Source organism: Ruegeria sp. S263 (assembly GCF_056780525.1).
In genome coordinates this window covers 112,885-170,555 of record NZ_CM165558.1, presented here as the reverse complement: position 1 = coordinate 170,555, position 57,671 = coordinate 112,885, and the positions used below count along the sequence as shown (strand labels likewise).

At 58.8% G+C, this 57,671-nt stretch carries 49 protein-coding genes (2 of these 49 only partly in view); 29 read left to right on the top strand and 20 right to left on the bottom strand.

All coding sequences use genetic code 11. The features are described from left to right. The 8 genes from ACT2B1_RS00830 to ACT2B1_RS00795 all read left to right on the top strand — a co-directional run. Positions 1-771: the 3' portion of a Gfo/Idh/MocA family protein gene (locus tag ACT2B1_RS00830; protein WP_171241183.1), read on the top strand. The gene continues 393 nt to the left of window position 1, outside the view; 771 of the gene's 1,164 nt are visible here — the last part of the coding sequence; its start codon lies beyond the left edge, outside the window; the stop codon is at positions 769-771. A gap of 22 nt (positions 772-793) precedes the next feature. Then, positions 794-2,878, top strand: a complete 2,085-nt coding sequence (locus ACT2B1_RS00825) for an FAD-dependent oxidoreductase (RefSeq protein WP_171241182.1) — start codon at positions 794-796, stop codon at positions 2,876-2,878. Next, a complete protein-coding gene (locus ACT2B1_RS00820) occupies positions 2,872-3,804 on the top strand; it encodes a sugar kinase (RefSeq protein ID WP_481668392.1) in 933 nt (310 codons plus the stop codon). Before ACT2B1_RS00825 ends, ACT2B1_RS00820 begins: the two co-directional genes overlap by 7 nt. Positions 3,805-3,995: 191 nt before the next feature. After that, the gene (locus ACT2B1_RS00815) at positions 3,996-4,985 is read left to right on the top strand and encodes a BMP family protein (protein ID WP_171241180.1); all 990 of its coding nucleotides are present in this window, start codon (positions 3,996-3,998) and stop codon (positions 4,983-4,985) included. 39 nt (positions 4,986-5,024) lie between these two features. Beyond that, positions 5,025-6,542 (top strand): ABC transporter ATP-binding protein, encoded by a 1,518-nt coding sequence (locus ACT2B1_RS00810; protein WP_481668391.1) that lies wholly within the window; start codon positions 5,025-5,027, stop codon positions 6,540-6,542. Next, entirely contained in the window at positions 6,542-7,612 is a 1,071-nt protein-coding gene (locus tag ACT2B1_RS00805) for an ABC transporter permease (RefSeq protein WP_371808199.1), read from the top strand. The genes ACT2B1_RS00810 and ACT2B1_RS00805 overlap by 1 nt, the downstream gene beginning before the upstream one ends. After that, complete coding sequence (locus tag ACT2B1_RS00800) at positions 7,612-8,553, top strand: ABC transporter permease (RefSeq protein ID WP_171241195.1); 942 nt, start codon at positions 7,612-7,614, stop codon at positions 8,551-8,553. The genes ACT2B1_RS00805 and ACT2B1_RS00800 overlap by 1 nt, the downstream gene beginning before the upstream one ends. Before the next feature lies 1 nt (position 8,554). Beyond that, positions 8,555-9,841 carry an amidohydrolase family protein gene (locus ACT2B1_RS00795; protein WP_171241177.1) on the top strand — a complete coding sequence of 429 codons (1,287 nt, stop codon included), beginning with the start codon at positions 8,555-8,557 and terminating at the stop codon, positions 9,839-9,841. Positions 9,842-9,844: 3 nt separating this feature from the next. Here the strand turns inward: ACT2B1_RS00795 and ACT2B1_RS00790 are convergent, their stop codons facing one another. The 5 genes from ACT2B1_RS00790 to ACT2B1_RS00770 are packed head-to-tail and all read right to left on the bottom strand — an operon-like array spanning position 9,845 to position 14,051. After that, a complete protein-coding gene (locus ACT2B1_RS00790) occupies positions 9,845-10,135 on the bottom strand; it encodes a hypothetical protein (protein WP_171241176.1) in 291 nt (96 codons plus the stop codon). Further along, positions 10,125-11,171 (bottom strand): hypothetical protein, encoded by a 1,047-nt coding sequence (locus ACT2B1_RS00785; protein WP_171241175.1) that lies wholly within the window; start codon positions 11,169-11,171, stop codon positions 10,125-10,127. The genes ACT2B1_RS00790 and ACT2B1_RS00785 overlap by 11 nt, the downstream gene beginning before the upstream one ends. Continuing rightward, complete coding sequence (locus ACT2B1_RS00780) at positions 11,168-11,578, bottom strand: DUF4383 domain-containing protein (RefSeq protein ID WP_170567454.1); 411 nt, start codon at positions 11,576-11,578, stop codon at positions 11,168-11,170. The genes ACT2B1_RS00785 and ACT2B1_RS00780 overlap by 4 nt, the downstream gene beginning before the upstream one ends. Next, a complete protein-coding gene (locus ACT2B1_RS00775; protein WP_481668390.1) occupies positions 11,575-13,062 on the bottom strand; it encodes an FAD-binding oxidoreductase in 1,488 nt (495 codons plus the stop codon). Before ACT2B1_RS00775 ends, ACT2B1_RS00780 begins: the two co-directional genes overlap by 4 nt. Then, entirely contained in the window at positions 13,059-14,051 is a 993-nt protein-coding gene (locus ACT2B1_RS00770; RefSeq protein WP_171241173.1) for an alpha/beta fold hydrolase, read from the bottom strand. Before ACT2B1_RS00770 ends, ACT2B1_RS00775 begins: the two co-directional genes overlap by 4 nt. A 353-nt stretch (positions 14,052-14,404) precedes the next feature. Here ACT2B1_RS00770 and ACT2B1_RS00765 point away from each other — a divergent pair, with 353 nt between their 5' ends. The 8 genes from ACT2B1_RS00765 to ACT2B1_RS00730 all read left to right on the top strand — a co-directional run bounded on the left by ACT2B1_RS00765 (position 14,405) and on the right by ACT2B1_RS00730 (position 26,888). Beyond that, entirely contained in the window at positions 14,405-15,985 is a 1,581-nt protein-coding gene (locus ACT2B1_RS00765; protein WP_171126629.1) for an ABC transporter substrate-binding protein, read from the top strand. 128 nt (positions 15,986-16,113) lie between these two features. Next, positions 16,114-17,679: an ABC transporter substrate-binding protein gene (locus tag ACT2B1_RS00760; RefSeq protein WP_481668389.1), complete on the top strand. Its 1,566-nt coding sequence runs from the start codon at positions 16,114-16,116 to the stop codon at positions 17,677-17,679. Positions 17,680-17,683: 4 nt separating this feature from the next. Next, on the top strand, positions 17,684-18,631 hold the full coding sequence (locus tag ACT2B1_RS00755; RefSeq protein ID WP_481668388.1) for a glutathione S-transferase family protein: 948 nt from the start codon (positions 17,684-17,686) through the stop codon (positions 18,629-18,631). A gap of 48 nt (positions 18,632-18,679) precedes the next feature. Continuing rightward, a complete protein-coding gene (locus ACT2B1_RS00750) occupies positions 18,680-19,660 on the top strand; it encodes an ABC transporter permease (protein ID WP_481668387.1) in 981 nt (326 codons plus the stop codon). Next, the gene (locus ACT2B1_RS00745) at positions 19,657-20,607 is read left to right on the top strand and encodes an ABC transporter permease (RefSeq protein ID WP_481668386.1); all 951 of its coding nucleotides are present in this window, start codon (positions 19,657-19,659) and stop codon (positions 20,605-20,607) included. The genes ACT2B1_RS00750 and ACT2B1_RS00745 overlap by 4 nt, the downstream gene beginning before the upstream one ends. 4 nt (positions 20,608-20,611) lie before the next feature. Then, complete coding sequence (locus ACT2B1_RS00740) at positions 20,612-22,321, top strand: ABC transporter ATP-binding protein (protein ID WP_171126632.1); 1,710 nt, start codon at positions 20,612-20,614, stop codon at positions 22,319-22,321. 123 nt (positions 22,322-22,444) lie between these two features. Beyond that, positions 22,445-25,714 carry an adenylate/guanylate cyclase domain-containing protein gene (locus ACT2B1_RS00735; protein ID WP_481668385.1) on the top strand — a complete coding sequence of 1,090 codons (3,270 nt, stop codon included), beginning with the start codon at positions 22,445-22,447 and terminating at the stop codon, positions 25,712-25,714. A gap of 10 nt (positions 25,715-25,724) precedes the next feature. Next, a complete protein-coding gene (locus tag ACT2B1_RS00730) occupies positions 25,725-26,888 on the top strand; it encodes a hypothetical protein (protein WP_481668384.1) in 1,164 nt (387 codons plus the stop codon). Here the strand turns inward: ACT2B1_RS00730 and ACT2B1_RS00725 are convergent. Beyond that, on the bottom strand, positions 26,885-30,514 hold the full coding sequence (locus ACT2B1_RS00725) for a flavoprotein (RefSeq protein WP_481668383.1): 3,630 nt from the start codon (positions 30,512-30,514) through the stop codon (positions 26,885-26,887). The two genes, ACT2B1_RS00730 and ACT2B1_RS00725, sit on opposite strands and share 4 nt — an antisense overlap. Positions 30,515-30,944: 430 nt before the next feature. Between ACT2B1_RS00725 and ACT2B1_RS00720 the strand changes: the two genes are divergently transcribed. Then, the gene (locus ACT2B1_RS00720; RefSeq protein WP_171212448.1) at positions 30,945-32,051 is read left to right on the top strand and encodes a saccharopine dehydrogenase family protein; all 1,107 of its coding nucleotides are present in this window, start codon (positions 30,945-30,947) and stop codon (positions 32,049-32,051) included. Positions 32,052-32,069: 18 nt separating this feature from the next. Then, positions 32,070-33,566 carry an L-piperidine-6-carboxylate dehydrogenase gene (amaB, locus tag ACT2B1_RS00715; protein ID WP_481668382.1) on the top strand — a complete coding sequence of 499 codons (1,497 nt, stop codon included), beginning with the start codon at positions 32,070-32,072 and terminating at the stop codon, positions 33,564-33,566. Positions 33,567-33,604: 38 nt separating this feature from the next. Here amaB and ACT2B1_RS00710 read toward each other — a convergent pair whose 3' ends face one another. Next, complete coding sequence (locus ACT2B1_RS00710) at positions 33,605-35,182, bottom strand: DUF5928 domain-containing protein (RefSeq protein ID WP_481668381.1); 1,578 nt, start codon at positions 35,180-35,182, stop codon at positions 33,605-33,607. 142 nt (positions 35,183-35,324) lie between these two features. Here ACT2B1_RS00710 and ACT2B1_RS00705 point away from each other — a divergent pair, with 142 nt between their 5' ends. Then, positions 35,325-36,143: a sulfotransferase family protein gene (locus ACT2B1_RS00705; protein ID WP_171241164.1), complete on the top strand. Its 819-nt coding sequence runs from the start codon at positions 35,325-35,327 to the stop codon at positions 36,141-36,143. 200 nt (positions 36,144-36,343) lie between these two features. Here ACT2B1_RS00705 and ilvD read toward each other — a convergent pair whose 3' ends face one another. Beyond that, positions 36,344-38,176 carry a dihydroxy-acid dehydratase gene (gene ilvD, locus ACT2B1_RS00700; protein WP_481668380.1) on the bottom strand — a complete coding sequence of 611 codons (1,833 nt, stop codon included), beginning with the start codon at positions 38,174-38,176 and terminating at the stop codon, positions 36,344-36,346. 106 nt (positions 38,177-38,282) lie between these two features. On the opposite strand from ilvD, the gene ACT2B1_RS00695 reads away from it, so the two are divergent. The 3 genes from ACT2B1_RS00695 (at position 38,283) to ACT2B1_RS00685 (ending at position 40,949) form a co-directional block, all read left to right on the top strand. Next, on the top strand, positions 38,283-38,828 hold the full coding sequence (locus ACT2B1_RS00695; protein ID WP_171125850.1) for a helix-turn-helix domain-containing protein: 546 nt from the start codon (positions 38,283-38,285) through the stop codon (positions 38,826-38,828). Positions 38,829-38,910: 82 nt separating this feature from the next. Further along, entirely contained in the window at positions 38,911-39,765 is an 855-nt protein-coding gene (sseA, locus tag ACT2B1_RS00690; protein ID WP_171212451.1) for a 3-mercaptopyruvate sulfurtransferase, read from the top strand. Continuing rightward, positions 39,765-40,949 carry an amino acid aminotransferase gene (locus ACT2B1_RS00685; protein WP_481668379.1) on the top strand — a complete coding sequence of 395 codons (1,185 nt, stop codon included), beginning with the start codon at positions 39,765-39,767 and terminating at the stop codon, positions 40,947-40,949. Before sseA ends, ACT2B1_RS00685 begins: the two co-directional genes overlap by 1 nt. A gap of 116 nt (positions 40,950-41,065) precedes the next feature. On the opposite strand, the gene ACT2B1_RS00680 is transcribed toward ACT2B1_RS00685, so the two are convergent. Further along, a complete protein-coding gene (locus tag ACT2B1_RS00680; RefSeq protein ID WP_171125855.1) occupies positions 41,066-42,376 on the bottom strand; it encodes an ammonium transporter in 1,311 nt (436 codons plus the stop codon). 33 nt (positions 42,377-42,409) lie between these two features. Then, a complete protein-coding gene (locus ACT2B1_RS00675) occupies positions 42,410-42,748 on the bottom strand; it encodes a P-II family nitrogen regulator (RefSeq protein WP_171125856.1) in 339 nt (112 codons plus the stop codon). Between the two features lie 258 nt (positions 42,749-43,006). Between ACT2B1_RS00675 and ACT2B1_RS00670 the strand changes: the two genes are divergently transcribed. Continuing rightward, positions 43,007-45,193 (top strand): transglycosylase domain-containing protein, encoded by a 2,187-nt coding sequence (locus ACT2B1_RS00670; protein ID WP_481668378.1) that lies wholly within the window; start codon positions 43,007-43,009, stop codon positions 45,191-45,193. A 60-nt stretch (positions 45,194-45,253) separates the two neighbouring features. On the opposite strand, the gene leuB is transcribed toward ACT2B1_RS00670, so the two are convergent. Beyond that, complete coding sequence (leuB, locus tag ACT2B1_RS00665; RefSeq protein WP_171241159.1) at positions 45,254-46,357, bottom strand: 3-isopropylmalate dehydrogenase; 1,104 nt, start codon at positions 46,355-46,357, stop codon at positions 45,254-45,256. Positions 46,358-46,510: 153 nt separating this feature from the next. Continuing rightward, positions 46,511-47,365 carry a LysR family transcriptional regulator gene (locus ACT2B1_RS00660; RefSeq protein ID WP_481668377.1) on the bottom strand — a complete coding sequence of 285 codons (855 nt, stop codon included), beginning with the start codon at positions 47,363-47,365 and terminating at the stop codon, positions 46,511-46,513. 194 nt (positions 47,366-47,559) lie between these two features. On the opposite strand from ACT2B1_RS00660, the gene ACT2B1_RS00655 reads away from it, so the two are divergent. Further along, the gene (locus ACT2B1_RS00655) at positions 47,560-48,051 is read left to right on the top strand and encodes a hypothetical protein (RefSeq protein WP_171241157.1); all 492 of its coding nucleotides are present in this window, start codon (positions 47,560-47,562) and stop codon (positions 48,049-48,051) included. A gap of 93 nt (positions 48,052-48,144) precedes the next feature. Here ACT2B1_RS00655 and ACT2B1_RS00650 read toward each other — a convergent pair whose 3' ends face one another. The 6 genes from ACT2B1_RS00650 to ACT2B1_RS00625 form a co-directional block, all read right to left on the bottom strand. Further along, positions 48,145-49,173: an endonuclease/exonuclease/phosphatase family protein gene (locus tag ACT2B1_RS00650; RefSeq protein ID WP_481668376.1), complete on the bottom strand. Its 1,029-nt coding sequence runs from the start codon at positions 49,171-49,173 to the stop codon at positions 48,145-48,147. Beyond that, positions 49,170-50,000, bottom strand: coding sequence for a hypothetical protein (locus ACT2B1_RS00645; RefSeq protein ID WP_171126649.1), 831 nt, complete (start codon positions 49,998-50,000; stop codon positions 49,170-49,172). Before ACT2B1_RS00645 ends, ACT2B1_RS00650 begins: the two co-directional genes overlap by 4 nt. 328 nt (positions 50,001-50,328) lie before the next feature. Beyond that, entirely contained in the window at positions 50,329-50,934 is a 606-nt protein-coding gene (leuD, locus tag ACT2B1_RS00640; protein ID WP_171125870.1) for a 3-isopropylmalate dehydratase small subunit, read from the bottom strand. 42 nt (positions 50,935-50,976) lie between these two features. Then, entirely contained in the window at positions 50,977-51,531 is a 555-nt protein-coding gene (locus ACT2B1_RS00635; protein WP_481668375.1) for an HdeD family acid-resistance protein, read from the bottom strand. A gap of 38 nt (positions 51,532-51,569) precedes the next feature. Continuing rightward, positions 51,570-52,973, bottom strand: a complete 1,404-nt coding sequence (gene leuC, locus ACT2B1_RS00630; protein WP_481668374.1) for a 3-isopropylmalate dehydratase large subunit — start codon at positions 52,971-52,973, stop codon at positions 51,570-51,572. A 43-nt stretch (positions 52,974-53,016) separates the two neighbouring features. Further along, complete coding sequence (locus ACT2B1_RS00625) at positions 53,017-53,112, bottom strand: isopropylmalate isomerase (RefSeq protein WP_254428854.1); 96 nt, start codon at positions 53,110-53,112, stop codon at positions 53,017-53,019. Positions 53,113-53,227: 115 nt separating this feature from the next. On the opposite strand from ACT2B1_RS00625, the gene ACT2B1_RS00620 reads away from it, so the two are divergent. The 4 genes from ACT2B1_RS00620 (at position 53,228) to ACT2B1_RS00605 (ending at position 56,095) form a co-directional block, all read left to right on the top strand. After that, positions 53,228-54,577 carry a mechanosensitive ion channel family protein gene (locus ACT2B1_RS00620; protein WP_171125876.1) on the top strand — a complete coding sequence of 450 codons (1,350 nt, stop codon included), beginning with the start codon at positions 53,228-53,230 and terminating at the stop codon, positions 54,575-54,577. 155 nt (positions 54,578-54,732) lie between these two features. Beyond that, positions 54,733-55,092, top strand: a complete 360-nt coding sequence (gene rsfS / locus ACT2B1_RS00615; RefSeq protein WP_170353820.1) for a ribosome silencing factor — start codon at positions 54,733-54,735, stop codon at positions 55,090-55,092. A gap of 44 nt (positions 55,093-55,136) precedes the next feature. Next, positions 55,137-55,607, top strand: a complete 471-nt coding sequence (rlmH, locus tag ACT2B1_RS00610; RefSeq protein ID WP_171212460.1) for a 23S rRNA (pseudouridine(1915)-N(3))-methyltransferase RlmH — start codon at positions 55,137-55,139, stop codon at positions 55,605-55,607. 2 nt (positions 55,608-55,609) lie between these two features. Next, on the top strand, positions 55,610-56,095 hold the full coding sequence (locus tag ACT2B1_RS00605; protein WP_171241154.1) for a flavodoxin family protein: 486 nt from the start codon (positions 55,610-55,612) through the stop codon (positions 56,093-56,095). A 2-nt stretch (positions 56,096-56,097) separates the two neighbouring features. Here ACT2B1_RS00605 and ACT2B1_RS00600 read toward each other — a convergent pair whose 3' ends face one another. Both ACT2B1_RS00600 and ACT2B1_RS00595 read right to left on the bottom strand, forming a co-directional pair. After that, positions 56,098-56,445: a hypothetical protein gene (locus tag ACT2B1_RS00600; protein ID WP_171125882.1), complete on the bottom strand. Its 348-nt coding sequence runs from the start codon at positions 56,443-56,445 to the stop codon at positions 56,098-56,100. Positions 56,446-56,480: 35 nt separating this feature from the next. Then, positions 56,481-57,179, bottom strand: coding sequence for a DUF599 domain-containing protein (locus ACT2B1_RS00595; RefSeq protein WP_171241153.1), 699 nt, complete (start codon positions 57,177-57,179; stop codon positions 56,481-56,483). Between the two features lie 81 nt (positions 57,180-57,260). On the opposite strand from ACT2B1_RS00595, the gene ACT2B1_RS00590 reads away from it, so the two are divergent. After that, positions 57,261-57,671 carry the beginning of an FAD-linked oxidase C-terminal domain-containing protein gene (locus ACT2B1_RS00590; protein WP_171125886.1) on the top strand. Its footprint extends 1,029 nt past the window's final position, so the window shows 411 of its 1,440 coding nt (coding positions 1-411); the start codon lies at positions 57,261-57,263; its stop codon lies off the right edge, out of view.

The following is a 57,671-nucleotide window of genomic DNA, read 5'->3' as shown; positions in this document are numbered from 1 at the left end:
CACGCCTTTCCCCGCAACCCGGTGCATGACCGCGCGAAAGAGATTATCGAGGCGGGTGAGATTGGTGAGATTACCCTGTTCAAGGGCTGTCAGCATGTCGACATGTACGGGAATCCGCAGACGCCCTATATGTGGCGCGCCGACGGGGATCTTGCCCCCACCGGCATTGTTGGGGACACGGGATCACATGTCTTCAGCTTCATGGATTTTCTGGTCGGGCCGGTAACATCCTTGATCGCGGACACTTATGTCGTGACCGACAAACGCCCGGTGGTGGAAGGTCTCGGCCTTGGTGAGGTTCCCGAACTGACCGGGAATGAAGAATGGAAGCCCATCACCAACCCGGACGGCGCGAATGTCCTGTGCCATTTCGCCAACGGAGCCCGCGGGATGGTCGATTTTAGCCGCACCGCAACGGGCCGAAAATTCATGCAAAGCTATGAGGTTTACGGCACCAAGGGCAGTCTGGCGTACAATTACGACGAGTTGAGCCGTCTGAGATTTTACACCAATGATGATCCGACCGGTCGGCGCGGCTATCGTGAGATTGATGTTGGTCCCGAGCACGACACCTATGGCGCGTTTCTGCCGCTGCCCAATTTTGGGCTGGGCTATAACGAAAGCAAAATCATCGAAGCCGCCGAAGTCATTAAATCCATCACCACAGGCGAACCGATGTGGCCCACTTTCGATGCGGGCCATCGCATTTGCCAGATCGTCGACGCCTGCATGTCATCATCGCGCCTGAAGCGCTGGGTCGATATCGACTGATACGCCATAAGGACCGATCTTCATGAGCACCACTGTCCCTCAGGATATTCTCGATGCACTGACCGATGTGGCCATGCCGCGCCTGCGACCGGAACCGGAATTGTCGAGAACCGTCCGGATCGGCGGGTATGACATTCCGGTCCATGCCTGCGGAGGTCTTGTGATCGGCAGCGGAGCCGCCGGGTTGCGCGCAGCCGTCGAGATGAAAAGGCGCGACGTGGACGTGACCATCATCAGCCAGAGCGCGTGGGGCGGGACCTCGGCCTGTTCCGGTTCGGACAAACAGACTCTGCACACGGCAAATACGAAAGATCATGGCGATGACTTTCAGGACATGGCAGCGGCAATTGGGGCAGGCGGCGCAATGGACGAGGACACGGCATATATCGAGGCGGTCGGCTCGATCCGCGCGATGGCATCCCTGCAATATCTGGGGCTGCCCTTGCCGCAGGATGCGCTGGGCGGCACATTGCGTTACCAGACGGATCATGACGAGGTCGGGCGTGCTACAAGCTGCGGTCCCCGCACCTCGCGATTGATGGTGCAGGTGCTGGCGCAAGAGGCGATCCGGCTGGACATCCCCTTCTTTAACCATACGACGGCTGTAAACGTTCTGACCGAAGATGACCGCGTGGTTGGCCTGTTGGCAATCCGCCCCAAGGCCAGTTCGGATGCAAACCCCTATGGGCTGACGCTGTTCACCTGCAATGCACTGGTCTTCGCGGCCGGAGGGCCCGGAGAGCTGTACCGCGACAGCGTGTTCCCCAATGGCTGTTTCGGCACGTTGGGGCTTGCGCTTGAGGCCGGTCTAGAATTGGTCAATATCACCGAAAGTCAGTTTGGCATCGGCACGCGGCGCGAGGGGTTTCCGTGGAACCTGTCGGGCACTTATGTGCAAGTGATCCCGCATATTTATTCGGTGGATGACAGCGGGGCCGAGCATCACTTTCTGGCTGACTATTATCGCAGCACGCAAGAGATGGCCTCGAACATCTTTCGCAAGGGCTATCAATGGCCGTTCCATGCCACACGGATGCTGGACTTTCAGTCCAGCCTTGTCGATCTGGCAATCGTGCGGGAAAACCAAAAAGGTCGGCGGGTGTTCATGGATTTCAACCGCAACCTTCTGCCTGTGCCGGGTGATCAGCCGTTCAGTCTGGACCGTTTGGATGACGATGTGCGCAGCTATCTGCGACATGCCGGGGCCGTTCACGATCTGCCAATCGACCGGCTGCGCCATATGAACCCGCTCTCGATTGAGCTGTATAAGCGCTACAAGGTGGACATCACTATCGACCCGTTGGAATTCGCGGTGAATAACCAGCATATGAATGGCGGTATTGCCGTGGATATCTGGGGCCGCACCAACGTCGCCGGGATCTATGCAGTTGGAGAAGCCGCGGGCACCCATGGCGTCACGCGACCCGGTGGATCGGCTTTGAACGCCGGACAGGTTTTTGGCACCCGCGTCGCGGAACATATCGCGGCAAGCCGGATGGCGCATGAGGCGTCGAAACTGGAAATCACCTCCTTGGCAGAACACGCGTTGACCCGGATTGAGGCAACTCTGAATACCAACAGCTCCCGCGACGCTGCCGATATTCGTTCCGAAGTCCAGGCCCGCATGAGCGATCACGCCGGCATCCTGTGCACGCCCAAGGACGTATCGGCCGCGCATAAGGCGGCCAGCGACCTGAACGCGCAAATCCGGCGCAACGGGATCTCGTTTAAGCGCAGCGGCGAGGTCGGGCGCGTATTGCAATGGCAGCAGATGTCGCTGGCCTCCGAAGCTGTATTGGCGGCGTTGGATCATTATATCGCCAAGGGCGGCGGCAGCCGCGGGGCCCGCGCAATTTGCGATCCCAACGGGGATGCTCTGCCCCAAGCGGCGCATGGACCGATACCGGAGGTTAGGTTTCGATCCGAACGAGAAGCAGACATGCGCGAACAACTTCTCGTTCATATGGACGGCGAGGATATGGTTGTGTCGCACCGAAAAATCCGCAGGTTTGATCAAGATGCCCGTACCTTTTTCGAACGTGACTGGCCCGCGTGGTTAACCGGGGCCATCTACGATCAAAACGATGGGGATACGGTGCCTTGCTGAGTTTCACGTCAAACAAGGCCGTCGCGATTGGTGAAGCCATGATCGAAATGGCCGATTTGGGCGACGGTTCGTACAAGCGCGGCTTTGCCGGGGATACGTTCAACACCGCCTGGCATATGGCGCAGATCCTTGGCGAAAAGGCGTCGATTGGTTTTGTCACGAAGGTCGGGACCGACAAGGTCTCGTCCGCGTTTCTTAAGCAGTTGGAAGAGGACGGTCTGGTAACGGATGGGATAGGCCGGGTCACCGGTCGTACCATGGGCTTGTACATGATCGAACTGGATGGCGTCGAACGCAGTTTTCAATACTGGCGCGAGGCTTCGGCGGCGCGTCTGCTTGCGGAGGATCGCGATTGGTTGCAGCAGGTGGTCGAAGGTGCGGGTCTGATCCACCTGTCCGGGATTACGCTGGCCATTCTGTCGGCCCAAGCCCGCGCGGTTTTGTGGGATGTGCTGGCCGAAGCGCGCTCGGCCAACGCCTTGGTTTCTTTCGATCCGAATATACGCCCCCGGCTTTGGTCGTCTGCCGAAGAAACGCGTGAGACGATCGCCAGATTCAACCAGATCACCGACATCGCATTCCCCAGCTTTGATGATGAACAAGGTCTATGGGGCGATGCGTCCCCGGCGCATACGGTTGAACGGCTTGGGGCAGCGGGCATTTCGGAAGTTGTCGTCAAGAACGGTCCAGCCCCTATGATAGCGTTGGCGGAAGGTCAGACAACGACGACTGAGACCCCCAAGGTCGAAGGAATTCGTGACACTTCCGGGGCTGGCGATGCGTTCAATGCGGGTTATCTGTCGGCACGCTTGAGCGGGCAGCCTCAGGCGGCGGCAATCGCGTGGGGTCAAAAGCTGTCGGGTGAAGTTATTCGGCACTATGGCGCGCGCATTCCCAAACCCGCCGTGCCTCGTTTTGAGAACTGACCAATGTATTGGATCGGGCCACCCGAACAGCCTCGATCAGGTCCGGGACGCGCTGGTTTTGCGCGGAACAAACGCCCCGATTTCAGTGCCTAAAAATTGCTCATCCTGCTGTTTCATACACCGCTGTTGACCGGAAAAAATTTGACTGAACAGTAAAAAAATGCTGCCATCCCTGAAAACAGGAGAGTGTAATGGCAAAAAATAACATGACAAGAAGACTGTTGCTTGCCGCTGTTGCGGCGGCGTCAACGATATACTCTGTCGGTGTGGCTGCGGCCGAAACGGTCAAGGTTGCAGCGATCTATACGCTGCCCGTGGAACAGCAATGGATCAGCCGTATCCACAAGGCGCTTAACGCGGCGGCTGAGAGGGGCGACATCGAATACGTCTTTTCCGAGAATGTGGCCAACACCGACTATGAGCGCGTGATGCGTGAATATGCCGAACAGGGCTCGCAACTGATCGTGGGCGAGGTGTTCGGGCTGGAGCGCGCCGCGCGCAAGGTGGCCAAGGATTACCCGGACACGGCCTTCCTGATGGGATCGTCCTTTGGGCCTGTCGGTCCGAACTTCTCGGTCTTTGACAACTGGATTCACGAGCCGTCCTACCTGACCGGCATGGTTGCTGGTGCGGCCACGGAATCGAATGTCATTGGTATGGTCGGCGGATATGCCATCCCCGAGGTGAACCGCCTGATGAACGCCTTCATGGATGGCGCGCGCGAGGTGAACCCGGATGTCAAATTCCTCGTGACCTTCATCGACAGCTGGTATGACCCGCCCAAGGCCAAGGAAAGTGCGATTGCGATGATGGATGCAGGCGCGGACATCATGTATGCCGAGCGTTTTGGTGTGTCGGATGCGGCGGTAGAGCGTGGCGTCAAAGCCGTTGGAAACGTGATCGACACGTCGGGTGACTATCCCGGTACGATCATGGCGTCGGCCCTATGGCACATGGAGCCCACCATCGACAAGGCTATTGCCAATGTAGCCAGCGGCTCGTTTGAGGCTGCGGATTACGGCCAGTACAGCTTTATGGGATATGGCGGCGGTTCCATGGTTCTGGATGAGGAACTGGTGCCCTCCGATGTGGTCGAAGCGGTCAACGCGCGACAGGCCGAGATTATGGACGGGCTGTTCCGCGTCAACGTCAACGACGACCGACCCGTTTCCGACAACTGATCTTGTTCGGGCCGGTCCACAAACCGGCCCGTTTTTCCAATGACAGATTCCACAGTTCTGAAACTCAACGGGTTGAGCAAGCATTTCGGCCCGGTCATCGCCAATGACAATGTCAGCCTGACCCTGAACAAAGGCGAGGTTCTGGCGCTGCTGGGCGAAAACGGCGCGGGCAAGACCACGCTGATGAATATGCTGTTCGGGCATTACCTGCCCGATGCCGGCTCAATCGAGGTTGCGGATGAAGACGGGGTGTTGCGCCCTCTGCCGCTGGGCCACCCGCAGGTGGCGCTGGCCTCGGGCGTAGGGATGGTGCACCAGCATTTCACATTGGCCGAGAACATTTCGGCCCTCGACAATATAACCTTGGGATCGGAACCCCTGATTTCCCTGCGCCGCAACCGACGTGCAGCGCGGCGCAGGATCGAAGGCATCATGGCGCAAAGCGGTCTGTCCGCGCCTCTTGATACGCCGGTTGGCCGACTGTCGGTAGGCGAGAGGCAAAGGGTGGAAATCCTCAAGGCGCTGTACCGCAATGCCCGCATACTAGTGCTAGACGAACCAACCGCCGTTCTGACCCCGCAAGAAGCGGATACATTGTTCGAAAACATCCGTCTGATGACCGATGAAGGTCTGTCGGTGATCTTCATCAGTCACAAGCTGCGCGAAGTCCTGGCCTTTTCGGATCGCATTGCCGTTCTTAGGCATGGTCGGAAAGTCGGAGAGATGGCCACATCCGACGCGGACGAAAAGTCGATCGCGCAGATGATGGTTGGCGCTGAGACACCCGAGCTTGCCGGCTCTTACCTGACGCCCGGTGATCCGGTCCTGACCATATCGGGCGTATCGGTCGCAGGGCGGTCCAAACGCGACACGCTGACGGCGGTCGACCTGACGGTACACGCGCATGAAATTCTGGGGATCGCCGGGGTTTCTGGTAACGGTCAGAGTGGGTTGGCCAATGTCATCGCAGGTCTTGTGCGCCCAGAACAGGGTCTAATCAAGGTTGATGGAGTCGAGGTTACCTCACCCACCCCGGCCAAGATGGTGCGTGCGGGGGTTGGCCGCATCCCTGAAGATCGCCACCATGAAGGCATCGTCGGTGCCATGACCGTGGCGGAAAACATGGTTATCGAACGGTTGAACGATCCCGAGGTTCAATCATACGGGTTGTTGCGCCGCGAAGACATCCAGGACAATGCCGAGCGTTTGTCCAAAGCCTATGACGTGCGCGGGCCGGGCGTGGATGCGCCTGCGCGTCTGTTGTCCGGGGGCAATATCCAGAAACTTATTCTGGCACGTGTCTTCGATCTTTCGCCCCGCCTCATCCTTGCGAACCAGCCGACACGCGGTCTGGACATGGGTGCCGCGGCCGAGGTGAGCAAGCGCCTGCTGAATGCAAGGGCGCGTGGGGCGGGTGTGGTACTGATTTCCGAGGACCTCGACGAATTGCTGAGCCTCGCCGACCGCATCGTGGTGATCCGCGACGGAGAACTGCACGAGGCACCGGGGCGCGACCGTGAACAGATCGGGTTGATGATGGCAGGAGAACCGGCATGATCCGTATTGAACCACGTCAGACCCAATCGCGGGCTTTCACGTTGGGCGTTCCCATCCTATCGGCCGTGATCGCACTGGGCTTTGCCGCGATCCCGCTGTTGGCGGCCGGTGCAAACCCGATCGTCGCCTATGCCGAGATGTTTCGCGGCGTCTTCGGTTCGGTCTTTGCGTTCTCCGAGGTGTTGACACGCGCCACGCCACTAATATTCACCGGGCTGGCCGCCGCTTTGGCCTTTCGCGCAAAGCTTTGGAATATCGGGGCCGAGGGACAGTTGTATCTGGGCGCGATGGCTGCGGTGGCCATCGGGTCGGGGGTGCTGGATATCTCAGGCATCTTGCTGTTGCCGCTGATTGTCCTGATGGGTGCTGCTGCAGGGGCGGCGGGGATGGTCGCCCCAACCTATCTGAAAACCCGCTTTGGCGCGGATGAGGTGGTGACGACGCTACTGTTGAACTTCATCATCCTGATCTTTGTGCAGATGATGTTGGAAGGGCCGCTGCAGGACCCGATGGGGCTGGGCTGGCCACAATCAGCACCGGTTCTGGATCAAGGAATGCTGCCGCCACTGATGGAACGGATGCGGGTGCATTCGGGACTTGTTTTGGCTCTAATACTGGCGGGATTGGCCCAATTCATGCTGGCGCGTTCCGTCTGGGGCTTCAAGCTACGCGCTGTGGGTGAGAACCCCGCCGCCGCGCGCCATGCGGGGATCAACGTCAACCGCTCGCTGTTCGGCGTGGCCATCCTGTCGGGTGGTCTGGCCGGGCTTGCGGGCGTGAGCGAGGTCGCGGGCCTGAAGGGATACCTGACCGCCGACTTGTCGCCCGGCTTTGGCTATACCGGCATTGTCGTGGCGATGCTGGCGGGGTTGTCGCCGGTGGGCGTGGTGATCGCCGCGCTGTTCATCGCCTCGGTCTTTGTGGGGGCTGACAGCATGAGCCGCGCGATGGGCGTGTCGTCTTTCCTGGCGGATCTGGTGGTCTCGGTTTCGCTGCTTTGCGTTCTGGTCGGCGGGTTTGTCGCCCGATATCGCATTGTCCGAGCCAGCACCGCGAGGGCTGCATCATGATGGATATTCTTAATATTCTGCTCTCTGAAAGCTTCTGGGCGGCCTCTCTGCGCATCGCGACACCGTTGATCTTTGGCGTGCTGGGCGCGCTGATCTGCGAACGTGCAGGCGTGCTGAATCTTGGGATCGAGGGCATCTTTGTCGTCGGCGCCATGTGCGGCTGGATGGCCGTCTGGCTGGGCGCGGGTCTGTGGGGTGGCGTGCTGGTCGCGGCAACGGCAGGGGCGTTCTTTGGCTTGCTTCATGCGTTCCTCACAGTGCCTTTGGGATTGTCACAACACGTTTCGGGGTTGGGGATCACGTTGTTTGCAACCTCGGTCAGTTATTACACCTATCGCACGGCGCTGCCGAATGTGTCGTCACCGCCTCGGATCGAGCCATTTCAGCCGCTGGACCTGCCGGTTCTGTCAGATTTTCCCTTTTTAGGATCTGTTTTGTTTCAGCAAACGGCGCTGACTTGGCTGGCGCTGCTGCTGGTGGCGGTGGTCTGGTACGTGCTGAACCGCACAGCGCTGGGCGTGGCGATCAAGGCTGTTGGGGACAACCCTGACAGCGTTGATGCGCAGGGTCTGTCGGTTTACGGCCTGCGGATCGGGGCTATCGTGGTCGGGTCGGCGCTTATGGCGCTGGGGGGCGCTTTCCTGACCATGAGCGCCTTTGACGCTTTTTTCTTCGGTATGGTCAATGGGCGCGGCTGGGTCTGTATCGCGTTGGTCATTTTCGCCAGTTGGCGTCCGGGCAAGGCGTTGCTGGGCGCGCTGTTGTTTGGCGCGTTCGATGCGCTTCAGGTACGATTACAGACCGAGGTCGGCGCGCTGGTCCCCGGTCAGGTCTTCTTGATGGTGCCCTATGTTCTGTCGATCATCGCCCTTGTGATCGCAGCGCGCTCGGCCGATTATCCGCGTGCATTGCTTACCCCTTGGTTCAAAGGTCAACGCTGAAATGGTCGATCTGCTTATCAAAAACGCCACCCTGACGGACGGTCAGACCGGAGTGGACATCGCCTGCGCCGACGGCAGGATCACAGCGGTCGAGGCCGGGATCACCGCAGACGCCGCCGAGGTCATAGATGCCGAAGGTCAGTTAGTTTCACCCCCCTTCGTCGACCCGCATTTCCACATGGATGCGACCCTATCACTGGGCAATCCGCGCATGAATGTCTCAGGCACTTTGCTTGAGGGCATCGCGCTGTGGGGCGAGTTGAAGCCGTTGCAATCCGTTGATGACATCGTCGCCCGCGCGTTGCGCTATTGCGAGTTGGCGGTGGCCAAGGGGATCGGTGCGATCCGCAGCCATGTGGATACCTGCGATGATGAACTGAAAGGCGTGCAGGCGCTGTTGCAGGTGCGTGAACAGGTGAAGGATTACCTTGACCTGCAACTGGTGGCCTTCCCGCAGGACGGTGTGCTGCGTGACCCGACCGCGATGCAAAACACTATCCGTGCGCTGGATATGGGCGTGGACGTGGTGGGCGGCATCCCGCATTTCGAACGGACCATGGCGGACGGGGCGGAATCCGTGCGTCTGCTGTGCGAAATCGCGGCCGAGCGCGGCTTGATGGTCGATATGCATTGCGACGAAAGCGACGATCCCCACAGCCGTCATATCGAAACGCTGGCCTTTGAAACCCAGCGTTTGGGTCTAAATGGGCGGGTTGCGGGATCACATCTGACCTCGATGCATTCGATGGACAATTACTATGTCTCGAAACTGATTCCGCTGATGGTCGAGGCAGGGGTTCATGCGATCCCGAACCCATTGATCAACATCATGCTGCAAGGCCGCCACGACACCTATCCAAAGCGCCGGGGTCAAACCCGTGTGCGCGAGCTGCGCGATGCGGGCATCACGGTGGGCTTTGGGTCCGATTGTGTGATGGACCCGTGGTATTCGTTGGGCAAGGCCGACATGCTGGATGTGGCCTTCATGGGGTTGCATGTGGGGCAATTGTCCAGCCGTGCCGATATGACATGGTGCTTTGACGCGGTGACGCAGAATTCTGCCCGGATCATGGGGCTTGAGGGCTATGGCGTCGCCAAGGGGTGTGAAGCGAATTTCGTGCTGTTGCAGGCCGCCGGCCCGATCGAGGCGATCCGCCTGCGTGCCCATCGTCTGGCCGTGGTGCGCAAGGGGCGGGTGATCTCGCGGTCAGCCCCGGTGACACATGCGCTGAACCTGCCATCTGCCCAGCGAACTTTGGACGAGGCGCGCGTGCCGTTCGAAGGGTAAGCCTCATACCTTTGGCAAGGGCAGGCATCCCGGCAGGCCCGCAGGCAGAACCAACCGCGCACCGCTGGAATAGAGTGCCTTGGCAAAGCCCGGCGCGTCTGACGCCACCGTCACGCTAAACCGCGACGCGGCCAGAACTGCCGTGCCACCCGGCAACCTATCCAGCAACCGGTCTTGCGGCAGCACGACCACATAGGCTGGCGCTTCGTCCGTTAGCAAAGCCACGACCACCAATGTCGATAGCCAGCCCAGCACCAAAAGGGGCAGGGCGATCAGAACGGACCTAATAGTCATGGATGTGTTCCAGCGTCAGGCCAGAGCCCTCCAACTGACGCAGCCGTTCGGCAAGCTGCGGGACCTTGACCACGATCAGGTGCCGATAATCACCAAACCCCTGGCGCGGCGCACTGAAAACCGCACCCTCTTCGGTTGGCTGATCGGACAGGGCCGTAAACATGATGTCATCATTCCCCGCGATTTCGACCAGATCAACGCCATCACGCGCCATTTCGACCAGAAGGTTTGTCAATACGCGATACCGGGGCGTTTCAATCTCAATCCCTTCGGGTCTGGAGCCGATGACCTGCACATCCGGGTAAGTCGGAAGCGTTTCGGGCCCTGTGACGATCATACGTAGGGTAAGCTCATCCGCGCCCACCCGAGCGACTGCCTGTTCGATAAGGCCGGCGTAACCGTCTTTGACCGTGTTTTCGAACCCCAAGGCGATTGCGCGTTCGCTGTCACGCAATGACCCGCTGGATTGGCTCAACAGGTCATGCGCATTCTCTGCGAAGGGCCATTTGTACCAAGGCACCTGTTGCAGAAACTGGGCGTATTCTGCGGCCTGCTGCGCCGACAGGTCATCCAGCGGCGCACGTTGCGGCCCACGCAGAGCTGTGAACAAGCGCCCCAGTGTCTCTTCATAGGCGGCCTTCAGAGCAAGCTCGGCCGTGAAGCTGGTGCCGATGACATAGACCATCTGCTTGGTCGCAGCATCGACCTCGCCATGGGCCGATGCGCTTTGCGACAGGGCGCAGAGCGAGCTCCAGAACCCGGTGATTCCCTGCCAGAAACCATAGTCATGCGGATCGCCCTGCCGCAGAACCTCGGCGTAATCCTCATAGGCGTGCACGATGTGCCATTCCGGATAGGTCATCAGCGTCCGGGTCTCAGGCCGGTGGTGTTCGGGAGGCAGCAGGGCGTCATAGGGTTGAAACTGCGCCGTTCCCTTGCAGCTTGTCTCGACATAGACGATCGGGGCAACAAGGCAGATCGCGCCGACCACAATCAGCAGAACCAGTCGGCGCATCCAGCGCAGTAGAAATCTCATGCCGTTCTCCTGATATCACGCAGACCCGCCCAAGCCGCGATACCGCCCAAGGCCAGATGTGGAAGGTTTGCAAAAATACGTCCCATCGACAGGTCAATTCCTGCGGACGCGTTGGTGAAGATGCCAAGATCCAGATAGCCATAGCCTGTGAAGAACCCGAAAACGCCATCCCCCAGATAGGCAAGACCGAATAAGATCAGAAAAGTGCGAGCGGCCCTGTGTGACCACAGCCCGGCCACCAGCGCCCAGACTGCCGAGGCGACGTGTAGCGCGTCGTCGTAGATATCGAGTGCAAAGATCCCGAACGCCAGCCCGTTTTCATCCGTCAGGCCGGGGACATAGTTCAGCGATGCCGCGATCATCAGCGCGACGAAATATACAAGGCAGAGTTTTTGCAGATTGGTCATAGTTGCCCCAGATAGCTGTCCCAAAGGTTGTTCCGAAGCACAAGCCGGGGGTCCAGTTGGCGTTTGGCCTGCGCAAATTCCGGTGCCCGCGCATAGGCCGAGGTCAATTGGTCCAGCCGCGCATGCGGGCGATAAGGCAGGTAATATGCCCCCCCAATCTCGACGATCCGGTCTATCAGAGCCTGCGTCATCCGAGCCATGTCCGCCTCGGCGCGTTGGGTCATTTCCTGGCTGAATGACATTACGGCGGCGATCCGGGGCTCGGACGCGAAGGACAAAACCGCCTGATCATCCTGCGCGACATAGCGCAGGGTGACGTTTAGAAACTCCTGATACGAGGCGGGGATCACCTCGCGGCAGGCGGTCAGGAAATCGTCGAACGCATCGAAACCCACGAAGTATTCGTGCAGGATATCGGTGCGGTCCGGGTTGCGGTCGTCCAGTGTGACGGCCGGTTCGTTGATCAGGGAATTGCGGGTTGCGTCGCCGCCGCCCAGAGCCGGCCCAAGCGTTGTTTCGTTCCACCAGCGGAAGCTTTTGAATGCTTCGCTTCCCAGTTGCGCCCGATACAGGCGGCTGGCCGCGTGCGATATCCACCCTGATCCTGCGGCTCGCGGTAATTCGGTCTGGTCATCTGTCTCGCGATAGGTGATCAGCAGCGCTTTTTCGAAAAACGTGTCGCGTTCCACGTTGAGCCGCCCATAAGCCATCGTGACCGCAGGGTCGTCGATCGCGGATTGAAAGGCCGCCGCAAAGCCCTGTGCCTCCATCACCTCGAAAGATGGAGACAGGCGGGTGTTTGGGACCATTTCCACGTCCATATCGACGATGATCCCAATCAGGCCGTACCCACCCATGCCAAGATTGAACAGGTCGGTGTTCTCGGTGGGTGAGCATGTCACCAGCTCTCCGGTTGGTAGAAGCATCCGCAGCGACCGAACCGTCGAGCCCATCGGTCCAAACGGCACGGGCCAACCATGGGCGTTGACCGAATAAGTGGCCGCAACGCCGAAATCATGGTTCGATTGCATTACCTTGGGCGACCACCCCGCCGGGTCCAGCGCGGCAATTACCTGTGACCAGCGCGCACCCGCATGCGCGCGATAGGTTTGGGCTGCGCTGTCGATCTGCAATGCGCCATTGTCAAAGGTTATTGCCGCCCCGTTGCGCGGAATGGCCTGCCCGCCCATTGAATGACGCGCTGCGCCCACATTGACAGGGCGGCCTTCAGTGCTGGCTTCGGCTAGTTCGTTGCGAAGCGCTGTGATCAGCCTGTCCCCTGCGTCTTCGGTCAGAACCAGATGCTTGTTGATCGGTGTCGGGGACAGCCCGCTGGCGTCATTCATGATGGTATCGGACGTCGGGGCAAAGGTTCGGTCGGTCCCGTCATAGACCGGCAGATCCGAGCCTAACCAACGCGAAAGCCCCCATCCTGCAACGCCCCCTGCGGCAAACAGGGCGGCCCGTCTGGTGAAATTCGTCATGACTCGGCCTCATGTCCCTGCGAGTTGGCAATATTTGTCAGCATTTTGATCAATGTATCCTGAAATTCCAAAGGGCTTTCGATTTGCGGAATGTGCCCGACCCTCACGAGGGCATCATATTGGGCGTCTGGAATCAAAGCACGTAAGTCTGCGGCTTGATCCAGCGGTGTTACTGTATCCTCGACACCCCAAATGATCCCAACAGGCAGATCGAGCGCCCGCCGGTTATCTGGCCGGGTGCTGAGTGCATCCTGAGGCGGAACCAAAAGATGTGGCAACCACTGCGCCACGGCTGCGGTATAGCCTTCACGCTGCATTGGGGCTTGCAACAGGGCCACGCGTTCGGGCGTTGCCGCGGACTTGTTGTGGATAAACCCGCGGAGGAATGTCCGGGTCAGCATAGGGTTGGATATGGTTGCGGCGACAATGTGCCTATTTAGGGTCTGATTCATCAGAAACACGGGTGTTTCCGTTGCGGATTCATGAGTGCCCAGACCAATGGCCGCGTTCACGATGATCATTCCCGAAGCAAGGTCGGGCCGGCGCATGACGGCCTCGGACACCGGACCTGCGCCGATCGAGTGGGCAACGACAATAGGCGGCTGATCCAACGCCTTAAACAGGGCGACGACGCGCTCTGACTGTTTTACACGGCCATATTCGGGGGGGTGCGGATATTCCGACCAACCGAACGGCGGCATGTCAAAGGCGATTGCGCGAAACCCGGCCTCAGATACCGCGTCGAGAGTTGGCTGCCACAAGCCTGACCAGGCGGCTGTACCATGCGCAAAAACAACAGGAATATTCTGGGGCTGTCCGCGTTCCAGCACGAAAATAGCGCCCTCGGACGTATCAATCAGCCGCCCACCATCTGGTAAGTCGTGACCGGCTGCGATGGTTTCGCGAACGTCCGCTGCCAGACGGAAACAGATCAGAACCACGGCAACAAGCAATAAGCCTGAAACAAAAAACCTGGTAAATTTCTTCATTGGGACGATAGTTGTGCGCCTGCGGAAATAAAACAACCGCTGGAAAACCCTACTGCGCAATAGTGCGGCGCTTGGGCCATACTGGGTGAGCCTGCTGGTGTTCTTAGCTGTTTCACCTTGATTAGAGCCTATGTTAGTATCAAATCTTTCCTCGACCGTACCTGTAGCAACACCCTAGACGTCGGGGTGAGGACTTGTTCTTTGGGAAAACGGAGGTTCAAACGACTTCAATTCGGTTTGGTCACAATCAGGTGTTGCAACTGTCAAAATGATCTGGATGATCATGGCCACCAGGACCGAAAAAACGGTCGGCCGTTGAAAGGCGGCATTAACGAAAACCCGGGGAGACTAAAATGATCCTAAGAAACCTGATGATTGCTGCCAGTGCGACTGCATTGATGGCGGCAGGCGCATCGGCTGAAACCTTGCGCTGGGCACGTGCTGGCGATGCGCTGACGCTTGACCCGCACTCGCAAAACGAAGGTCCGTCACACACCATTCGCCACCAGATGTACGAGCCGCTGATCATCCGGGATGTGACCGGTGCGTTTGAACCCGCGCTTGCGACCGAGTGGGGGCCCAAGGCAGATGACCCGAATGTCTGGGTCTTCAAGCTGCGCGAGGGGGTGAAATTCCATGACGGCGCTGACTTCAACGCCGAAGACGTGGTGTTCAGCTTTGAGCGCGCCAAGCAGCCGAACTCGGACATGAAAGAGCTGATCGGCTCGATCACCGAAGTGCGCGCGGTTGATGACTATACCGTCGAGATTGTCACCGATGGCCCGAACCCGATCCTGCCGTCGAACCTGACCAACCTGTTCATTTTGGACAAGGGTTGGGCCGAAGCGAACAACACCGTCAATGTGCAGGATTTCGAAGGTGGCGAGATCACTTATGCGACCACCAACGCCAACGGCACGGGACCTTATAAACTGCAAAGCCGCGAGCCTGACGTCAAAACCGTGATGGTGCGCAACGACGACTATTGGGGCATCGACCAGTTCCCGATGGAAGTGACCGAGATCGTTTATACCCCCATCCAGAACGCTGCGACCCGTGTGGCGGCGATGCTGTCGGGCGAGGTGAACTTCCTGCAGGACATGCCGGTGCAGGATATTGAGCGCGTAAACGGCGCCGATGGCCTGATGGTCAAGCAAGCCCCGCAGAACCGCGTCATTTTCTTTGGTATGAACCAGGGTTCGGACGACATCGAAGCGGATAACGTCGATGGCAAGAATCCTCTGGCCGATGTGCGGGTGCGTCAGGCGATGTCGATGGCGATCAACCGCGATGCGATCAAGCAGGTCGTGATGCGCGGTCAGTCGCAGCCTGCGGGTATGATCGCACCGCCATTCGTCAACGGCTGGACCGCCGAAATGGACGGTGAATCCTCAACCGATCTGGAAAAAGCCAAGGCACTTATGGCCGAGGCGGGCTATCCTGACGGTTTCTCGCTGCGGCTGGACTGCCCGAATGACCGCTACATCAACGATGAGGCGATCTGTCAGGCGGCCGTTGGGATGCTGGGTCAGATTGGCGTGACCGTCAACTTGGACGCCAAGCCCAAGGCGCAGCACTTCCCGCTGATCACCGACAGCAAGACCGACTTCTACATGCTGGGTTGGGGTGTTCCGACATATGACTCGGAATACATCTTCAACTTCCTGGTCCATGGCCGCGAAGACGATATCGGCACGTGGAATGGTACCGGCTATCAGGACGATGCGCTGGACGCGAAGATCAAGTCGCTGGCGTCCAACACTGATCTTGACGCACGGAATGCCGACATCGCCGACATCTGGCGCGTGGTTCAGGATGAAGCACTTTACATCCCCATTCACCACCAGGTCCTGAACTGGGGTATGGCCGACGGTGTAGGCATCGAAGTGGATGCCGAAGACCAGCCCAAGGTCAAATACTTTACCATGAACTAAATCGGTTCCAACAAGTATCAGGCAGGGCGCTAGTTTCGCGCCCTGTTTTTTTGTGTCGGCCTGAGAATTCCTTGCGTGCGCACAAAAAACCAAAAACACTCGGCAGCAGAAAACAGGGAGACATCACTATGATCCTCAGAAACAGCGCCATTGGCCTGGCCCTTTTAGCTGCGACCAGTGTTCAGGCGGCCGAGTTTAAATGGGCCTCGACCACTGATCCGCAGACCATGGATCCGCACGCCGTCAACTCGGCCCCGGTCCTGGGCTTTCTCAACAATGTCTACGAAGGGCTGGTGCGTCGCGGCAAAGACATGACGGTCGAACCCGCACTGGCCGTAAGCTGGGAGCCCATCGGAGAGGGCGACGGCTGGCGATTCAAGCTGCGTGAGGGCGTGACCTTTCATGATGGCAGCAGTTTTGATGCGCAGGACGTTCTGTTCAGCTATCAGCGCGCCTCGGGTGAGGCCGCCGATACCCGCAGTTGGTTCGCCCAGGTCAGTGAGGTGATTGTGGTAGACGATTACACCGTCGACATCATGACCACAGCACCCAACCCGCTGTTCCCGTCCTCGATCGCCAACTGGATGATCATGGATCAGGGATGGACCGAAGCCAATGATGCCGCTGTGCCCGACAAGGAATCTGGCAACTACGCCACGATCAACGCAAATGGCACCGGGGCCTTCAAGGTGACAGAGCGAGAACCGGGGTTAAAGACTGTGTTAGAGCCGCATGGCGACTGGTGGGGTGAGGTCGAGCACAACATTACCCGCGCCGAGTTCAACCCGATCCAAAACCCGGCGACCGCTGTGGCGGCGCTGCTGTCGGGCGATGTGGACATGATCAACCCTGTCCCCATTCAGGACGTTGCGCGCCTGAAGGAAAATGGCGATGTCGACGTCATTCAGGGGATCGAGGCGCGCGTGATCATGCTGGGCTTTGACCACGAAGCCGAAGCGTTGAAATACACCGATGACGCAGGCAATCCGAACCCGTTCCGTGACGTGCGGGTCCGTCAGGCCATCGCGAACGCGGTGAATGTCGATGCCATTCTCGCCACGACCATGCGTGGCAATGCCGAGGCCGCCTCGCAATTGGTCAGCCCAGCCATGAGTGGTTATTCCGAGGCCAATGCCGAACGCCCCGCCTTTGATGTCGAAGGGGCCAAGGCGCTGTTGGCCGAGGCCGGATATGCCGATGGGTTCTCGTTCGGTCTGAAATGCCCGAATGACCGCTACCTGAATGACGAAGCGGTCTGTCAGGCGATTGTCAGCATGTTGGCTCAGATCGGAGTGACGGCGGAACTGGATGCCATGCCTGTCCGCAACTATTGGCCGGAACTGCGTGAAGACAATTACGACATGTATCTGCTGGGCTGGAGCCCCGGAACCTTTGATGCCGAACATCCCGTGCGCTTCCTTGTCGCCACGCCGAACGAGGAAAAGAAACTGGGCAGTTGGAATTTCGGCGGCTACTCGAACGAGCGGGTAGATGAGCTTTTGCCGATGATTCAGTCGGAGCTGGACGCCGAAAAACGTCAGGCCATGCTGGATGAGGTGACGGCAATTTATCAGGACGACCATGTGTACGTGCCGATGTACGTGCAGCCCCTAGTCTGGGGGACCGGCAGCAATATCGACCTGACACAACGCCCGGACAATTTCTTCATCCTACGCTGGGTGACGGTGAACTGACCGCATGGGTGTAATGATCGCCGGGGTCTACCATTTGGAAGACCCCGCCCCGGACTCAAAGCTTGACGGCGCATACCGCCGTCAGGCGTCGACCATCCGCAACGCTTTGCCGGGTGATCCTGTTGAAGCGGGTCGGTTCCACCTTTACGCCGCGTGGAACTGCCCTTGGGCGCATCGGGTTTTGCTGACCCGCGCGGTCAAGGGTCTGGAAGACGTGATCACGGTCGCTTATGCCCGCCCGCGTCGAACGCCCGATGGTTGGGTCTATGACCTCGAGGGTGAGTATTCCGATTCCCTGTTCAACGTCACCGCGCTGCATCAGGTCTATGCAAGGGTTGATCCCGCCTATACCGGGCGTATCACGGTTCCCTTGCTGTGGGATCGTGTCGAAAACTGCGCTGTGTCCAATGAATCCGCCGATCTGGTGCGGATGCTGGGTACGCTTGAAGGATATGGCCCGAACCTTGCCCCGCCGGATAAGCTGGAGCAGATCGACTACTGGAACGCAAAGATTTACCCGCGCCTGAACAATGGCGTCTATCGCGCCGGGTTTGCCCGCACGCAAGAGGCGTATGAAGCCGGGTTTCAGGACGTCTTCGCCATGCTGGACGAAATCGAATCGCATCTGGACACCAAACGCTATCTTTGCGGTGACGTCCTGACCGAAGCTGATCTGCGCTTGTTTCCGACGCTTGCGCGCTTTGATGTGGCGTATCACTACGCATTCCGCTGCAATTTGCGGCGACTGGTTGACTACCCGAACCTGTGGGGATATGCGCGCGATCTCTATGCACGACCCGAGATCGGGCGGACAGTCAAACCAGACATCTATAAGGCAGGGTATTTCTCACCATCCGAGCTGAGAAATCCTCTGGGTATTGTCCCGTTGGGGCCAGAGGTCGACTGGACGGCTCCGCAGGATAGACGGTCGCTGTCACCCGCGACATCTTGACCATTCGGTCAGGGCGTGCGTAGACACGAAGATCAATGGGGAAAGTGAATGTTCGCATATATCGTCCGAAGGATGTTCCAATCCGTGATCGTGTTGCTGGTCGTGGGTCTGGTCGCGTTTTCAATGTTCCGGTTTGTTGGCGATCCGATCGACAACATGCTGGGGCAAGAGCGCACTCAGGCTGACATCGACCGCCTTCGCGCCGAGCTTGGTTTGGATCAACCGTTTCCAGTTCAATACTTCAAGTTCTTGCAAGGTGCCGTGCAGGGCAATTTCGGCGTTTCATACCGCCAAGGCCGCCCGGTGTCGACGATCATAGCCGAGCGCGCGCCTGCGACTTTGGAGCTTGCCTTTGTGTCCGGTTTCCTTGCGATCACGCTGGGCATCGCTCTGGGCGTATTTACGGCGATACGACGACAAGGGCTCGCTGCGAACGTGATCATGACTGTCAGTCTGATCGGGGTTTCGTTGCCCACGTTTCTAATCGGTATATTGCTGATCTATATCTTCTCGGTTGAACTTGACCTTCTGCCCAGCTTCGGGAGGGGCGAGACCGTTATGATTGGAGACTGGTGGTCCACAGGTTTTCTGACGACCTCGGGGCTCAAGGCGCTGATCCTCCCGGCGATCACGCTGGGCCTCTATCAGATGACACTGATCATGCGGTTGGTGCGGTCTGAAATGCTTGAGGTGATGCGCGCTGACTATGTCCGCTTTGCCCGTGCCCGTGGATTGTCGGACCGGGTGATCAACTTCCGCCATGCGCTGAAGAACACTCTGGTGCCGGTGATTACCATCACCGGATTGCAGCTTGGATCGATCATCGCTTTCGCCATCATCACCGAGACTGTGTTCCAGTGGCCGGGTGTCGGCCTGTTGTTCATAAACGCGATCCAGTTCGTCGATATTCCCGTCATGGCCGCCTATCTGATGCTGATTTCGGTCATGTTCGTGACGATCAACCTGATTGTCGATCTTCTTTACTATGCCATTGACCCGCGCCTGCGTGTCGACGCGAGGGCCACATGACCGATACTCTCGATACCCCCAAAGCCCCGGAAAAGACGCGGTTTGCCAAGTTCTGGGACAGCGATTTCGCCTGGTCCTTCCGGCATTCGCCTGTGGCGATTATTGCCACGCTGGTTGTCGTTGTTCTGGTGCTGTCGGCGATCTTTGCGCCGCTGATTGCACCGTATAACCCGTTCGATCCTTCGTCGCTGAACCTGATGAACGGGTTTACGCCGCCTGGCACACCCAACGCGTTCACACAGGAGACATTTCTGCTGGGCACCGACGATCAGGGGCGGGACGTGTTCTCGACCATCCTGTACGGGATGCGGATTTCCCTGTTCGTGGGGGCCTCAGCGGTGCTTCTGGCTTTGATTATCGGCGTTGTTCTGGGTCTGGTCGCGGCCTATTTCGGTGGCTGGATCGAGACTCTGATCATGCGGATTGCCGACGTACAGCTAACCTTCCCGGCCATTCTGGTCGCCATGCTGATCTTTGGTGTCGCAAAGGGTGTTACCCCACCGGAATACAGGGATGAGATGGCGATCTATGTTCTGATCGTCGCGATTGCCTTGTCCGACTGGGTGCAATTCGCGCGCGTGGTGCGCGGCGCGGCGCTGGTTGAGAAAAACAAGGAATACGTTCAGGCCGCGCGCCTGATCGGTCGTGGATCCTTCCCGATCATGTTCCGCCATATCTTGCCCAACGTCCTCAGCCCGGTTCTGGTGATTGCCACGATCTCATTGGCGCTGGCGATCATTGCCGAGGCGACGCTGAGTTTCCTTGGTGTTGGCGCGCCTCCGACTCAGCCGTCGCTGGGCACGCTGATCCGCATTGGGCAGGGTTTCCTGTTCTCGGGTGAGTGGTGGATTCTGTTCTTCCCGGCCTGCACCCTTCTGGCGCTGGCCTTGTCCGTAAACCTGCTGGGCGACTGGCTGCGCGACGCGCTGAACCCCAAGCTGCGGTGATTTCATGAGCCTTTTGACAATCAATGACCTGACGGTCGAATTCCCGACCCGCCGCCAATTGTTTACCGCCGTGGATCATGTGGATCTGTCGGTTGAACCGGGTGAAATCCATGGGCTTGTGGGCGAATCCGGTGCCGGTAAATCCACTATCGGGGCCGCCATCATGGGGCTGCTGGACCGCCCCGGTCGTATCGCAAGCGGTACGATCAAGCTGAGCGGCGACCAGATCAGCGGTATCGACGCCGAGGCGATGCGTGGGCTGCGCGGCAAGAAGATCTCGATGATCTTTCAGGATCCGCTGACTTCGCTCAACCCGCTGTTCACCGTGCGCGAGCAACTGGTCGAGACTATTCAGGCGCATCTGGGTGGCTCGGATGCCGAGGCCAACAAACGGGCCCGCGATCTGATTGACCGGGTGGGTATCCCTGACCCTGATACGCGGCTGGATCAATACCCGCACCAGTTCTCGGGCGGGATGCGGCAGCGTGTTGTGATCGCTCTGGCGCTTTGCACAGAACCCGACGTGATCATTGCGGATGAGCCGACGACCGCGCTGGATGTGTCTGTTCAGGCGCAGATTCTGGACTTGATCAAGGAACTCGCGACCGAACGGCAGGTGGGCGTCATTCTGATCACGCACGACATGGGTGTGATTGCAGACACCACCGACAAGGTGACGGTGATGTATGCGGGTAAGGTCGTCGAAAGTGGCCCGACATCGCAAGTCATGGGCCAGCCGACCCACGAATATACCAAATCCCTGATCGCCGCCGTGCCGCGCCCGACGCTGAAACTGCATCGCTTTCCCCAGATCAGCTATGGCGGGCGCGAAACCCGCTTTGCGATCGAGGATATGGCCCGCCACTGGCCCAAGGTCGACAATGACACCAGCAAGCCTGTGTTCGAAATTCGCAACTTGACCAAGAAGTTCCTGCAAAAGCGTGGGCTTTTGCCATGGGACCGCACCTATTTCACCGCAGTTGACGATGTCAGCTTTGATATTCGCGCGGGCGAGGTGTTTGGCGTGGTGGGCGAGTCCGGCTCGGGCAAGTCCACGGTCGCGCGGATGATCGCAGGGCTGTATCCGGTTGACGGCGGGTCGATCACTTTTGAAGGCAAGGTGGTCAGCGACCTGACCGACAAAGCCGCGCTGGATGCCTATCGCAAGAACATCCAGATGATCTTTCAGGACCCGTATTCCTCGTTGAACCCACGGATGCGCGTGGATGAGATCGTGGCCGAACCGATCCGTCATCACAGGTTGATGGACGGAACCGACATCAAGCGCCGCGTGGATGAGCTGTTGGATCAGGTGGGGCTGGGTCACGAGGCCGGGTTGAAATACCCGCATGAATTCTCGGGCGGTCAGCGTCAGCGGATTTCGATTGCGCGCGCCCTTGCCACGCAGCCGCGTTTCCTGATCTGTGACGAACCGACCAGTGCGCTGGACGTGTCGATTCAGGCTCAAATCCTGAACATCCTGAAGGATTTGCAGGAACATCTGGGTCTGACCTTGCTGTTCATCAGCCATGACCTTCCGGTGGTGCGCCAGATGTGCGACCGGGTCGCGGTTATGAAACAGGGCAAGGTGGTCGAACTGCAAGAGACCAACGATCTGTTTGCCAACCCGCAAACTGAATACGCAAGCGAATTGCTGCGCCTGATGCCCAAACTCGACGATCTGTCGACCGAGGGATTGGAAGCTGAAACTTGAACCCAACGCCCGATTTTCGGGCTTTGGGCTATACCAAAAAATTAAATTAGTTAACGATTGCAGACTCGGACGGGTCTGCTGTGCTACGCCTATGTCTGAAGTTGGGGGCTTCAGAGGGGCGATATGTCTCAGGACCTTAGGGACTGGCTAAGCGCACTTGGTTTGTCTGACTATGCGCAGGCCTTTTTGGATAACAAAATTGATTTCGCAATTTTGCCCGATCTGACGGGCGAAGACCTGATCGAAATCGGAGTGACCGCCGTCGGTGACCGCCGGCGTCTTTTGCGTGCGATTTCCGAACTTGAACCGGTCGACCTTGTTCAACCTTATGAACCGCAAACCCCGCTTGAGCCCGCAAAGCGACAAGTCACGGTCATGTTCGCGGACCTCACAGGGTTTACCCGGCTGTCCAGCGAGTTGGACGCCGAGGACATGCACGCGCTGCTGAACGAGTTCTTTCACAAGGTGGATCACGTCGTCGAAAAATTCGGCGGACGGATCGACAAGCATATCGGCGACGCGGTGATGGCTGTATTCGGCGCGCCGATTTCACACACCAACGATACCGAACGCGCAGCGCGGGCTGCGTTGGAGATTCATGCGGCTCTGCCCACCCTGACACGGCCCCTTTCCTGCCATATCGGAATCGCATCGGGGCAGGTCATCGCCAGCACGACAGGCAGCGAAGCCCATACCGAATACACCGTCACCGGCGACGGGGTGAACCTTGCCTCGCGGGTGACAGACATGGCTGCGCCGGGTGAAACGCTTGTGTCACATGACATTCAGCGCGCGTTGGGGCCGCTTTTCGTGGGCGAGTCCATGGGGGCCAAGGCCATCAAGGGCCTGAACGAACCCATCGAGCTTTGGCGGCTGGATCGGATGGCGCGGAACATCCGTTCGCGCCGTCACCGTTTTGTGGGTCGCGAGCGCGAGATGTCGTTGTTCTCGGCCACGTTCGACCGATGCCAGCGGCACGGCAAGGGCGAGGTTCATATCGTTCTGGGTGAGCCGGGCATCGGCAAGACGCACCTGTCCGAACAGGTTGCCGAACTTGCCGACAGCTTGTCTTACGCCGTGCATACCGGCGTCGTCATGGATTTCGGTGCGCGCGAGGGGCATTCAGCCATTCAATCCGTAGCGCGCAGCATGTTGGGGCTTGAGGCAACCGATAACGCCGAAACCTGCGCTGAGGTGGCCAAAAGCGCAATCGGCAAGGGTTGGGTGTCGCCGTCCAATGCCACGCATTTGAACGCGCTGCTTGAACTTGAACAGGACCCCGGACTGGCCGAAGTCTATGCAGTCATGGACAATGCCACCCGCCTGCGCGGGCGGCGTCAGGTGATTGACGAGTTGATTGCCGCCTGCAGTCAGGACAGCCCGCTCTTGATCCAGATCGAGGATATCCACTGGGCGACGCCCGACATCCTGACGGCTTGCGCCCATATCGCGGCCGCTACGCGTGACCTGCCTTGTGTGTTGCTGATGACCAGCCGTGTCGAAGGCGACCCGATTGATCGCGATTGGCAGCTTGGCACCGAGGGCGCGCTGGTTTCGAAACTGGAACTGGCACCTATGGGGGATGATCAGGCCCGGCAACTGGTCGAAGAGTTCACCGGCATAGACCCCGAACTTCTGGACGCCTGTGTGCGTCGGGCAGGTGGCAACCCGCTGTTTCTTGAGCAGTTGCTGCGCAATATCGACGTGCTCAAGCGAGACTCGGTTCCCGGAAGTATCCAAGGCATTGTTCAGTCACGGCTGGATGCATTGGATCCGTCCAGCCGATCCGCGATTCAGGCGGCCTCGGTTCTGGGGCAACGTTTCTGGCCTGAGGTTTTGAACTTTATTCTGGGAAAAGGGCATCTGGATACCTCGACACTGATCCGCTCGGCCCTGATCCGCGAGGCAGGGACAGATCTGATGTTTGCGCACGCCCTGATCCGGGACGGGTCCTATGCCACGCTGGTAAAGTCCGAGCGTACACGGCTGCACCGCGAGGCTGCCAAATGGTTTGAAGAGCGGGACGCGACCCTGCGCGCACAGCATTTGGATCGCGCCGGGGCCAGCAACGCGGCGCAAGCCTATCTTGAAGCCGCCGAGAACCTGATTCTGGGCTTCCAATATGATGAAGCCAGCCCCCTGATCGAGCGCGCTTTGGAATTACCGGCCCCGGATGGTGTTCGGTTCGATCTGTTGTGCGCACGCGGGGAAACGCACCGGTTGCAGGGATATTCAGAAGACGCGCTGCGCGAGTTCAAAGAGGCAGCCAGTCTTGCCGAGACCGATGAGCAGACCTGCCGCGCCTATATCGGGTTGGCGCAAACCGACCGGCAGGCAAGCCTGTACCAAGAGGCGCTGGATAGCCTTGAAATCGCCGAGGCCGCCGCTGAACGCTGCGGATCGGAAAGAGACATCGCGCAGATCAACTATGTGCGCGGCAATATCTATTTCCCGCTGGGTCAGGTCGAAAAGGCACTGGCCAGCAATGAAAAAGCGCTGACTTTGGCGCGCAAGTTACAATCGGCGCGGTTGGAGGTGGGCGCTCTTAGCGGCTTTGGTGACGCCAATTTCATGAATGCCACCATGCGGTCGGCGACCGGGTTTTACACGCAGGCCGTCGAGCGCGCGCGCGAAGAAGGATTGGTGCGGGATATGGCTGCGAACCTTCACAATCTCAGCGTTGCGCGCAGCTATTCCGGCGACGTGGCGCAAGGCAAGGTGGACGCGCAGGAAGCCATAGAGATTTCGCAGAAGTACTTTGCCTTTGTGCCGGAATGTGTGGCCCAAACATGTCTTGGTGTGGCGCAGACCTTTTTGGGTGAAATGGACGGCGCGCTGGAGTCCTTTACCCTCTCGGCCGAAATTGCCGCCCGAGTTGGGGCCAAGCGGCTGGAGGCGCAGGCGCTGGAGCATCTGGCACGTACACAGGTCTATGCCGGGCAGAAGGATCAGGCGCGCGAAACAGGTCGGCGGGCCGTGGACATTGCGTTGGAACATGGGCGCAACTTTGTGGGGCCAAAGGCGCTGTCAGCGCTGGCCTTGGCTGAAACAGACCCTGACAAACAGGATCAACACTTGAAACTGGGCGCACAGATCATTGCCGAGGGCTGCGTCGGGCACAGCCATTTGCATTTCTACCCCGATGCAAGCGCCGTCATGCTGGCGCGGCAGGAATGGGACAAGGCCACCGGATATGCCGACGCATTGGCCCGTTTTACCGCCGATGAGCCTTTGCCAATGGTCGATCTTTCGATCCAGCACACCAAGGTTCTGGCCGCGTGCGGTGGTTGGGGCATCCCGTTAAGCGCACATGAAGAGTTTGAGGCGCTGGGCGCGGGTTTCTCTGAGATGGGCATCACACAGTCCCTGGTCGGACGTCTGGACCAAGTTTGAAAGGGACTGAATGAGTATCGAAAAGAAGGTTTGGTTGATTTCCGGTGCCCTGACACTTGGGCTGCTAGTCTTGTTGTTCAAACTGTTGGTCGAGCTGAATCACTTCGAGGGCGATCCGACGCAACTGCCTGATCAGGCATCGGTGGATGGCTACCTGCAAGACTTGGAAAACGTGCCGGAGTATCAGGTCAGGACCGGAATTTTCATCAAGTCGTTTGTTTTCACCGATGCCAGCGATGTCCATGTCACCGGATATGTCTGGCAGCATTACGAAGACGGTGTGCATGACGCGATCAAACCGACCGGCGATGCTGTCGGGTTCGTGCTGCCCGATGCCTCGGATGCCGCCAGCGGGATGATCGAAGAAGCCTATCGCATGGATCAGGACGGCGAAGAACTGATCGGCTGGTATTTTGAACAGACCCTACGGCAGAATTTCGACTACACCAGCTATCCCTTCGACCATAAAACCGTATGGGTCCGGTTCTGGCCCGCCAGTTTCGACACCGCCGTGGCCCTGATCCCCGATTTCGCGGCCTATCCAGCCACGGGTCCCGACGACATATTCGGGATCGACAGCCGCATCGTCATGGGCACGTGGGAGCGGGAGAATACCTATTTCGACTATCGCCTGTCCGATCTGGGCACCACGCTGGGCATCAGTGATGCCGAATTCCAGACCAACCTGCCCGAGTTGCACTATAACTTTGTCATCAAGCGCAACTTCGGCAACGCCTTCGTCGTTCACATGATCCCCCTGATCGTCGTTACGATGCTGCTGTTTGGCGCAGTCATGACCGTGACCCGCCGGCCCGAGTTGATCGAGCGGCACGATTTCAGCACCTCTAGCGTGATTGGCACCTGTTCGGTTCTGTTCTTCGTGATCCTGCTGGCGCATGTGCAACTGCGTGAAGGCTTTGCCGGATCGCCGGTGATCTACATGGAGTCGTTCTTTTTCCTGATGTATTTCCTGCTGCTGGCCGTGTCCGTGAACACCTACCTGTTCGCGTCCGAGGCCGTGCCGTCCCTGCGGTTCATCCACTACCGGGACAACCTGATCCCAAAGGCCGCGTTCTGGCCCTTTGTGTTGACTTGCACGGTGGCGATCACGGCCTATAACCTTAGTCTCAAGGCCGACCCCGAGGATGAAGCCGTGATCGAGATGCTTAACTAGGGCGTTGGCTGGAACCCCGGTTTCGGCGTGCCCGTGGCCATGTCCAGCGTGTATTCCGCCACGATGCCGGACGTGCCGTCGGCCCATTGGTCCAGATATTTGGTCGGGTGGGCGATGACGTAGACATAGGCAGGCTTCTTGACCCCGTCCATCAGCACGTTGATCCGCTTGCGGACATAGACATTCTCGGGCGAGCCGGGGCCGTGATAGCCTTCGAGCTTGTCCAACTCCTTCAGCCCCGAGGATGAGACGCGATAGACCTCACCCCGGATGGGTTCGCCACGCCCTTTCTGATCGACCAGCGTGGCCATCCGGTGCAGGTAGCCGCAATTGGGATTGTCGCAATGCGGCTCGTGCGGGACGATCAGGGGCATGCGTTGCCGGGTAACGGCCTCACCCACGAAATCGTCTAGCACGTCTGCATGGGCGTCGTGGTTGGGGAACCCTTTCTTGAGCGACCCGTAGGTGAAATACAGATAGGTCCGCTCGCGGTCGTCGATCAGATCATTGTCGTGGTCTTCCTCGGGCGCGATGACGGTATGGGCATTGGCCCAGTCATCCAGCATGGCCCTGATCTTGGGTTTGACCTGCTTTACGTCTTTGGCATTCTTCGGGTCCCGCAGGAAGTTGATGCAGTTGCTGGCGTCGATCCCCGGCGCGCCTAGAAGCACTTCGACCATTTTGGCCGAGTTGTTCATCACCGCCACATGCAGGCTGGTAAACCCGTGATCGTTGGTGGCGTTGACGTCGATGCCGCGGTTAATCAACTCCTGCGCCGCCTCAAGATCGGGCTTGCCAAGGTTCTGGCCGTTTTCATGCAGCTCGCCTTCGCCCCCCGCCGCATAGTGCAGAAGGGTATCGCCGTTGCTGTCATCCACGATGTCGATCCCGGCCATGCCCTTGTCGATAGCGTCAAAAACACGAGTCCATTGCGCGAACTCGTCCGAGGCCGCGGCCTCCTGCGCCCATTTGCAGATATTGTGTTCCTGATCGGCCAGTTCTTCGAACGCCTCGTCCAACACCTCCATGATCTGATCCGGGGTGGCCATCATGCCGATCCCCATCATGCCGTTGGACAATCGACCCTTGCGCGGGCCAACGATATCGACCCCCAGATCGCGCAGTTTTTCGACATTGTTCTGGGTGGTGACATTGTTCCACATGTTTGTGTTGCAAGCCGGGCAGAGGATCACCGGCTTGTTCCGGTATTGCCATGCCACAAAGACCGAGGTCAGCAGGTTGTCGGCGATCCCGTTGGCGATCTTGCCCATCGTGTTGCAGGTCACCGGCGCCACGATCACGCAGTCTGCCCAGTCACACAGCGCCAGATGCGAGGCACGCAGGGGCATCCCGAACTCGGTATAGCGGAAATTCCATTCGTCATCGTCGCGGTAATAGTCGTGATGCGAGATGTAATCTTCGATCGTTTTTGGTTTGGCTTTCTTGATATTGCCGGTTTCCTCTTCGACCTCGATATCGCGGAAAAACTTCTCGGCTGACACGGACGGGATCAGCTTGACGTTATGCCCCGCATCCTTGATCCGCTTGACCAGATCGGGAACCTTGTCTGCCGCCGACGACCCGCAGGCACACAGCAGCACATTGCGCTTTTCGCTGGGCGCATCGGTCAACCCGCCCTTGGGGTAGCCAAAGATGTTCTTGTCCAGACTGGGCGATTCATGGCGCAGCAACACCGGCAGCCCGGCTTCCTTGACGCTTTGCTGAAAGCTGCCATCCAGCACAACATCGACAATATCTTTTCTGCGACCCAGGCATTCGCCCTTGAAGAACAGGTAGGGTGGGTTTTCCTTCCCAGTCATTATCGTCAATTGCCGCCGCATTTTCATCACGTTGGCCCCATGGCCTTCGACGTCAATCAGCCGGGCACTGGTGATGCCGATATTGGCCAGCATACTGCGCAGCATATAGGACCAGGGGTCCTCATCCGCGTAGAACAGCACAATCGGGTTGGTGTTGACGATGCGTTCGACATCCGTGGGGTCTTCGGGCGGTTCATGTTCCTCGATCACCAACATTGACGGGTTTCCGAGGTCGCGCAGACCGCGGAAGATATGCCCGCGCGGGGCCTGCCATACTTGCGAGGTTGCCGGGCTCATATCCACGACCGTGACCAGATCGGTCTTTTCGTCATAGGCGATGCAAAGGCACCAGAACTCTTCCAGCAGGGCTGTCTCGCGAAAGACATTTGCGGGGGGGCGGATGACCTCGAACCCCAGCACGCGGTTGAAATCAATATTGATCATCAGATGGCGATCGTCGTGCGCGTTCAGGCTGTGCAACTGATCGCGGAACCAGTCCTCGGGCGATTTGTCGTCCTTGTCGGGGCGTTCTGCATAGCTTCGGAAAGTGCTGCCCAGATGCACGTCAGGTGTCTGGCTGAGATAGCGCTGCGCCAGCGCGTGCATCTCTTTGGCCGTGGAAACCCGGCTGAGCGCGTCTGTCAGATTGGCCTGTGTCGCGATCAGCAGCTTGTCTTCGTCGACCTGCTGGTCGCCCAGAATGTTCAGGCTTTCGGCCAAAACCCCCATCGAGTTCATGTTAGGGCTGGCCCGCCGGAACAGGTTGCGGCGTTTCTTGGGGTCTTTTGCCAGATATTCGGTGCTGTCTACGTAATTGCAATCCTGTTGCAGCGTTTGCAGCGTGGTCTTCACCGCATCCAATGCCGAGAACCGCAAAATCCCCCGCGACCGCATCGAGGTTCCGTCGCGGTCGGACATACCTGCCCATAGCCGGTCAATCGTCGTCACCCACAGCTTGCCGTATTTCTCGGGGTGGACATCCATCATATGCACCAACCCGGTGCTGGGGTTGCATTTCGCGATGATCGCAAAGTGACCGCCGGGCATGTTCTGTTTGCCATGCGCCACGCCGACCTGAAAATTCGCCACCAGAATGTCGTTGTCGCCGCCCACCCGGTTGGATTCGTCAATCGCCGCAAGCAGCAGATCGACCGAGGTCGTGGCCTCGTCCATGAAATAGGCCTGCACTTGTATCTTCTTGCGCAGGCCCTGCGTGTGGATGAATGTGCAGGCGACGTCATAAAGTTCGCCCAATGAAATCCCGTCATTCACAACAAAGGATGTGGGCAAAGCGCATTCGCGGAAGATGTCGTTGACCTCGCAACTGAAGCCCAATGCCGACATGCTGAGCGCGGCCGCCGTGACACTGCAACAGTTGATCGGTTGCTGGAAGTTCTGCAAATGCACGCTGACCAGATCGCCGAACAGGGTTGCGTAACAGGCTTCGCGGATTTTGACCGGGATTTCGAACCATTGGTTGCTGGACAGGTAAGCCAGCTTGGTGCCGGGCGTGGCCACGGCCTCGAGGCTGACGGGAATGTCAAAGATTTCAAGATGCTCTTCATAGAAATAGTCGCCGGTATCGGCGGTGGTCAAAGTTTTTCCGTCCTGCCGTAACTGGACGATGCCGGACAGAACGACATACATGCCCTGCGGAGGCAGAACCGTTTTTTCTGCAATGTCGAAGAATTCGAAGTGCGCGTTAATTGCCGCGCTGTCGCTGGATGAAAGAATGGAATGAATCAGTTTCCAATCCCCATCCGTCGGCTCGAATGGTTTTGAATTGTCAATCGGATCTTTTGGCACGCTTATTCCCCCTGAACTCGTCTTGAAACTATCACTGACCAACACCGGCTCTTGGCTGGTAACGGGCCCCAAATCGGTTAGCTGGAAACGAAACCGCCCCTCATAGCGCCCGGCGCTGGATGGGCTGGAGTTTGCAAGGAATTAGTGCGCAAAACCGGCCCAATAGAGCGCACATTATCGTATTTGTTGACGAAAATCACTGATCCAGTTGGGGTGGCGCCCCCTGCCAACGGCACGGGGGTCAATGGTTGATTGCGCTCAGGTCACAACACGCAATAGGGGTCGGTCGCGGCGGGTGGCGCCAAGATTTCGTCACCATGATGAAAACTCCGACACTATGACGGATCATTCCGTGTTTCCGACAAGATAACCCCTGCGAGCCGGACAAGCGGCCCGTCATACTTTCAGAAAACGAAAGAGGAGGCGCGTTTTGAGCTGGAATATCTGTGTTATCGGAGCAGGCAAGATCGGTCAGATGATCGCGACCCTGCTAAAATCTTCGTCCAATTACTCGGTCACGGTTGCGGATCGTGATCTGTCAGCCCTGTCGGTTCTGAACCGCCAAGGCATTGCGACCCGGCAGATCGACGTCAGCAACGCGGCGCAATTGGCCAAGGCGCTGACCGGCTTTGATGCCGTCATCTCGGCCGCTCCGTTTTTTCTGACCCCGCAAATCGCCAATGCCGCCAAGGCTGCAGGCGCACATTACTTTGACCTGACCGAGGATGTTGCGGCCACCAATGCCGTGCGCGAATTGGCCAAAGACAGCGCAACAGCATTCATGCCGCAATGTGGTCTGGCACCCGGGTTTGTCGGAATTGCCGGGGCAGCGCTGGCGTCAGAGTTTGATGAGTTGGACAGTTTGCACATGCGGGTTGGTGCTTTACCGCTTTATCCGACCAATGCGCTGAAATACAATCTGACATGGTCCACCGACGGGCTGATCAACGAGTACTGCAACCCCTGCGATGCCATCGTGAACGGCGACCGGGTCAAGACTGCGCCGCTGGAAGATTACGAGGTGCTGGGCCATGACGGGGTGGAATATGAGTGTTTCAACACCTCGGGTGGCTTGGGCACATTACCCGAAACGCTGGACGGCAAGGCCCGGGCAGTATCCTATCGCTCGATCCGGTATCCCGGTCATTGCGATATCCTGAAACTGCTGCTCAAGGATCTGGGGCTGGAGCGTCGCCGCGATCTGCTCAAGGATATTTTCGAGACCGCCCTTCCGCGCACGGATCAAGACGTGGTGCTGGTCTATTGCACCGCAAAAGGCATGATCGACGGAAGCTTGCGCGAGAAGTCCCTGATCAACAAAAGCTATGCCCGCAAGATCAACGGACAGGTCTGGAGCGCCATTCAAGTCACCACCGCCGCAGGTGTGCTGGGTGTGGTCGATCTGATGCGCACGGGCGCGCTGCCTGCCAAGGGCTTTGTCCGGCAGGAACAGGTGGCCCTGTCTGATTTCCTGAACACCGAATTTGGCCAGCTTTACCGCGCTGGCGACGCAACCCCACAGAACAAGGCGGCCTGAGATATGAAAGACATCGTGATGACTGCGCAAACAACCCTTGCCAATCTGGACCTGACAGCGGCTGAGCTGACCGGCGGCACTCTGCCGGTGCATTCCCCCATCGACGGCAGCCTGCTGGCCGAGGTGCATGAAACCCCGGCGAGCGACATGGAGGCGGTGTTTGCCAATGCCAAAACTGCATTCAAAGCCTGGCGTACTGTACCCGCCCCGCGCCGGGGCGAGTTGATCCGCCTGCTGGGCGAGGAACTACGTGCCGCCAAAGAAGATCTGGGCGCGCTGGTCAGTTGGGAGGCTGGCAAGATCACCTCGGAAGGTTTGGGCGAAGTGCAAGAGATGATCGACATCTGCGACTTTGCCGTAGGTCTGTCGCGGCAGCTTTATGGCCTGACCATCGCCTCTGAACGCCCCGGCCACCGGATGATGGAGACATGGCACCCGGCGGGGCCGGTCGGCGTGATCTCGGCCTTCAACTTCCCGGTTGCGGTCTGGTCGTGGAACGCGGCGATTGCACTGGTCTGCGGCGATACGGTGATCTGGAAACCGTCCGAAAAGACGCCGCTGACCGCGATGGCCTGCCAGAAGATCTTTGAACGCGCACTAGCCCGTTTCGGCGATGCGCCCGACCACCTGCTGCAAACCCTGATCGGCGGTGCCGCGCTGGGCGAGGCGCTGGTCGCCAGCGAGGATTTGCCGGTGATTTCGGCCACCGGTTCCACCCGCATGGGCCGCGCGGTTGCCCCCGTGGTGGCATCCCGCTTTGGTAAGTGCATTCTGGAACTGGGCGGCAACAACGCGATGATCGTTGGCCCTTCGGCCAATCTGGAAATGGCGGTGCGCGCGATCGTGTTCTCGGCTGTGGGTACGGCTGGTCAGCGCTGCACCACGCTGCGCCGCCTGATCGTGCATAACTCGATCCGTGAGGAGCTGGTGGGCCGCCTGAAAAGGGCCTATGCCGGTCTGCCTATCGGCAACCCGCTGACCGAGGGCACTTTGATCGGCCCACTGGTCGATGAGGCATCCGGCGCGGCCATGATCGCTGCTTTGGAATCGGCCAAAGCTGAGGGCGGTGCGGTATTCGGAGGCCAGCGCGTGACCGACGGTGTGCCGGATGGCGTCTATATGCAACCCGCCATCGTTGAGATGCCCGGCCAGACGGCGACCGTGAAAACCGAGACTTTTGCGCCGATCCTTTATGTGATGGGCTATGACGATTTCGACGACGCCATCGACATCCAGAACGACGTGCCACAAGGCCTGTCGTCCTGCGTGTTCACCCTAAACATGCGCGAGGCCGAGCAATTCCTGACCGCAGCCGGATCGGATTGCGGAATCGCCAACGTCAATATCGGGCCGTCGGGGGCCGAGATCGGCGGTGCCTTTGGCGGTGAGAAAGAAACAGGAGGCGGGCGCGAAAGCGGCTCTGACGCGTGGAAGGCCTATATGCGGCGCCAGACCAATACGGTTAACTACTCGGCTGAATTGCCGCTGGCGCAGGGCGTCAAGTTCGACATCTGAACATCCAGACCGGCGATGCCCCAAGCGTCGCCGGGTTTTTAATCGGCGAACAGGTAGTCCAACTGCAAGATTGCCCGGGCCTTGTCTGGTGAGACACCCAAAAACGCTGTAATTGCCGCTTCCTTTTCTGCAGGAGTATCGGTTTCCCGAATACGCTGGTAACTGCCAAGACCGGCCCCCTGTATCAACTCGGATTCGTAGGCAAGCGCGTTGCGTAGGGTTGGCACAAGTTCGGCTACGGTCTCGTCGGGGCTGTTCTCACCAGCCAGACCTATGCGTCGGGCGTGGCCGATCAAGTAAGCATCTGAATACGCGCAATCAATCTCCAACACATGCGCATGGGACTGGTCGGCATTAAAATCCTCAATGATCTCAAGGTTGGCGGGATCGACGCAAATAACCAGCTTGTCCGTTTCGAAATTGTCGAACAGCAAACGCACGACCGCGCGCCGGTGCCGAGACCGTTTTCCCAGCGTGGTTTCTATGCCGCCCAGATCGGGCAGGGCCGTGTCTTCTTCATTAAACAGGTATTCGATACAGGGGATGTCTGTCTCGGACATAATCTGATCGACGAGCCGTTTGGCGACATGCCATTTCTTACAGACGATCAGATAAACTTCGCGGTTTGGTCCAAGGGTATTGCCCGCCTCCCAGAACCGTTGACCATACCGGCGTCCAACGCGGCCGCGCCCGGTCAGGAACCTGTGCAGGTTTCGCCCTTCATCCGTTATCCGGAACGTGACGCCTTCGGTGGCATAGAGTTTGCCCAGCCTGTCTTTCAGATCATGAGCTTCAGAGCTGATCTTGCGGGCAAACAGATAATCCTGCCCCAGCAACATATCATAATGGTCGTTGTAAAACGTGACCGGCATTCCATAGTCCGAGAACATCAGGAATGTAGGCGTGCGGTTCTGGATTTCTTCTTTCGAAACAAGATGGCGAACCAGGGTCTGAAAGAAAGTCTCATCCGGAATCCAGGTGGTTGAGAAAAAGCGGATCACATCCGGGCGCTTCTTCAGGAATTCCAGAATCATCTCGATCGTCCGGCGGCGCAGGCACCACCACTGGCTGCCGATCATGACCTGAATGTCGTCGGGAACGTCGCGGGTCAAACCAAAGCGCTTTTGCAGCTCGTAAGCGGCATAGAACCATCGGCTTTGTGTTCTTTCGTTGAAGTAATGCCGATAGATCAGCCGGTCTTCCTTCATCCCGGTCTTGATCCACTTGCTTTCAAAGAAGTCGTGGCTTTCGATGAAATCCATGTCGCGCTCGTCCAGAAAACGATGTGCGTATTCCGCCGTCTTGATTGCCATGCAGTCGCCCGACAGCATGTAGAAATGCGTTGCACGAGGAAATGCATCCACCGCCGCTTCGATGGCGTGCAGGGTGGCCTGAACCAAAGACCACTCTCCCCAGCCACATCTGATCCGCTTGGTTGCGAAAGTGACGTTTGCGTTGTGCGCAAGAGCGTCCCGAATTTGGGCATAGGCCGCGGCGCTGGCGCGTGCGTCGAAGTGAATGGCCATGCAATCCCCAGCGGCGGTCAATTGCTCGGCTTGTGCAATGATGGCCTCGGGGTCTTTGTGGCACAGCAATATATAGGCAATCCTGGCCATTTCAGTTCTGTGAATTCCGTTTCTGCCCGTTTCCAACCGTGATACTGAGGATGAGCGATTGAATAAACATAATATTTTTGGTTTTTTGATCTCAAAAGCGGGTAGAAATTTTAGGTTCTGACACGCGGAGGAGGCAAAGCAGATGGGTTTTCCCGGCACATGGATGACCGAGAGCGAAAGCATGGTGTATCGGGTTGTGCCGAAATGCGCCTGCTCAACTATTGGACAGATCATGTATTATTCGGATCATGGTCGGTTCTTTGATGGTGATATTCACGACGCAGATGACGGAATGCACAAATGGGCGTTCGAGAACAGTCAGGATGTGATTTCCCAAAATATCCGAAACCACTCGTCTTATACCTTCACCTGTGTCCGCAATCCTTACACGCGTATCCTCAGCTCCTTTTTTGACAAGATCTGCGGCATTCAGCGAAACGGCAAACGGTACCGGGGCAATCTGGTGCCGACGCTGATCTATAATTACGGGATCGAGGTTGGTGGGGATGACGGAAAGGGCGAGTTCGACCAGATCGCCAGCTTCCGCCGGTTTCTGCTGTTTGCGCGTGATACGATCCGTTGGCGCAGGCCGATGGACCCCGATATTCACTGGTCGGCCATGTCAGGCCATGTCTCGACCTTTATCGTCAACGGCGGGCGGTATGACCGGATTTTCTGGACCGAAGCGTTCAACGACGGAATGCAGGATGTCCTGAACCATCTGGATACGCCGCATAATGTGGAGCTGTCCACAATCCCGCGCTTCAACGAATCTGAGGGGCATGGCCCAAAGCGCGCGCATCCGGTTGCAGACTATTTTGACGACCTCTCGATGCACCTGGTCTACGAAATCTACAAGCAAGATTTCGAGCTGTTCCGGTATGATTTTGAGAACCCGGCTAACAAGATGCCAATTGGTGAAATTGATCTGGATGAGGTTCATGCCAAACTTGGCGACTGAGTAAGGGGCAGGTTCTCCCGCTCATTATCAATGTCTCTGACGAGACATCTCCTCTGGTTGGGCCCGGCGCCGCGCACCGCGCGGCGCCGGGCCCAAGACTGAACGGGGTATCGGCGCAGCCGATGGCGTAGTTCGGGCGCGGGAGGGTTTGGGTGGTTGGAAAACCCGGCCCGTCATAATCGCGCGCCGGGTTAACATAGTCACAACTGGCGCACAGCTCCCTTAGCCGCACTTGTCGTCAGCTTGGCATAGGCCTTCAGCGCCGTGGACACCTTGCGCTTGCGCGGCGCGGCAGGTTCCCAGCCTTTTTCGTCCTGTTCTTCCCGGCGCGCGGCCAGTTCTTCGTCGGACACCGCCAGATGGATCGAGCGGTTGGGGATGTCGATCTCGATCTTGTCGCCCTGATGCACCAGACCGATGACGCCACCTTCGGCCGCTTCGGGCGAGACGTGGCCGATCGAAAGGCCCGAGGTGCCACCCGAAAACCGCCCGTCGGTCAGCAGCGCGCAAGCTTTGCCCAGCCCCTTGGATTTCAGATACGAGGTCGGGTACAGCATTTCCTGCATCCCCGGGCCACCGCGCGGGCCTTCGTACCGGATAACGACCACGTCGCCCTCTTTCACTTTGCCGGTCAGGATGTCGTTCACCGCCTGATCCTGGCTTTCGCAGACATAGGCCGAGCCGGTGAAGGTCAGGCTGGCAGGGTCCACACCGGCGGTTTTCACGATACAGCCGTCGCGCGCGATGTTGCCGAACAGCACCGCCAGACCTCCATCCTGACTGAACGCGTGTTCCTTGGACCGGATCACGCCGCCTTCGCGGTCGGTGTCCAGTTCCTTGTACCTATTCGATTGGCTGAACGCCTGCGTGGTGCGGACGCCACCCGGCGCGGCCTTGAACAAATCCTGCGCCTTGGGGTTGTTGGCGACCTTAATATCCCAATTGGCAATTGCTTCACCCATCGTTGCCGAATGCACGGTGCTACAATCATCGTGCAGCAGACCGGCGCGGCTGAGTTCGCCGAGGATCGAGAAGATGCCGCCCGCGCGGTGAACGTCTTCCATATGCACGTTCTCTGTGTTTGGCGCGACCTTGCACAAACAGGGTACTTCGCGGCTGAGTCGGTCCATATCGGACATGGTGAAGTGCACCTCGCCCTCATGCGCGATGGCCAGCAGGTGCAGCACGGTGTTGGTGGACCCGCCCATGGCGATGTCCAGCGACATGGCGTTCTCGAACGCATCAAATGTGGCGATTTCGCGGGGCAGGAAGCCCTTTTCATCCAGATCATAGTGGCGCTTGGTGATCTCGACGATGCGGCGACCGGCCTCAAGGAACAGCTCTTTGCGGTCTGAGTGCGTGGCCAGCGTGGACCCATTGCCCGGCAGGGCCAGACCCAGCGCCTCGGCCAGACAGTTCATCGAGTTCGCGGTGAACATGCCCGAGCACGACCCACAGGTCGGGCAGGCGTTTTCCTCGATATGCTGGACCTGTTCGTCGGTGTACTTGTCGTCGGCCGCGGCGACCATCGCGTCCACAAGGTCGATCTTTTTCACATCCAGATCGGCGATGTCGATCTTTCCGGCCTCCATCGGCCCGCCCGAGACAAAGATCGCGGGGATGTTCAGGCGCATGGCAGCCATCAGCATGCCCGGCGTGATCTTGTCGCAATTCGAGATGCATACCATCGCATCGGCACAATGCGCGTTGACCATGTATTCGACCGAATCTGCGATCACCTCTCGTGAGGGAAGTGAATACAGCATGCCGTCATGGCCCATGGCGATCCCGTCATCCACGGCGATGGTGTTGAACTCTTTGGCGACACCACCGGCGGCCTCGACCTCGCGGGCAACCATCTGGCCGAGGTCCTTCAGGTGAACGTGGCCCGGCACAAACTGCGTGAACGAGTTGACGATTGCGATGATCGGCTTGCCGAAATCGTCATCCTGCATCCCGGTGGCGCGCCACAGGCCGCGGGCACCGGCCATGTTGCGGCCATGGGTAGAGGTTCTGGATCGGTACATTGGCATGATGCTGTTTCCCTTATGCCCCGGTTGCGATGGCGGGGTGTGTGCGTTATAGCGCACGTATCACATGTGCGCTATAACGCACAAGAGGATTCGAGAGACGAGCGATATGGCACCGGATGATATAACGCTGAAACTGCGGGATGTGCGCGCGGCCTCGGGGCTGAGCCTGTCCAAGGTGGCCGAGATGACAGGCGTCAGCAAGGCCATGCTGGGCCAGATCGAGCGGGGCGAATCCAGCCCGACCATCGCGACCCTGTGGAAGATCGCCAAAGGATTCCAACTGCCACTTAGTGCTTTGATCGGGTCGTCGGCGCTGCGCGACCCTGCCGATTCCAGCCTGTTCCGCACCGTGACCTTTCCCGGCAGCATCGAGGTCAAGATCGTCTTCCCCTATGACCCCGCACTTGGCGCGGAAACCTTCCATGTCGATCTTGCACCGAACCAGAGCCACGAATCCGCCGCCCATGCCGCCGGCGTGACCGAGGAAGTGTTCGTGCTGAAAGGTGCATTGGAAATCTTGCGCGACGCGGAATGGGTGCCGTTGCAAGCCGGACAGGGCCTGCGCTTTGCTGCAGACATTCCGCATGGTTATCGGGCGGGTGATGAGGGTGCCGCATTTCTGAACATGCACCACTATGGTCAGGCCGGATAAGCGGACCCGCGACCTTATCCAGCCTTGAACCCGCAACCCTGCGCGTATAGGGAAAACCCAAGCTCGCTTTGGGGAGGCTTTGATGCAGGACGATCCGAAAACCCTCGTTTCAACCGAATGGCTTGCAGCCCATCTCAAGGACCCGGACCTGCGGGTTCTGGACGGTTCATGGTATTTGCCGCAGCAAGGGCGGGATGCAAAGGCCGAGTATGACGCGGCCCATATTCCCGGCGCGCGGTTCTTTGACATTGACGAGATCTCGGATCGTCGCTCGGATCTGCCGCACATGGCGCCCCCGGTTGAAAAGTTCATGTCGCGCCTGCGGGCGATGGGGGTTGGGGATGGTCATCAGGTGGTGGTCTATGATGGCGCCGGGTTGATGTCCGCCGCGCGGGTCTGGTGGCTGTTCCGTCTGATGGGTCAGGAAAACATCGCTGTTCTGGATGGCGGTTTCCCCAAATGGCAGGCTGAAGGGCGCGAGATCGAAGACCTTCCTCCGGTCATTCGTGACCGTCACATGACGGTGCGCGTGCAAAACCATCTGGTGCGGGACGTCACGCAGGTGTCTGCGGCGGCGAAGTTGGCCGATCACGAGATCATTGATGCACGCTCTGCCGCCCGATTTGCAGGGACAAGCGCCGAGCCGCGTGAAGGCTTGCGTTCGGGTCATATTCCAGGCTCGCGCAATGTGCCGTTTGATACGCTGTTGAACAAGAACGGCACGATGAAGTCGCCCGATGAATGCCGCACCGTGTTCGAGGCCGCTGGCGTGGACCTGTCGAAACCCGCCATTACCTCATGCGGGTCGGGTGTAACTGCCGCGATCCTCAGCCTTGCGTTGGAACGCTTGGGCAAAAAAGACCATTCGCTTTATGACGGCTCCTGGGCTGAATGGGGTGCGTTCCCCACCCTGCCCGTCGCAACCGGAGAGACCTGATGTTCGAAAACCTCAAACCGCAGCCCGCCGATAAGATCCTGGCGCTGATGCAGATGTACCGCGAAGACCCGCGCGATCAAAAGATCGACCTGGGTGTTGGCGTCTACAAGAATGCTGAAGGCGTGACCCCGGTCATGCGCGCGGTGAAAGCGGCTGAAAAGCGCATTCTGGAAGAACAGGAGAGCAAGGCCTATACCGGTCTGGCGGGCGATCCGGCTTTTGCGGATGCGATGATCGGCCTGATCCTTGGCACCTCGGTTCCGCGTGGCAACATCGCGGCTGTGGCGACGCCTGGCGGCACTGGCGCGTGTCGGCAAGCGTTCGAGATGATCCGCATGGCCAACCCTTCGGCGCGCGTCCTTGTGTCGAATCCAACATGGCCGAACCACCTGTCGATCCTGAACTATCTGGGGATGGAGACCGTCCCGTACCGCTATTTCGATGGTGAGACCCGAGGCGTTGATTTCGATGGCATGGTCGAAGACCTGAAAACGGCCAAGGCGGGCGACGTGGTTCTGCTTCATGGCTGTTGCCATAACCCGACCGGAGCCAATCTGAACATGGTTCAGTGGCAAGAGGTCGTGAACATCATCAACGAGCTTGGCCTCGTGGCGATGATCGACATCGCCTATCAGGGCTTTGGTGATGGTCTTGAGGAAGATGCGCAGGCTACCCGCCTTGTTGCCTCGTCGGTCAAGCGTTGCCTGATCGCGGCGTCTTGTTCCAAGAACTTCGGTGTATATCGCGAACGCACCGGGCTGTTGATGGCGATCAGCGATGATGCGGCGCAGACGGGGCTGAACCAGTCGACGCTGGACTTTCTGAATCGTCAGAACTATTCCTTCCCGCCCGATCACGGGGCGCGGGTCGTGACGACAATCCTGAATGACGACGCCTTGCGCGCGGATTGGGCGGCCGAGCTGGAAGAGGTTCGCCTGTCCATGCTGGGTCTGCGCCAACAACTGGCCGACGAGCTGCAAAGACTGAGCGGGTCCGACCGGTTTGGCTTTGTCGCCCAGCATCGCGGCATGTTCTCGCGCCTTGGCGCAGCCCCGGAACTGGTCGAGAAGCTGCGTGCTGATCACGGCATCTATATGGTCGGCGACAGCCGTTTGAACATTGCGGGTCTGAACGCCAACACGGTGCCGATTCTGGCACAGGCGATTGTCGACGTCGGCGTTTGAGTTATCCATCACAACCGTTAAAGCCGCGCAGGATTGCGCGGCTTTTTTGTTTTTGGCCAATTCCAAAAGAAAAGGCCGGGCGCGAACGCCCGGCCTTTGAGTGGTGAACTCAGGTCTTAGCCTTTGGAGAATTCGGGATATGCTTCCATCCCCAGCTCTGCCATGTCGAGGCCGTTGATCTCGTCCTCTTCGCTGACGCGAATGCCGACAACGGCTTTCAGGATGCTCCACAGGATCAGCGCGCCGACAAAGGTGAACACGCCGTAGGCTGCGATACCGAGAAGCTGGGTGCCCAAGGATGCTTCGCCGTAGAAGATCACGGCGATGGTGCCCCAGATGCCTGCGAACAGGTGAACCGGGATCGCGCCGACAACGTCGTCAATCTTGAACTTGTCCAGCATCGGAACCGCGAAGACCACGATGATACCACCGACGGCACCGATCCACAGCGCGCCGAACAGGGTCGGGGCCAGAGGTTCGGCTGTGATCGAAACCAGACCGGCCAGCGCACCGTTCAGCACCATGGTCAGGTCAGGCTTTTTGTACAGCAGTTGTGTCAGGATCAGGGCTGTAACAGCGCCCGAAGCGGCGGCCATGTTGGTGTTGGCGAAGATACGCGAGACGTCTGTTACGTCGCCCACAGTGCCCATTGCAAGCTGCGAGCCGCCGTTGAAGCCGAACCAACCCAGCCACAGGATGAACGTACCCAGGGTTGCCAGTGCCAAGTTCGAACCGGGCATCGGGTGGACCTTGCCGTCCTTGTATTTGCCGATCCGCGGACCAAGGATGATCGCGCCTGCCAGCGCTGCCCAGCCACCGACCGAGTGTACGACGGTCGAGCCAGCGAAATCCGAGAAGCCAGCTTCAGACAGCCAGCCGCCGCCCCACTGCCAGGAACCCGAGATCGGGTACATGATACCGGTCAGTACAACGACGAAGATCAGGAAGGGGAACAGCTTGATCCGCTCGGCCACGGCACCCGACACGATGGAGGCGGTTGCAGCCACAAAGACCAACTGGAAGAAGAAGTCCGATCCGATCGAGGCATAGTCCAGAGCAGCCTCGGCAGGGTCGACACCGACCGGGTCAAGCACGGTCGGGCCGCCAATGGCAAAGAAACCATTGAAGTCGCCCGGATACATCGTGTTGAAGCCAACCAGCCAGTACATGATCGCGGCTATGGAAAACAGCGCCACGTTCTTGATCATCTGCATGGCGACGTTCTTGGAGCGCACCAGACCGCCTTCAAGCATGGCAAAACCTGCAGCCATGAAGAAGACCAGGAACCCTGCCATCAGGAACAGCAGCGTGGTGAAGATATACTGGGTATGGAGCGCGGCTTCGCCGTCGGCGGCCTCTTGCGCCAGACCCATCTGCGGCAGCGCGACGATCGCGGCAGCAGGGATGAGAGATTTCATCAGGTTCATTGTCAGTCCTCGAATGATTGTGAGTGGGGGCGCTTACAGCGCCTCTTCGTTGGTTTCCCCGGTCCGCACGCGCAGGGCCTGCTCGACATCGAGGACGAAAATCTTGCCGTCACCGATCTTGCCGGTCTTGGCGGTTTTGGTGATGGTCTCGACGATCTGGTCGGCCATCGCAGCGGGCACCACGATTTCCAGTTTGATCTTGGGTACGAAGTTCACGGCATATTCCGCACCGCGATAGATTTCTGTGTGACCCGATTGCGAGCCGAAGCCCTTGATTTCGGTCACCATCATGCCGCGCACGCCAGCTTCGGTCAGTGCCTCGCGCACCTCCTCCAGCTTGAACGGCTTGATTGTCGCAATGATCAGTTTCACGTTGATCCCCTCTGCTTCCCGGTCTGTCCGGCTTGTTTGCACTCGCAGCAAAAAAGCGCGGCTGACGGTTTTAAGGAACGCTGAGTGCGACCGAACGCTGGGGAAATTTGCAGCTAGGTGCACAATTTTTGCACAGATTGAGATAAATGCCCAAAAAATGTGCAAAGTGAGGAAGAGATTTACCGGAAATTCGGACCTCAACTTCACAGGTTTTGCAGGGTATGGTGCCTCAAAACGATAACCGGGCAGAGTTCGGAAATGACAGATTCCAAGCGCCGCAAAACTCCTTTGGTGGCGGATAAAAGATACCCGTCCAAGGGCCGTAAACCCAAGGCGACCAAACGCACCGCGAAACCTGCGGGAAAGAAGGCTGTCGCACGTAAAACCACCACACGAAAGCCCACCCGCAAGAAAACACGCAAGAAATCGGCCGGAGGTGGCGGAGGGATATTCCGCCGGATGTTCCGCTGGCTGTGGCGGATGATCTGGGGCGTGACATGGCGCGTGGGGGCCGTTTGCGCGCTGTTGCTGGCGCTGGCGATTGGCGTTGTCTACACCTCGTTGCCCGATGTCGATTCGCTTTTGGACGGCCGCGCGCGCGGGTCGGTCACGATGCTGGACCGCGACGGTAAGGTGTTTGCATGGCGCGGTGACCAGTTTGGCGGTGTCATTACGGCTGATACCGTGTCCCCGCACCTTAAACACGCGGTCATCGCGACCGAGGACAAGCGGTTCTATCGCCATTTCGGTGTCAGCCCGCGCGGGGTTGCCAGCGCCGTGCGCATCAACCTGAGCGAAGGCCGGGGGCCGCTGTCGGGCCATGGCGGTTCGACCATCACGCAGCAGACGGCCAAGTTGCTATGTCTGGGCGTTCCATACGATCCGGCTGAATGGGAGTCCGAGGCGGCCTATGAATCTGATTGCCGTCAGGGGTCGTTGTGGCGCAAGGCCAAGGAAGCCGTTTACGCGATGGCGATGGAGGTCAAATACTCCAAGGACGAAATCCTTACCATCTATCTGAACCGGGCGTTCCTTGGCGCAGGTGCGCGAGGGTTCGAGGCGGCCAGCCAGCGGTATTTCGGGATTTCAGCCGCCGAAGTATCACCGTCCGAGGCCGCGATGCTGGCGGGTCTTCTGGTCGCGCCGACCCGGTATGCGCCGACGAACAACCTACAACGCTCGCAGGATCGGGCGCGTCTGGTGGTCGGTTTGATGGAGGATCAGGGATATCTTTCCCCTGCGCAGGCCAGCGAAGCCCGCACCCGCCCCGCAGAATTGTCCGAAGCCGCCGCCGCGCGTGCAGGCGGATATTTCGCCGATTGGGTCATGGCCAGCGGACCGGAGTTCTTCACCCGCAACACGACCGAGGATGTGGTGATCCGGACTACTTTGGATCAGCGCCTGCAAAAATCGGCTGAAGAGGCGCTGCAATATATCTTTCAAGAAAAGGTTCGCGAAGGGTCCAAGGCGCAGGCCGCGATTGTCGTGATGTCCGCAGATGGGGCTGTGCGCGCCATGGTCGGCGGTCGTAAGACGCGTGTATCAGGTGCGTTCAATCGCGCGACACAGGCGTTGCGCCAGACCGGATCATCCTTCAAACCCTTCGTCTACGCGACAGCGTTGGAGCTTGGGTATTCCCCGCTGGATACGGTTGTGGACGAGCCCTATTGCATCAATATTCCCGGTTCGGGTCAGTGGTGCCCTAAGAACTATACCAACAAGTTCTATGGTAGGGTCACGCTTGCGGATGCCTTGAAGAACTCGCTGAACATCCCGGCCGTCAAAGTGGCCGAGGTTGCGGGGCTTGAAAACGTCCGCACTGTCGCCAGCGGTTTTGGGATCGCCAATGATCTGGCCGAAGGTCCCGCCCTTGCCCTGGGCGCGTCGGAAAGCACGCTGATTGAGATGACCGGCGCTTATGCGGGTATCCTGAACGGTGGCTCGTCCGTGGAACCTTATGGTCTGACCGAGTTAAAGCTGCTGGGGGACCAGACGCCCGTCATGGTGACGACGACCGGCATCGGAGAACGCGTCATCAACGACAAGGCGGCCAAGCAACTGACATGGATGATGGAGCGCGTGGTCTCGGAAGGCACCGGCGCGCGGGCGCAGCTTCCGGGCTGGCAGGTGGCGGGTAAAACCGGCACGACTCAGGCCGCGCGCGATGCGTGGTTTATCGGGTTCACGGCGGATTACGTGGCGGGTGTCTGGATGGGTTATGACGACAACACGCCCCTTTCCGGTGTCACCGGCGGCGGGTTGCCTGCGGAAATCTGGAAGGAAACCATGCTGCGCGTGACCGAAGGGATGACGCCAACGCCCTTGCCGATGCTGGCCCCGGACCCGCCCGTGCGAACCGCGCAGCCCCGGCAGCAACGCCGCAGGCAGGGCAACGGGTTCGAAAATGCCATTAACAACCTGTTGAACAATATCTTCGGCAATTGATCGGGCAAAGAAAAAGGCGGTGCGCTGGGCACCGCCTTTTGCATTTGTATGCTCGCGTGATCAGACGGTTTCGTCCAGCGCCGCCAGAATCGCGTCACCCATTTCGGTGGTCGACACAGGTTGCACACCTTCCTCGGCCAGCAAGTCGGCGGTGCGGACACCATCGGCCAGAACTTTCTCGATCGCGGCTTCCAGACGATCGGCCTCATCCCCTTGGTCAAAGCTGTAGCGCAGCGCCATGGCAAAGCTAAGGATACAGGCAATCGGGTTCGCCTTGCCCTGACCCGCGATATCAGGGGCCGAGCCGTGGACCGGTTCGTACATCGCCTTGGGACGGCCATTGGCCATCGGTGCACCCAACGAAGCGGATGGCAGCATCCCCAGCGAGCCGGTCAGCATTGCCGCGCAATCGGACAGGATATCGCCGAACAGGTTGTCGGTGACGATCACATCAAACTGCTTGGGTGCGCGCACCAACTGCATTGCGCCATTGTCGGCATACATATGGGTCAGCTCGACCTCGGGGTAATCCTCGGCGACACGGTCCACGACCTCGCGCCACAGGATGCCCGATTCCATGACGTTGGCTTTTTCCATCGAGCACAGCTTTTTGTTCCGGCGCATCGCCAGTTCAAAGGCCGAGCGTGCGGCGCGTTCGATCTCGGATTCGGTGTAGCGCTGGGTGTTGATGCCCACGCGTTCGTTACCTTCTTCGAAGATGCCGCGCGGTTCGCCGAAATAGACGCCCGATGTCAGTTCGCGCACGATCATGATGTCCAGACCGGCGACGATGTCTTTCTTCAGCGATGAGAAGTCGGCCAGCGCGTCAAAGCACTGAGCTGGGCGCAGGTTTGAAAACAGGTCCATTTCCTTGCGCAGGCGCAGCAATCCGCGTTCAGGTTTTACACTGAAATCCAGATCGTCGTATTTCGGGCCACCAACCGCGCCCAGCAATACCGCATCGACCTCTTGCGCCTTGGCCATGGTCTCATCCGACAGGGGCTTGCCATGGGCGTCATAGGCGGCACCGCCGACCAGATCCTCGCTCACGTCGAACGCCAGACCGCGGTTCGCGCCGAACCAGTCGATGATGCGGCGGACTTCGGCCATGACTTCGGGGCCAATACCGTCTCCGGGCAGGATGAGGAGCGAGGGGTTGGACATGAAGGATCTCCTTGCGTTTCGTCGCAATGGCCCTAGCGCCTGCGCAGCATGGGGTCAATGCGAGGAAGCTGTAAGCTGCAGGTAAAACCCGTATCTGTGCCCGGAACGACGAACTCCTGAAGAAATGCATGCCACGCGCGGCCCTGCCGACGCTCAGGTGTTCGGTAGAAACGCGGCGTTGAACGCCTTGCGCACCCACTCAACAGTGACCTGCACGCGCTTGTACCCAACAGTATCCGGGTTGAGATAGAGGTACAGGGTGCGGCTGAAATCCGGACGACCTGTGCCAACACGCACCAGATCATCGCGCCCTTCGGCAAGGCACATTGGCAGCAACCCCTTACCCGCCCCCGCAGCAACGGCCGAGACCAGCACGCTGGCGTCCGTTGCGGTTAATCTCACTTTTTCGGCGTGTTTGCTCAGGCGTCTGACCGCGCGGTTGATGATTGGGCGGCTGGCCTCTTCGTCAAAAAAGGCAACCCAGCTTGCGGGTTCTTCTTGCAGGTGGGCGGCGTGGTAAACGGCGTAAAGGACCTGACCCAGTGTGACCGTGTATTCCGCAGATTCGGGCGGAACTTCGAGCCACATCTGAATTGACGCCTCGCCCGAGATGCGCGTTGTTGCGGCACGGGTCATGAACCTCAGGTCCAATCCGGGATTTTCGGCAAGAAAACGATCCATCCCTGACAAGGCCAGGCGCTGCATTGTCCACGAATTCCCGACTATACGCATCATCCCTACAGCGCTGGCATGTGATTGAGAGATTTCGTCGGTCATTCGGTGATAGCTTGCTTCGATCTGCAGCGCACGCTCGATTGCAATGGCCCCGGCTTCGGTCGCCACAAACCCTGACTTAGAGCGAACAAACAGGATCACCCCAAGCTCTTGTTCCAACGCGGTCAACCGGCGGCCCATTGTGGTCGCGTCCACATCAAGGAAATGTGCCGCGCCTGTCAAAGAGCCCGCCCGACCAATGGCTAACAGCACTTTCAGATTGTCCCAGTTCATTTTCAGACGTCCTGCAAATTTGCATGATCTTGATGCAGATTAGCGGCTTTTTGTCCGCAGATTTCAATTCTAAAGTTCCGGCGTTCCGAAAGAGAGACAGCACTTTCCATATTTCACAGTGGGTTACGAGTACGCTTTTTTGGATGGTTTGGGCCGGTGCGGGTGTGCGTCGGCCCGTGAAAAAGGACAAGTGAATGCAAAGATACTCAAAACTATGGGCTGCGACTGCATGTCTGGCGTTAGTCGCCGCCTGTGGTCAAACAGAAGCCCCAGAGCCGATCCAACCCGAGCCTATTTTTAATAAATACGGAGACGTTGTCGGTTGTACCGGCGGGGCCAGCCCCAGTGGTGCGAACCCGGACCAGCCCTGCCTGCCACCGCCGCCACCGCCCCCCGGAGGGTGCGATGACTCGGCGGTTGCTGGAACGGCATCGGTTCCCTGCTCGCCAACCGGTGAAGAGCGTGAGCCTGAAGATAGCTCAACCTCAGGCGGGGGGCGTGACCCGGGCGATAGCTCAACCTCGGGCGGGGGGCGTGACCCGAGCGATAGCTCAACTTCCGACGGCGGCCGTGATCCAGGTGGAAGTTCAACACCTGGCGGCGGTAGCGATCCGACCGGAAGTTCGTCCACCAGCGGAGGCCGTGATCCTGCGGGCGGAGGGTCATCCTCGGCACCGCGGACCTGATACTGCATATTTTGGGTAACGAGTTCTTCAGGGTTTGAAGACGATCATCGACAAAGGACAGGGCAGCCAACCGGTTGCCCTGTTTTGTCAGTTTCACTCCAATTCCAGATCGACCCAAACCAGCCGATGGCGGCTTGCTGTTTGCGCCGCCGTTCGCCCTTCGGTCCCTGTATCAGGCCAATAAACACCGCTGTCCCGAACCGTCCAATGGGCCGAGGGCAACACGTAATCCACCCGCATATCACCCGTTGCTTTCCAAGTGACCGTCGCCAAGTCGCCTGTCGCGTCACGCGGCTGGGGGTCTTGTAGCAGGGGATGGGACAAAAGCGCCTTAATCGCCTGTTTACGCCCCTCTCCGCGGGTCGGGTCCTGATTGGCATCCCCGGCGATCACGTAAGGGCCTTTAGGGGCGCTGCCTAGCCGACCTTCCAGAACGTGCGACCACACCTGTATCTCATCGTGATTGCAGAGCCCGTTCCGATCTTCCGGCCCGTCAAAAACGGGGGGTGCCGCGTGAAAGGTCATCAGGTCGACCGGCCCAAAAGGTGTTTCAACCGGAACCACCCACTGTGCGACCGAAGGCAACCGCTGTACCATTTGCGCGTCTTCTGACGGATAAGGTTGCCCGTCCAATACAGGCAATTGCGCATCCGGCAGGACCCGCCAGAGCAAAGGCGAAAAATCCTGAACCTCGTATTGGTTGATGGGATAACGCGACAGGACCGCCATGCCGCCATGCCCGGTGTATTTGCCCCAACCCTGCGCGTCGCCCGGACCATGGGTGCGACCGTCGCCGTCCATATCCAGGCCTGTCTCCAAACCCGAATTTGGCCGCGCGGCAAACTGATGGGGGTAGTCCAAACCGGCCTCTCGCAACTGTTCAGTCAATGCGGCAAGCGTTTCGCCGCCAAAGTCCCAGTCGACACCCTGCAACGCGACAATATCGGGGTTGACCGCTGTCAACACCTGCACCACAGCCTGAACCTGTGCGTCGCCGCGCCGAATATCCCTGAGCAATAGGCCCGGCCCATCGCGGCTGAGTTCGGTGTTAAAAGTTGCCACGCGCACAGTCTCAGCCTGCGCCATAAGGGGCAGTACTAGCAGGAATAGTATTCGGATCATGCGGTCTGAGTGGACTCGGCCGTGGAATAGGCGCGACGTTTTTCAACGATCAGGTTCGCGATACGAAGGGTCGCCATGCCGCGCATGATCATACTGGCGGGCAGGAAAGCCCATGCGCTCATGGTCCAAATCAGGGTCTGCGGATTGCTGAGTGAAATGGGATCCGCATAATTCGTCAGCATCTTTATCATCGCGGGGATCAGGAACGGCAGCAGCACCCCGATCGAGATGTTGAGCCGCCCATCGCGCTGAAGGCGCGTGACCACATCGCCGCCTTTGGTCGGATCGAACAAGGGCAGGTTGGTCCAGACATTGAACGCACCGTTGCCCGTAGGCCAGCCACGCAATTTCACGGCGTAGGCAAAGCTGCCAATTGTAACCAATGCCGTGAGATAAGCGACACTGGCAGATATGCGAACCAGTTCGATCAGGGGCGAGCTGGCATCTACAGGCAGCATCAGCACGATCAGGCGAACTGGCGAATACGGAAAGTCGACGATATTGGCCACGCTCAGGCCAACCGAATAAAAGACAGTCGTCAGATGGGTCGGCGCATAGGCGTTCTTACAGATCAGTGTCAAAAACATGATCATTGTGACCAGACCAACAAATCGCAGCCGGTTCACCGGGGGCGCGTCCCGGAACTCAATAAAGCTGGGGAAGGCCGAGTTGTATTCCGCAAAGGTCAGGAAAAACGCAAGAATGGCGAGAAACACGACGATCTCGGTCCCATTCGTTGACGATGCGGGCAGATACAACGCGGGGGTCAGCACGATCAACGCAACCAATATTCCCCGTATTGCCGCCCCTGTTGTGCGCGCAATCACTATCCGAACCCTTTCAAACTGGACCGGTCGGTTCTGTGCCGACTTCATTCCAACTTGTGCCCGCCGTTTGTTTTTTGACGGATGCCTCTTTAGCGCCAACACTGGCTGCCTCAGGCACTCCACTCAAGCCAAGGTGCAGAAAACACGTGATTTTGGGCAAAATGATGGCGAAACTGGTGCGGGTTTGCATCATTGCTGACGCAAATCCGACGTGTAATTTAGCATTGCCCCTACATGTTGTGGTTGCCGCGAATTCAACCCCTAGAATGCGAAAGAGGCCGCCGAGGCGACCCCTTTAGGTTGAGTGTTCACAGAATCATCCACAGAATCATACCCAGGGGCGGGCCTGACTCGCGTGATCCTCGAATTTGTCGATGTGATGTTCTTTCTCCATCGACAGGCCGATATCGTCCAGACCGTTCAGCAGGCAGTGCTTGCGGTGCGGGTCGATGTCGAACGCAATTTCGACGCCATCCGATGTTGTGATCTTCTGATCTTCAAGATGCACGGTCATGCGGGCGTTTTCGCCTTTATGCGCGTCATCCATCAGGATCGCATGATGCTCTTCCTCGACCACGATGGGCAGGATGCCGTTCTTGAAGCAGTTGTTAAAGAAGATGTCGGCAAAGCTGGTCGAAATTACAACCTTGATGCCGAAATCCTTGATCGCCCAAGGTGCGTGTTCGCGCGACGAGCCGCAGCCGAAATTGTCACCGGCCACCAGAATCTCGGTATTGCGGTAGGCGGGTTTGTTCAGAACGAAGTCTTCGTTCTCGCCGCCGTGCTCGTGATAGCGCATCTCGTCAAAGAGCACGACGCCAAGGCCGGACCGTTTGATGGTTTTCAGGTGCACTTTGGGGATGATCATATCGGTGTCGATATTGATCAGTGGCATTGGGGCGGCCACCCCGTGGACTTTGTCAAACTTTTCCATGTTCACACTCCTGCGGGAGAGGGCCGACCCCTTGCCCCGCGTTTAAGCTTGTTTCGCTTCCGTTGTTGCGTCGTTGGGTGCGTTCTTGACGAAGAACGCCATGAAGACCAAACCGAACCCGTTGAACAGCATCTCGACCCCCAGGAAGATACCCAGAATGCTCATCAGCACTGCTGGTTCACTTCCTACATAGGTCCAGATGATACCCGCGAGCACGATCGACAAGATGCCCGAGATCATTGTCGGCCAGAAATACTGTGTTCCGCGCATTTGGAACGACAGGATAACCCGCGCGATGCCGCCTGCCATGAACAGGATCAACATGACCACCGCCAGGGTGAGCGTTCCTGCAAGCGGCTGGGACATGAAGTTCCAGCCGAGGAACAGCATCACGGCACCCATGATGAATGACAGAATCTTGTTGCCGGTGCCTTCGACAGAAAATCCGCCGACAACCTGCAACGCGCCCGATATCAGCAGCAACACGCCAGTTACCACTGTCACAGCTACCGAAGCCACCACCGGCGCGCCCAGCACAAAGATGCCAAACGCAATCGAAAGTAGCCCCAACAAGAGCCATTTGACCCAATCACTCATTTCAGTCTCTCCCTCAAATATTCAGATATGAGGGTAGCTTACATCATTTCGCGGACGTCTGTCAGCCGTCCTGTGATTGCCGCCGCGGCAGCCATCGCCGGGCTAAGAAGATGGGTGCGTCCACCCCGCCCCTGACGGCCCTCAAAGTTTCGGTTCGAGGTTGCGGCGCAGCGCTCGCCCGGTTGCAACTGGTCGGGGTTCATCGCCAGACACATGGAACATCCCGCCAGACGCCATTCGAAACCGGCCTCTTTGAAGATATCCGCCAGACCTTCTTCTTCGGCCTGCAGTCGTACAAGGCCCGAGCCGGGCACGACCATGGCGCGCATCCCGTCCTTGATCTTTTTGCCCTTCAGTATTTCAGCAGCGGCGCGCAGGTCTTCGATCCGGCCATTGGTGCACGACCCGATAAAGACAGTGTCGATTTCCACGTCGCAGAGTTTCTGACCGGCTTCCAGACCCATATATTCGATCGAACGGCGCGCCGCGTCGACCTTGCCGCCTTCGAAATCTTCGGGGTTCGGCACGGTTGCGGTGATTGGCAGCACGTCTTCGGGGCTGGTACCCCATGTGACGACAGGCGCGATGTCTTCACCGCGAAGGGTCACGACCTTGTCGAAATGTGCGCCTTCATCGGTATAAAGCGTTTTCCACCACTCCATCGCGGCTTCCCACTGGGCACCTTTCGGGGCATGCGGGCGACCTTTGACATATTCGAACGTGGTCTCATCGGGGGCGATCAGGCCCGCGCGGGCACCGCCTTCGATGGCCATGTTGCAAACGGTCATGCGGCCTTCCATCGACAGATCACGGATCGCTTCGCCGCAATATTCGATGACGTAGCCGGTGCCGCCGGCGGTGCCGGTTTCACCGATCACGGCCAGAGTGATATCTTTGGCGGTTACGCCCGGCTGCAATTTGCCGGTGATTTCCACCTTCATGTTCTTGGATTTCTTCTGGATCAGGGTCTGAGTGGCCAGAACGTGTTCAACCTCGGACGTACCGATACCGTGGGCCAGCGCGCCAAACGCGCCGTGGGTGGCGGTGTGGCTGTCGCCGCAGACGACGGTCATGCCAGGCAGGGTCCAACCCTGTTCAGGGCCAACGATGTGGACGATGCCCTGACGGACGTCATGCACCGGGTAATAGTGAATGCCAAAATCCTTGGCGTTCTTGTCCAGTGCCTCGACCTGAATGCGCGATTCCGGGTTTTCGATCCCGTTCACACGATCCGGCGTAGTGGGCACGTTGTGGTCCGGCACCGCGATGGTCTTTTCCGGCGCGCGTACCTTGCGGCCCGCCATGCGCAGGCCTTCGAAGGCCTGCGGGCTGGTCACTTCGTGAACCAGATGGCGGTCGATATACAGCAGGCAGGTGCCATCATCGGCTTCGTGGGCGACATGGGCATCCCAGATCTTGTCATAGAGCGTTTTGGGGGACATCGGTCCTCTCCCGTATGTAATGAGAAATAGCTGGCGAGGTGGCTTAGGCTGCGCGTAGGCGCGCCAGAACCGTGCGGGCAGCCCCATAGAACCGTTCGCGCAGACGCGCGCGATCTTCCAGATTCTGAAGTTGGGCCACATTGAGTCTCATGCGCACCAGATATATCGCGCGATCCCGGCAATCAAGGTTCAAAACCGCCGCGGACTTGCATCGTGGGGCTTTGGTCTTCAATCTGGTCGTGAGGAGGCGCTGCATGAACCAAGACCTGATCCCAAGTTCGGTGTCAAAGCTTTATGACGATATGGTCGCGGCCTTCTCCTCTCAGTTTGAAAATTTTGCCGAACTGATCGTCACACCGGGCTGGCGGCAGTACCAGATTATTATCATCCTTTGTCTGTGGGGAGCGGCATTTGTTCTAAAGCTGCTGACCCAGGGCCGTTGGGATACTTGGGCGCGCTCGCGCACCGGGTGGCCTAAGTGGCGTTTGCGGGTTCTTGTACAACTGATGCAGCGCCTGACACTGGTGTATTTCGTGGTGCTGTCATGGGCGCTGTATCTGGTCATGCAGCAGATCACATGGCCTTCGCGCAGTTACATAATCGGCGTGATCGCAACCTTGGCCGCTGCGTGGCTGGCGATTGCACTGGTGGCACGGTTGGTGCGGAACCGAACGCTGCGACGCATCTTCAAATGGGCAATGTGGGTCTATGCAACGCTTGTTGCCCTGAACCTGACCGACGACGTGGCCGGGTTTATGGATGGAGTGGCGATTTCCATAGGTGACCTGCACATCTCGGCCCTTGGGATTCTCAAGGCTGTTCTGCTGATCGGCATTCTGTTGACACTGGCGCGCGTGGGAACCCGTGCAGCCGAGCGCGGCTTGATGAGCAATGACGATATCACCCCGTCGATGCAGGTGCTGCTGGCCAAAGGCATTCAGGTTCTGATCTATGGCGGGGTTTTTCTGGTCGCGATCCGCACGCTGGGCTTTGACCTGACCGGTATCGCGCTGTTGTCCGGCGCGATTGGTGTGGGGATCGGGTTCGGGCTGCAAAAGGTAGTGTCGAACCTGATTTCGGGGATCATCATCCTGATGGATCGGTCGATCAAGCCGGGCGATGTAATCTCGCTGGGGGACACGTTCGGTTGGATCAACGCGCTGGGTGCACGCTATGTCTCGGTCGTAACGCGCGACGGGCGGGAGTACCTGATCCCGAACGAGGACCTGATCACCAATCAGGTGGTGAACTGGTCGCATTCCGACAAATTCGTGCGGCTGGATCTAGAGTTCGGCACCAGCTATTCCGACGACCCGCACAAGGTTCGTTCAACGGCCGTCAATTCCGTTAAAACCGTGTCGCGGGTCTTGAGCGGCGGATCACATGAGCCGGTCTGCCATATCACCGGGTTCGGTGACAGCAGCGTAGATTATGTCCTGCGCTTTTGGATCAGTGACCCGACCAAGGGGCTAACCAATATCCGCGGCAATGTCTATCTGGCGCTGTGGGATGCATTCCACGCCGAGGGCATATCGATACCCTTCCCGCAGCGCGAGGTGCGGCTGCTGCCCGACGCAGGCTCGCAACAGATCGCAGAGGATTGAGTCTGCGTTGCGTGGCGCTTCATTGAAATGTTGCAATCCCCTTGTTACCTTATTAGTACCCCGGCGCCGGGATTGCATGGCGCGCAGCAAAGGAGGACTATGTCCTGTCTCTACATACCCAGGCGGGTTTGCCCGCCGATGACGGGGCCGGCGTGATGGCCCACTCTCAGTCAATCAGCGACAAGCTGCTTGAGCGTATCCTTTCCTCACTTTCTGATGACAAGGCCGAAGACGTCGTGCAGATCAACCTGCAAGGTAAGTCTTCTGTTGCGGATCACATGGTGATTGCCTCGGGTCGGTCGACCCGTCAGGTGGCGGCCATGGCGGAAAAGCTGACGGATCGCATCAAGCAGGAATTCGGTTTCACCTCGAAGGTCGAAGGTAAGGATGCCGGCGACTGGGTGTTGATTGATACGGGCGATGTGATCGTCCATATCTTCCGCCCCGAAGTGCGTGAATTCTATCAGCTGGAAAAGATGTGGCTGCCTGCGGGCGGCAGCGCCTCAGCCAACTGAGGCGCCATCCCGGCCTGTATTGAAGGGCCGGAGGCGAGAGAGATATGCGGATCAGCATAGTTGCGGTCGGGCGATTGCGCGCCGGACCCGAGAAAACCCTGCTTGACGATTACCTGACACGCTTTGATCGGACCGGGCGCGCCTTGGGCCTTGGCCCCGCGCGGGTGATCGAGGTTGAAGACAAGAAAAACGCGGGCATGGGGGCCGAGGCGACTTTGCTGCGCAAGGCGCTGCCCAAAGGGGCTGTGATCTGTACGCTAGACGAACGCGGGCGGGTGATGTCCTCACCTGATTTTGCGAAAAAACTAGGCAGTTGGCGTGACGCCGGGCGGCAGGATCTGGCGCTGATCATCGGCGGAGCGGACGGAATAGACCCTAATTTGCGTTCGCAGGCGGATTTTTCCCTCTCATTCGGGTCGATGGTCTGGCCCCATATGCTGGTCCGTGTGATGCTGGCCGAGCAACTCTATCGGGCCGCAACCATTCTGTCTGGCGGTCCCTATCACCGGGTCTGACCATGGCGCAGCTATTGATCGTTTACCACTCGCGCACCGGCGGAGCCCGGCAGATGGCCGAAGCTGCGGCCCGGGCCGCGCAGGGTGAAGCAGATGTTATCCTGAAAACCGCTGATCAGGCTGGACCCGATGATCTGCTGCAAGCCGAGGGCTATGTCTTCTGCGCGCCCGAGAATCTTGCCGCGATTTCGGGTCTGATGAAGGAATTTTTTGATCGCAGCTATTACCCGGTGCTGGGCCGGATCGAGGGCCGCCCCTATGCCCAGATGATCTGCGCCGGGTCCGATGGCGAAAACGCGGCCCGCCAGATCGCCCGCATCGCAACTGGCTGGCGGCTGAAAGAGGTGCAGCCGCCTTTGATCATCTGCACCCATGCACAAACGCCCGAGGCGATATTGGCCGCGAAAACCATCCCTTCCGACCAGCTTGAAACCTGTCGAGAGCTTGGACTGGCCATGGCCGCCGGGTTGCAAATGGGCGTCTTCTGACCTCAGTCCAGATCGACCACATAGGTATCTTTGGCCCAGCCATCCGTATTTGTGCGGGCCTGTACCTGAACTTGCGTAGCCTCTTCGGGAATCGTCACACCGCTAAGGGATCGGGTAAATGGCTGTTCATTCTCATGCGGGTGGTGCAGCACGCGCATTCCCAGCTCTTGCCCCTGCATATCCAGCACCCGCCAGCCATCGGCATAATCGTCCCAACCCGTTTCGGGGTGAAGGACAGTCACGTCGAATCGCCATGTCCCACCGCTCTGTTGCGCGGTGACGTTTTCAATCACGGGATCGTCGGCAAAGGCGGGTGTGGCCAGAAGGGCGGTCAGAACAAGATATCTCATGATGTGAACCTAATCGGTTTGGTGCGACCCGGCGATCACGATCCAGTGTTGAGCAGAACCGTGCGCGAATGCGATGCGAACTCACGCCGATACAGCATGGCAAGTGTCGTCACCGTACCTGCAATCAGCGCCAGAGGCCCCAGTATCCACGCCACAGCCGCCAGCGCGAAATAGGTCGCCCGCAGGCCCCGATTGAAGCTGCGCGCGGCGGTGACGCAAATCTCGGCCGCTTGGGCGGCACGGGGATAAGCGCCAGGGTCTTCGGGTTCATTGGGGACAGCGGCCATCAGCACGGCGCAATAGCCAAACAATCGGTGTGCCCAGACGTATTTCAGAAAGGCGTTGGCCAAAAACAGCAGGATGATCAGAATCTTGACCTCCCACACCATCGCGGGGGCCGTTCCCAGCGCCAGATCCTGCGCCAGCCCGGCCAGCCGTTCCGTATTGCCCAACAGGGCCAATCCACCCCCGATGGCGATCATCGTGGTCGAGGCAAAGAACGTGCTGCCCTGCCGCATTGTGCCGACCACCTGCGCGTCGAACATGCGCGGCTGACGGGTGACCATTTCCTTCATCCAGTCGCGGCGATAGTCATCCATGATCATCCCGACCGAGGGTTTGCCGGGCGACGGATTCTCGATACGCCAGCCGATCCACAGCCATGCGCCGATCAGCAGGGCGATGCCGACAAAGTCCAGCGGCGCGAAGGGCAATGTTTGATCAATCCAGGACATGGGCGCGACACTAAGTCGTGACGTCGCAACTTGCCAGATCGGAAAATTGGTAATATTATTTTACCAAACGGAGGGCCCGCCATGGAAATGCCAAAGCCAAACCCAGACATTCTGCGCCGCAAGGATGTGGTCCTGCGACGCCTGTTACAGGTTCTGCCCGAAGACGCCGTGATCCACGATCCGACTGAGACACGCGCTTATGAGTGCGATGCGCTGACGGCCTATCGTTGCCCTCCGATGCTGGCTGTTCTGCCATCCACGACAGCCGAGGTCTCGGACGTGCTGCGCATCTGCAACGAAGAAGGCGTTCCGGTGGTGCCGCGCGGCTCGGGGACATCTCTGGCCGGTGGCGCATTGCCCACGGCGGACAGTGTCATTCTGGGTGTCGCACGCATGAATGAGGTGTTGGAGGTCGACTATGACAACCGATTTATTCGGGTCCAGACGGGGCGCACAAACCTGAGCGTGACCGGGGCCGTGGAAGAAGATGAC

Bases quoted from the DNA above. Each gene is read 5' to 3' on its own strand.
- ACT2B1_RS00825 (WP_171241182.1), top strand. From the start codon at position 794: ATGAGCACCACTGTCCCTCAGGATATTCTCGATGCACTGACCGATGTG.
- ACT2B1_RS00815 (WP_171241180.1), top strand. From the start codon at position 3,996: ATGGCAAAAAATAACATGACAAGAAGACTGTTGCTTGCCGCTGTTGCG.
- ACT2B1_RS00810 (WP_481668391.1), top strand. From the start codon at position 5,025: ATGACAGATTCCACAGTTCTGAAACTCAACGGGTTGAGCAAGCATTTC.
- ACT2B1_RS00800 (WP_171241195.1), top strand. From the start codon at position 7,612: ATGGATATTCTTAATATTCTGCTCTCTGAAAGCTTCTGGGCGGCCTCT.
- ACT2B1_RS00795 (WP_171241177.1), top strand. From the start codon at position 8,555: ATGGTCGATCTGCTTATCAAAAACGCCACCCTGACGGACGGTCAGACC.
- ACT2B1_RS00790 (WP_171241176.1), bottom strand. From the start codon at position 10,135: ATGACTATTAGGTCCGTTCTGATCGCCCTGCCCCTTTTGGTGCTGGGC.
- ACT2B1_RS00785 (WP_171241175.1), bottom strand. From the start codon at position 11,171: ATGAGATTTCTACTGCGCTGGATGCGCCGACTGGTTCTGCTGATTGTG.
- ACT2B1_RS00780 (WP_170567454.1), bottom strand. From the start codon at position 11,578: ATGACCAATCTGCAAAAACTCTGCCTTGTATATTTCGTCGCGCTGATG.
- ACT2B1_RS00775 (WP_481668390.1), bottom strand. From the start codon at position 13,062: ATGACGAATTTCACCAGACGGGCCGCCCTGTTTGCCGCAGGGGGCGTT.
- ACT2B1_RS00770 (WP_171241173.1), bottom strand. From the start codon at position 14,051: ATGAAGAAATTTACCAGGTTTTTTGTTTCAGGCTTATTGCTTGTTGCC.
- ACT2B1_RS00765 (WP_171126629.1), top strand. From the start codon at position 14,405: ATGATCCTAAGAAACCTGATGATTGCTGCCAGTGCGACTGCATTGATG.
- ACT2B1_RS00760 (WP_481668389.1), top strand. From the start codon at position 16,114: ATGATCCTCAGAAACAGCGCCATTGGCCTGGCCCTTTTAGCTGCGACC.
- ACT2B1_RS00755 (WP_481668388.1), top strand. From the start codon at position 17,684: ATGGGTGTAATGATCGCCGGGGTCTACCATTTGGAAGACCCCGCCCCG.
- ACT2B1_RS00750 (WP_481668387.1), top strand. From the start codon at position 18,680: ATGTTCGCATATATCGTCCGAAGGATGTTCCAATCCGTGATCGTGTTG.
- ACT2B1_RS00745 (WP_481668386.1), top strand. From the start codon at position 19,657: ATGACCGATACTCTCGATACCCCCAAAGCCCCGGAAAAGACGCGGTTT.
- ACT2B1_RS00740 (WP_171126632.1), top strand. From the start codon at position 20,612: ATGAGCCTTTTGACAATCAATGACCTGACGGTCGAATTCCCGACCCGC.
- ACT2B1_RS00735 (WP_481668385.1), top strand. From the start codon at position 22,445: ATGTCTCAGGACCTTAGGGACTGGCTAAGCGCACTTGGTTTGTCTGAC.
- ACT2B1_RS00730 (WP_481668384.1), top strand. From the start codon at position 25,725: ATGAGTATCGAAAAGAAGGTTTGGTTGATTTCCGGTGCCCTGACACTT.
- amaB (WP_481668382.1), top strand. From the start codon at position 32,070: ATGACTGCGCAAACAACCCTTGCCAATCTGGACCTGACAGCGGCTGAG.
- ACT2B1_RS00710 (WP_481668381.1), bottom strand. From the start codon at position 35,182: ATGGCCAGGATTGCCTATATATTGCTGTGCCACAAAGACCCCGAGGCC.
- ACT2B1_RS00705 (WP_171241164.1), top strand. From the start codon at position 35,325: ATGGGTTTTCCCGGCACATGGATGACCGAGAGCGAAAGCATGGTGTAT.
- ilvD (WP_481668380.1), bottom strand. From the start codon at position 38,176: ATGCCAATGTACCGATCCAGAACCTCTACCCATGGCCGCAACATGGCC.
- ACT2B1_RS00695 (WP_171125850.1), top strand. From the start codon at position 38,283: ATGGCACCGGATGATATAACGCTGAAACTGCGGGATGTGCGCGCGGCC.
- sseA (WP_171212451.1), top strand. From the start codon at position 38,911: ATGCAGGACGATCCGAAAACCCTCGTTTCAACCGAATGGCTTGCAGCC.
- ACT2B1_RS00685 (WP_481668379.1), top strand. From the start codon at position 39,765: ATGTTCGAAAACCTCAAACCGCAGCCCGCCGATAAGATCCTGGCGCTG.
- ACT2B1_RS00680 (WP_171125855.1), bottom strand. From the start codon at position 42,376: ATGAACCTGATGAAATCTCTCATCCCTGCTGCCGCGATCGTCGCGCTG.
- ACT2B1_RS00670 (WP_481668378.1), top strand. From the start codon at position 43,007: ATGACAGATTCCAAGCGCCGCAAAACTCCTTTGGTGGCGGATAAAAGA.
- leuB (WP_171241159.1), bottom strand. From the start codon at position 46,357: ATGTCCAACCCCTCGCTCCTCATCCTGCCCGGAGACGGTATTGGCCCC.
- ACT2B1_RS00660 (WP_481668377.1), bottom strand. From the start codon at position 47,365: ATGAACTGGGACAATCTGAAAGTGCTGTTAGCCATTGGTCGGGCGGGC.
- ACT2B1_RS00655 (WP_171241157.1), top strand. From the start codon at position 47,560: ATGCAAAGATACTCAAAACTATGGGCTGCGACTGCATGTCTGGCGTTA.
- ACT2B1_RS00650 (WP_481668376.1), bottom strand. From the start codon at position 49,173: ATGATCCGAATACTATTCCTGCTAGTACTGCCCCTTATGGCGCAGGCT.
- leuD (WP_171125870.1), bottom strand. From the start codon at position 50,934: ATGGAAAAGTTTGACAAAGTCCACGGGGTGGCCGCCCCAATGCCACTG.
- ACT2B1_RS00635 (WP_481668375.1), bottom strand. From the start codon at position 51,531: ATGAGTGATTGGGTCAAATGGCTCTTGTTGGGGCTACTTTCGATTGCG.
- leuC (WP_481668374.1), bottom strand. From the start codon at position 52,973: ATGTCCCCCAAAACGCTCTATGACAAGATCTGGGATGCCCATGTCGCC.
- ACT2B1_RS00620 (WP_171125876.1), top strand. From the start codon at position 53,228: ATGAACCAAGACCTGATCCCAAGTTCGGTGTCAAAGCTTTATGACGAT.
- rsfS (WP_170353820.1), top strand. From the start codon at position 54,733: ATGGCCCACTCTCAGTCAATCAGCGACAAGCTGCTTGAGCGTATCCTT.
- rlmH (WP_171212460.1), top strand. From the start codon at position 55,137: ATGCGGATCAGCATAGTTGCGGTCGGGCGATTGCGCGCCGGACCCGAG.
- ACT2B1_RS00605 (WP_171241154.1), top strand. From the start codon at position 55,610: ATGGCGCAGCTATTGATCGTTTACCACTCGCGCACCGGCGGAGCCCGG.
- ACT2B1_RS00600 (WP_171125882.1), bottom strand. From the start codon at position 56,445: ATGAGATATCTTGTTCTGACCGCCCTTCTGGCCACACCCGCCTTTGCC.
- ACT2B1_RS00595 (WP_171241153.1), bottom strand. From the start codon at position 57,179: ATGTCCTGGATTGATCAAACATTGCCCTTCGCGCCGCTGGACTTTGTC.